This window comes from Knoellia subterranea KCTC 19937 (genome assembly GCF_000768685.1).
GTDB lineage: Bacteria > Actinomycetota > Actinomycetes > Actinomycetales > Dermatophilaceae > Knoellia > Knoellia subterranea.
Map to the genome: position 1 here is coordinate 1 of NZ_AVPK01000015.1, position 44,409 is coordinate 44,409.

Annotated in this window: 45 protein-coding genes, 1 tRNA gene and 1 riboswitch; of the genes, 13 read left to right on the plus strand and 33 right to left on the minus strand. The window is 69.5% G+C overall.

Annotated features, from left to right (window positions below; translation table 11 throughout):
- Positions 1-370 precede the first annotated feature (370 nt).
- Complete coding sequence (locus N803_RS16290; protein ID WP_035907289.1) at positions 371-1,165, minus strand: deoxyribonuclease IV; 795 nt, start codon at positions 1,163-1,165, stop codon at positions 371-373.
- 10 nt (positions 1,166-1,175) lie between these two features.
- Complete coding sequence (locus N803_RS16295; protein ID WP_052112401.1) at positions 1,176-2,696, minus strand: flavin-containing monooxygenase; 1,521 nt, start codon at positions 2,694-2,696, stop codon at positions 1,176-1,178.
- A 115-nt stretch (positions 2,697-2,811) separates the two neighbouring features.
- On the opposite strand from N803_RS16295, the gene N803_RS16300 reads away from it, so the two are divergent.
- The 7 genes from N803_RS16300 to N803_RS16330 all read left to right on the plus strand — a co-directional run bounded on the left by N803_RS16300 (position 2,812) and on the right by N803_RS16330 (position 8,990).
- Positions 2,812-3,948 (plus strand): metallophosphoesterase, encoded by a 1,137-nt coding sequence (locus N803_RS16300; RefSeq protein ID WP_035907290.1) that lies wholly within the window; start codon positions 2,812-2,814, stop codon positions 3,946-3,948.
- Between the two features lies 1 nt (position 3,949).
- On the plus strand, positions 3,950-4,435 hold the full coding sequence (locus tag N803_RS16305) for a hypothetical protein (protein WP_035907291.1): 486 nt from the start codon (positions 3,950-3,952) through the stop codon (positions 4,433-4,435).
- Complete coding sequence (locus N803_RS16310; protein ID WP_035907294.1) at positions 4,432-5,034, plus strand: DNA-3-methyladenine glycosylase I; 603 nt, start codon at positions 4,432-4,434, stop codon at positions 5,032-5,034. The genes N803_RS16305 and N803_RS16310 overlap by 4 nt, the downstream gene beginning before the upstream one ends.
- Positions 5,024-6,061, plus strand: coding sequence for an AraC family transcriptional regulator (locus tag N803_RS16315; protein WP_245617345.1), 1,038 nt, complete (start codon positions 5,024-5,026; stop codon positions 6,059-6,061). Before N803_RS16310 ends, N803_RS16315 begins: the two co-directional genes overlap by 11 nt.
- A 114-nt stretch (positions 6,062-6,175) precedes the next feature.
- The gene (locus N803_RS16320) at positions 6,176-7,312 is read left to right on the plus strand and encodes an MBL fold metallo-hydrolase (protein WP_035907299.1); all 1,137 of its coding nucleotides are present in this window, start codon (positions 6,176-6,178) and stop codon (positions 7,310-7,312) included.
- Positions 7,309-8,166: an SDR family NAD(P)-dependent oxidoreductase gene (locus tag N803_RS16325; protein WP_035907302.1), complete on the plus strand. Its 858-nt coding sequence runs from the start codon at positions 7,309-7,311 to the stop codon at positions 8,164-8,166. Before N803_RS16320 ends, N803_RS16325 begins: the two co-directional genes overlap by 4 nt.
- Positions 8,163-8,990, plus strand: a complete 828-nt coding sequence (locus tag N803_RS16330; RefSeq protein WP_035907305.1) for a dienelactone hydrolase family protein — start codon at positions 8,163-8,165, stop codon at positions 8,988-8,990. The genes N803_RS16325 and N803_RS16330 overlap by 4 nt, the downstream gene beginning before the upstream one ends.
- Positions 8,991-9,164: 174 nt before the next feature.
- Here N803_RS16330 and N803_RS16335 read toward each other — a convergent pair.
- The 5 genes from N803_RS16335 to N803_RS16355 all read right to left on the minus strand — a co-directional run bounded on the left by N803_RS16335 (position 9,165) and on the right by N803_RS16355 (position 11,257).
- Positions 9,165-9,237, minus strand: a tRNA-Ala gene (locus N803_RS16335).
- Between the two features lie 77 nt (positions 9,238-9,314).
- Complete coding sequence (locus N803_RS16340) at positions 9,315-9,968, minus strand: histidine phosphatase family protein (RefSeq protein ID WP_035907363.1); 654 nt, start codon at positions 9,966-9,968, stop codon at positions 9,315-9,317.
- A gap of 23 nt (positions 9,969-9,991) precedes the next feature.
- Complete coding sequence (rsfS, locus tag N803_RS16345; RefSeq protein ID WP_035907308.1) at positions 9,992-10,372, minus strand: ribosome silencing factor; 381 nt, start codon at positions 10,370-10,372, stop codon at positions 9,992-9,994.
- On the minus strand, positions 10,359-11,024 hold the full coding sequence (nadD, locus tag N803_RS16350) for a nicotinate-nucleotide adenylyltransferase (RefSeq protein ID WP_156969838.1): 666 nt from the start codon (positions 11,022-11,024) through the stop codon (positions 10,359-10,361). Before nadD ends, rsfS begins: the two co-directional genes overlap by 14 nt.
- Positions 11,021-11,257, minus strand: coding sequence for a hypothetical protein (locus tag N803_RS16355; RefSeq protein ID WP_035907365.1), 237 nt, complete (start codon positions 11,255-11,257; stop codon positions 11,021-11,023). Before N803_RS16355 ends, nadD begins: the two co-directional genes overlap by 4 nt.
- Before the next feature lie 502 nt (positions 11,258-11,759).
- Between N803_RS16355 and N803_RS16360 the strand changes: the two genes are divergently transcribed.
- Entirely contained in the window at positions 11,760-12,722 is a 963-nt protein-coding gene (locus N803_RS16360) for a glycosyltransferase family 2 protein (RefSeq protein WP_035907312.1), read from the plus strand.
- A gap of 97 nt (positions 12,723-12,819) precedes the next feature.
- Here the strand turns inward: N803_RS16360 and N803_RS16365 are convergent, their stop codons facing one another.
- On the minus strand, positions 12,820-14,082 hold the full coding sequence (locus N803_RS16365) for a glutamate-5-semialdehyde dehydrogenase (protein WP_035907367.1): 1,263 nt from the start codon (positions 14,080-14,082) through the stop codon (positions 12,820-12,822).
- Between the two features lie 69 nt (positions 14,083-14,151).
- On the opposite strand from N803_RS16365, the gene pdxY reads away from it, so the two are divergent.
- Complete coding sequence (gene pdxY / locus N803_RS16370; protein ID WP_035907369.1) at positions 14,152-15,015, plus strand: pyridoxal kinase PdxY; 864 nt, start codon at positions 14,152-14,154, stop codon at positions 15,013-15,015.
- 43 nt (positions 15,016-15,058) lie between these two features.
- Here pdxY and N803_RS16375 read toward each other — a convergent pair whose 3' ends face one another.
- The 17 genes from N803_RS16375 to N803_RS16455 all read right to left on the minus strand — a co-directional run bounded on the left by N803_RS16375 (position 15,059) and on the right by N803_RS16455 (position 31,801).
- Positions 15,059-15,442 (minus strand): hypothetical protein, encoded by a 384-nt coding sequence (locus N803_RS16375; protein ID WP_035907315.1) that lies wholly within the window; start codon positions 15,440-15,442, stop codon positions 15,059-15,061.
- Positions 15,439-16,269, minus strand: coding sequence for a CbtA family protein (locus tag N803_RS16380; RefSeq protein WP_035907318.1), 831 nt, complete (start codon positions 16,267-16,269; stop codon positions 15,439-15,441). The genes N803_RS16375 and N803_RS16380 overlap by 4 nt, the downstream gene beginning before the upstream one ends.
- Before the next feature lie 28 nt (positions 16,270-16,297).
- Positions 16,298-16,516, minus strand: coding sequence for a CbtB domain-containing protein (locus N803_RS16385; protein ID WP_035907371.1), 219 nt, complete (start codon positions 16,514-16,516; stop codon positions 16,298-16,300).
- Between the two features lie 28 nt (positions 16,517-16,544).
- Positions 16,545-16,731: riboswitch (cobalamin riboswitch) on the minus strand.
- A gap of 30 nt (positions 16,732-16,761) precedes the next feature.
- Positions 16,762-17,889 (minus strand): glutamate 5-kinase, encoded by a 1,128-nt coding sequence (proB, locus tag N803_RS16390; protein ID WP_035907321.1) that lies wholly within the window; start codon positions 17,887-17,889, stop codon positions 16,762-16,764.
- A 9-nt stretch (positions 17,890-17,898) separates the two neighbouring features.
- The gene (gene obgE / locus N803_RS16395; RefSeq protein WP_035907323.1) at positions 17,899-19,431 is read right to left on the minus strand and encodes a GTPase ObgE; all 1,533 of its coding nucleotides are present in this window, start codon (positions 19,429-19,431) and stop codon (positions 17,899-17,901) included.
- A 40-nt stretch (positions 19,432-19,471) separates the two neighbouring features.
- Complete coding sequence (locus tag N803_RS16400) at positions 19,472-20,068, minus strand: GNAT family N-acetyltransferase (RefSeq protein ID WP_035907373.1); 597 nt, start codon at positions 20,066-20,068, stop codon at positions 19,472-19,474.
- Between the two features lie 123 nt (positions 20,069-20,191).
- On the minus strand, positions 20,192-20,464 hold the full coding sequence (rpmA, locus tag N803_RS16405) for a 50S ribosomal protein L27 (RefSeq protein ID WP_035907325.1): 273 nt from the start codon (positions 20,462-20,464) through the stop codon (positions 20,192-20,194).
- 36 nt (positions 20,465-20,500) lie between these two features.
- Complete coding sequence (rplU, locus tag N803_RS16410) at positions 20,501-20,806, minus strand: 50S ribosomal protein L21 (protein ID WP_035907328.1); 306 nt, start codon at positions 20,804-20,806, stop codon at positions 20,501-20,503.
- A 128-nt stretch (positions 20,807-20,934) separates the two neighbouring features.
- Positions 20,935-24,096 carry an Rne/Rng family ribonuclease gene (locus N803_RS16415; protein WP_035907330.1) on the minus strand — a complete coding sequence of 1,054 codons (3,162 nt, stop codon included), beginning with the start codon at positions 24,094-24,096 and terminating at the stop codon, positions 20,935-20,937.
- A gap of 182 nt (positions 24,097-24,278) precedes the next feature.
- Positions 24,279-25,028, minus strand: coding sequence for a TIGR03936 family radical SAM-associated protein (locus N803_RS16420; RefSeq protein WP_035907331.1), 750 nt, complete (start codon positions 25,026-25,028; stop codon positions 24,279-24,281).
- Positions 25,029-25,095: 67 nt separating this feature from the next.
- Complete coding sequence (locus N803_RS16425; protein WP_035907334.1) at positions 25,096-25,884, minus strand: hypothetical protein; 789 nt, start codon at positions 25,882-25,884, stop codon at positions 25,096-25,098.
- Positions 25,881-26,345, minus strand: coding sequence for a hypothetical protein (locus N803_RS16430; RefSeq protein ID WP_035907337.1), 465 nt, complete (start codon positions 26,343-26,345; stop codon positions 25,881-25,883). Before N803_RS16430 ends, N803_RS16425 begins: the two co-directional genes overlap by 4 nt.
- A gap of 702 nt (positions 26,346-27,047) precedes the next feature.
- Complete coding sequence (locus N803_RS16435) at positions 27,048-28,247, minus strand: endonuclease/exonuclease/phosphatase family protein (RefSeq protein ID WP_035907340.1); 1,200 nt, start codon at positions 28,245-28,247, stop codon at positions 27,048-27,050.
- Positions 28,248-28,305: 58 nt separating this feature from the next.
- On the minus strand, positions 28,306-28,701 hold the full coding sequence (locus N803_RS16440; RefSeq protein WP_035907342.1) for a hypothetical protein: 396 nt from the start codon (positions 28,699-28,701) through the stop codon (positions 28,306-28,308).
- Positions 28,702-28,782: 81 nt separating this feature from the next.
- Positions 28,783-29,244, minus strand: coding sequence for a VOC family protein (locus N803_RS16445; RefSeq protein ID WP_035907345.1), 462 nt, complete (start codon positions 29,242-29,244; stop codon positions 28,783-28,785).
- Positions 29,245-29,275: 31 nt separating this feature from the next.
- Complete coding sequence (locus N803_RS16450; RefSeq protein ID WP_245617348.1) at positions 29,276-29,797, minus strand: GNAT family N-acetyltransferase; 522 nt, start codon at positions 29,795-29,797, stop codon at positions 29,276-29,278.
- Positions 29,798-29,800: 3 nt separating this feature from the next.
- A complete protein-coding gene (locus N803_RS16455) occupies positions 29,801-31,801 on the minus strand; it encodes a TIGR03960 family B12-binding radical SAM protein (RefSeq protein WP_035907347.1) in 2,001 nt (666 codons plus the stop codon).
- 79 nt (positions 31,802-31,880) lie between these two features.
- Between N803_RS16455 and N803_RS16460 the strand changes: the two genes are divergently transcribed.
- The 3 genes from N803_RS16460 to N803_RS16470 are packed head-to-tail and all read left to right on the plus strand — an operon-like array spanning position 31,881 to position 34,044.
- On the plus strand, positions 31,881-32,468 hold the full coding sequence (locus N803_RS16460; RefSeq protein WP_035907377.1) for an RNA polymerase sigma factor: 588 nt from the start codon (positions 31,881-31,883) through the stop codon (positions 32,466-32,468).
- Positions 32,465-33,430, plus strand: coding sequence for a hypothetical protein (locus N803_RS16465; RefSeq protein WP_035907349.1), 966 nt, complete (start codon positions 32,465-32,467; stop codon positions 33,428-33,430). Before N803_RS16460 ends, N803_RS16465 begins: the two co-directional genes overlap by 4 nt.
- A gap of 38 nt (positions 33,431-33,468) precedes the next feature.
- Complete coding sequence (locus tag N803_RS16470) at positions 33,469-34,044, plus strand: protein-L-isoaspartate O-methyltransferase family protein (protein ID WP_035907350.1); 576 nt, start codon at positions 33,469-33,471, stop codon at positions 34,042-34,044.
- Between the two features lie 48 nt (positions 34,045-34,092).
- Here the strand turns inward: N803_RS16470 and N803_RS16475 are convergent, their stop codons facing one another.
- Together N803_RS16475 and N803_RS16480 are read right to left on the minus strand one after the other, a co-directional pair.
- Positions 34,093-35,982 (minus strand): AMP-dependent synthetase/ligase, encoded by a 1,890-nt coding sequence (locus tag N803_RS16475; RefSeq protein ID WP_052112404.1) that lies wholly within the window; start codon positions 35,980-35,982, stop codon positions 34,093-34,095.
- Between the two features lie 131 nt (positions 35,983-36,113).
- Complete coding sequence (locus N803_RS16480; protein WP_052112405.1) at positions 36,114-36,620, minus strand: DUF4442 domain-containing protein; 507 nt, start codon at positions 36,618-36,620, stop codon at positions 36,114-36,116.
- Positions 36,621-36,700: 80 nt separating this feature from the next.
- On the opposite strand from N803_RS16480, the gene N803_RS16485 reads away from it, so the two are divergent.
- Positions 36,701-37,288 carry a TetR/AcrR family transcriptional regulator gene (locus N803_RS16485; protein ID WP_052112406.1) on the plus strand — a complete coding sequence of 196 codons (588 nt, stop codon included), beginning with the start codon at positions 36,701-36,703 and terminating at the stop codon, positions 37,286-37,288.
- Here N803_RS16485 and N803_RS16490 read toward each other — a convergent pair.
- The 6 genes from N803_RS16490 to infB all read right to left on the minus strand — a co-directional run.
- Positions 37,285-38,412, minus strand: a complete 1,128-nt coding sequence (locus N803_RS16490) for an FtsW/RodA/SpoVE family cell cycle protein (RefSeq protein ID WP_156969837.1) — start codon at positions 38,410-38,412, stop codon at positions 37,285-37,287. The genes N803_RS16485 and N803_RS16490 overlap by 4 nt on opposite strands.
- Before the next feature lie 26 nt (positions 38,413-38,438).
- Positions 38,439-39,410: a bifunctional riboflavin kinase/FAD synthetase gene (locus N803_RS16495; RefSeq protein WP_035907384.1), complete on the minus strand. Its 972-nt coding sequence runs from the start codon at positions 39,408-39,410 to the stop codon at positions 38,439-38,441.
- A gap of 10 nt (positions 39,411-39,420) precedes the next feature.
- Positions 39,421-40,335 (minus strand): tRNA pseudouridine(55) synthase TruB, encoded by a 915-nt coding sequence (gene truB, locus N803_RS16500; protein ID WP_035907355.1) that lies wholly within the window; start codon positions 40,333-40,335, stop codon positions 39,421-39,423.
- Positions 40,332-40,838: a 30S ribosome-binding factor RbfA gene (gene rbfA / locus N803_RS16505; protein WP_035907358.1), complete on the minus strand. Its 507-nt coding sequence runs from the start codon at positions 40,836-40,838 to the stop codon at positions 40,332-40,334. Before rbfA ends, truB begins: the two co-directional genes overlap by 4 nt.
- 65 nt (positions 40,839-40,903) lie before the next feature.
- Positions 40,904-41,821, minus strand: a complete 918-nt coding sequence (locus tag N803_RS17720) for a DUF4262 domain-containing protein (protein ID WP_084764631.1) — start codon at positions 41,819-41,821, stop codon at positions 40,904-40,906.
- A 136-nt stretch (positions 41,822-41,957) separates the two neighbouring features.
- Positions 41,958-44,409: translation initiation factor IF-2 (infB, locus tag N803_RS16515; protein ID WP_084764633.1), on the minus strand; the 2,452-nt coding region annotated here is incomplete at its 5' end.

Genomic DNA, 44,409 nt, shown 5'->3' on the forward strand with positions numbered 1-44,409 from the left:
ACTTACCCGCGGCCACACTTGGGCGTCAAATCCGTGTCACCGTAGTGATCGACCGGATCTGATCGCGCTTGGATCTTCGCGGGGTGTTTCCCACCTTACCAGCCTTTCGGCGGCTCTCGAACCACCCTGTCGGGCGCCTCGAACTGGTGCATCAACCGCGGGACCGGCCTACTTCGCGCTGGGCCTCAAGCCCTGCACCGTGGTGTCCGTTCCTCCCTTGCGGGCTGACATCGAGAACAGTAGAGGACGTTCTCGCCAGAACACAAATCGAGGTGCGCCGGCGACGGTTGGTGGGCACCCGGCATACCGAATTCGGTTGTGCCACAGGCACATTCGCCACAAACCTGCCGCACAGCCGCCAGCCCAGACGTCAGAGCCGCTCCCGCAACCAGGCGAAATCGGCCTTGTGCTCGTCGGCCCCACCCGGCGTCTCGCACACGACCGGTGCCCCAGCGGACCGCACGACACCGGCGAGCAGGTCGGCGTCGATCTGGCCGGCGCCGAAGTTGGCGTGCCGGTCCGCCCCGGAGTCGAAGGCATCCCGACTGTCGTTGCAGTGGACGAGGTCGATGCGTCCGGTGATGGCGAGGATGTCGTCGACGACGGTCTCGAGCTTGTTGCCGCCGGCGTGCGCGTGGCAGGTGTCGAGGCAGAACCCGACCTGATCGGCCTGGGAGGCCGAGCCGATGGCGTCCCAGACCTTGGCGATGCGCTCGAGGTAGCGGGCCATGGCGTTGTCGCCCCCGGCGGTGTTCTCGAGGAGGAGCGGCAGCTTGAGGTCGGTCGCCTCGATCGCCTTGCGCCAGTTGTCGAAGCCGACCTCCGGATCATCGGTCTTGTTGACGTGACCTCCGTGGACGATCAGGCCCTTGGCCCCGATCTCGGCGGCGGCATCGACGTGCTGCTGGAGGAGTTTGCGGGACGGGATGCGAATGCGGTTGTTCGTCGTCGCGACGTTGATGATGTAGGGCGCATGGACGTAGAGGTCCACGCCCGCCGCCTCGGCGTCGGCGCGCAGCGCAGCCGCCCCACCGGCATACGCAATCTCCGGTCCCTTGTATCCCTGTGGGTCGCCGAGGAAGAACTGCACGAGCGTCGTGCCGCGCGCGGCGGCCTCGGCAAGTGGGTCGGTCTGGTCGACGTGGGCACCGATGGTGAGGCTCATGCCACCCAGTCTAGGAAGCACCCCTGTCAGCGGCAGCCGCGAGCGGCTTCGGGTCCACGCCCCTCGGCCTCAGCGGCGCGAACTCGAGGACCCCGTCGTCGACCCGCCTGCTCGACATGAGCCGGCGGTCGTGGAAGTAGTTCTGGCGCACGGTCCACGGTGCGACCGTGCCCTGCCGAGGGAAGAGGTGCCGTGAGCGCTCGAGATAGGTGGAGGTGAGTTCGAAGGGCCGCTCCCCCTCCTCGAGATCCGGGTCGAGCCGTGGCGTCGCCGTCGCCGCGCCACGATCGCGCAACTCGTTGAGCACCGCGCAGACGAACCGGGACGTGAGGTCGGCTCGCAGCGTCCACGAGTTGTTGGTGTAGCCGAGGCAGACCGCGAGGTTGGGTGCACCGCCGAACATCGCGCCCTTGTAGAAAAACGCGGCACTCGGATCGAGGACCTGGCCGCCATGGGTGAAGGTGATGCCGCCGGCGATCTCGATGCGCAGGCCCGTGGCGGTGACGATGGCGTCGGCCTCGAGCTCCTCACCACCCGCGACCCGGATGCCGGTCGCCGTGAACCGGTCCACCGTGTCGGTCACGACGCTCGCCCGCCCGTCGCCCACGACCTTGAGGAAGTCGGCGTCGGGGACGAAGCACATGCGCTGGTCCCACGGTTCGTAGCGAGGGGTGAAGTGCTCGCGCACCGCCTCCTCACCCACGAAGCGCCGGTTCAGAGCCGCAATCCCGCGCCGGGTCGCGCGCGGGAAACGTCGGCTCAGCTCGTAGACGCCGACGTTCTGGAGCAGGTTCTTGGCCCGCACGAGGCGCTGACCGAGACGTTCGCCCGCACCGCCGCGCAGCACCGATCCCACCCCTCGCCCGACGGGATCACGCCCCGGGATGGGCAACACATAACCGGGGCTTCGTTGGAGCATCGTCACGTGCGCCGCTCCCCGCTCCGCGAGCGCCGGAACGAGGGTGACGGCGGTTGCGCCGGAACCGATGACGACGATCCGCTTCCCGGCCGGATCGAACGCCTCGGGCCAGAACTGCGGGTGGATGATCGGCCCGTCGAACTCCGCACGCCCGGGGAAGTCGACGACGTGCCCCGTGTCGTAGGAGTAGTAGCCCGTGCAGACGTAGAGGAACGTCGCCGTGTGCTCGATGAGCCCGTCCACCGTCTCGGCGCGAACCGACCACCGGCCCGTCTCCCACGAGAACGCGGCCGAGATGACCCGCTGCCCGTAGTGGATGTGCTCGTCGATGCCGAACTCGGTCGCGGTCTCACGGATGTAGGTGCGGATGCTCTCGCCCGAGGCCAGGGTCTCAGTCCCGGTCCACGGCCGGAACGGGTACCCGAAGGTGTGGACGTCGGAGTCGGTGCGGACGCCGGGATAGCGGAACAGGTCCCACGTCCCGCCGCCCGCCTCCCGCGACTCGAGGACGGCGAACGACCGGTCGGGGCTGAGCTGGGTCAGACGGCACGCGGCCCCCACACCCGACAGACCGGCACCGACGACGAGGACGTCGACGTGGAGGCTCTTCATTGACTACTCCGGGGTTGGCAGGCGCGAGCCCCCATGAGACCACGCGTCGGGGTGTCCGTGCACCGTGCGAGCATGAGTGCTCCCTCACGACCGCCCCTCGAGCACCAGGACTCGCGTGCCCCTCTTCGTCCTCGTCCCCCTTGCGCTCGTCGGCCTGCTCACCTTCTGGCTGCACCGGCGCCTCGTCGTGGCGCCCGGTTGGCAGACGCCGTGGAGGTATGCCGTGAGTGCCGCTCTCGTGGCCCTCACCGGTCTCGCCGTGGTCGCCCTCGCCGGCGGTCTGCGCTGGGGCACGGCCGACGACACCCGGCCGGTGGCCTGGATCGGCATGACCTGGCTGGCCGTGTTCTGGTATCTCCTCCTCGGTGCCGCGCTGACCCAACTCGTCGCGCTCGTCGTGCGACTCGCCACCGACAGGGAGAAGCGGACACCGGTGCTGCGGCGGTGGAACCGGGCGGCCGCGGGACTGACGGTCGCCACTGCACTGGGCGCGACGGCATACGGCGTCGTGGCGGCAGGTGACCCGACGATCACCCGCGCGACTCACACGTCCGCTGCCCTCCCGGACGCCTTCGACGGGACCACGGTCGCCCTCGTCACGGACCTGCATGCGGGCGTGGTGCACGGTGCCGACTTCGCGCGAACCGTCGTCGACCGCGTCAGCGCGGCTCATCCGGACCTGATCCTGCTGTCCGGTGACGTCGTCGATGCACCGTTCGAGCGGCACCGTGCCGAGATCGCGCCGCTCGCCGACCTCGAGGCGCCGCTCGGCGTCTTCGCGGTGACGGGCAACCACGAGATGTACACCGGCACGACCGCCGAGTGGCTCGCCGAGTGGGAGCGCCTCGGCATCACGGTGCTCGCGAACACCTCGACGGTCATCAGCCGCGACGGCGCGACGATTCGGGTCGCGGGTGTCCACGATCTCGAGGGTGAGGGCGAATTCGCCCCCGACATCGACCGGGCACTCGACGGCACCGCTGACGCGTTCACGCTTCATGTCGCCCATCAACCGCTCGTGGCCACGCGTTCGGCCAACCGCGGGGTGGACCTGCAACTGTCCGGTCACACGCACGGTGGACAGGTGTGGCCCTTCAACTTGCTCGTGCCCCTGCAGCAGCCCATGGTGGAGGGGTACGCCGTGATCGACGGGGTGCCCGTCATCACGAGCCGCGGGGCCGGCACGTGGGGGCCACCGGTGCGCGTCGGCGCCGCCCCCGAGATTCCGCTGATCACCCTGAGGAAAGCCTGAGATGTCCGACCCGACCGCCCTCGGAGCGCCGCGCTACCGCTCCGTGGCACGCCCGACCAAACCCCTGGCCGTCGTCGGGGCGATCGTGGCCGTGGTGGGTGTCGTGTGCGGATTGCTCGTCGCCTCGCTCGGCGGGTGGTCCGTCGTTCTGGGTCTCGCTCTCCTGGTCCTCCTCGGCGGCGTGGGCTGGGTCGTGGCCCGCGGGGCCGTCATCGTCACCGTCACCGACCGCGACATCCGGGTCACCTATCCCCTCGCCGCCCGCCGGATCCGCATGGCCGACGTCACCGACGTCGGCGCCGGCGACCACGTCAACGGCGTCGGCTACGGCTGGGGAGTTCGTTGGGAGGGCCGTGGCAAGTGGGCCTACCGGGTCGGCGGCCCCATGGCGACCGTCGTCCACCGCGGTGGACGCCTGGGCGTCTCCGTCGAGGACCCGCACGAGTTCGTCGAGGCCGTCGTCGCCGCCCGCGGCGAGCTGGCATGAGCGAGGTCGTCGTCGGCGACGACGGACTGGCCCGGCCCATGTGGGCGTCGGTCGACCCGATGCTCCGCGACTACTACGACACCGAGTGGGGCATGCCGGTGCGTGACGAGGTCGGGGTGTTCGAGCGGCTGTCGCTGGAGGCGTTCCAGTCGGGGCTGTCGTGGGCGACGATCCTGCGCAAGCGCCCCGCCTTCCGCGAGGCCTTTGCCGGCTTCTCCCCCGACGCCGTCGCGTCCTTTGACGACGCCGACATCGAACGGCTCATGGCCGACGCCGGCATCGTCCGCAACCGGGCCAAGGTCCTCGCGACGATCCAGAACGCCCGGGCCACGCTGGGACTGCGCGACGACCCCGAGGGCGACCTCGCGGCATACGTCTGGTCGTTCCAGCCGCAATCGACACCGAAGCCCAGGAGCTACGCCGACGTCCCGACGACCTCCGCGGAGTCGCTGGCGCTGTCCAAGGGCCTCAAGCGCAAGGGCTTCACGTTCGTCGGGCCGACGACGATGTTCGCCCTGATGGAGGCGATCGGCATCGTCGACACGCACCTGCTCGACTCCCACCGGCGCGGCAGCTCCGGCGTCTGGAGTGACGCCTAGCCCCGGGCCGCGCGCCGCCGGCCCGATGATCCGCGCCGCGAGCCTGCGGGGCTTTGGCCCGCTCGTTCGCGGACTCGGCGGGGACCCCGGGGAGCTGCTCCGTCGCTTCGGCCTCGACCCGACTGCTCTCACGTCGGACGATGCGCTCGTGCCGATCACCTCCCACGACCGGATGCTGGACGCTGCCGCCCGCGAGCTGTCCTGCCCCGACTTCGGACTCCGGCTCGCGGCCTCGCAGGACATCACCATTCTCGGACCGATCGCGGTGGCGATCGAGGCCTCCGAGACGGTGTGGGAGGCACTCGCCTGCGCATCGCGCTTCATGTTCATCCACTCCCCTGCGCTGAGTGTCTCCGTGGAACCCGACCCGCGTGGTGCACGGGGGGTCATCGCCCTCGCCTATCGCAAGGACCTGCGCGAGTCGACGTACTCCCCGCAGGCGATCGAGCTCGGTATCGCGTTGATGCACCGGATCGCCGCGTCGATCCTCGGCGACCGCTACGGCCTGCGTTCGGTCGAGCTCTCGCACCCGCCACAGTCCTCGGTCGAGCGCTACCGCGAATACTTCGGCGCCGAGGTGGGATTCGGCGGACCAGTCGCCGCCCTTCGGGCGCAGAGCGCGTTGCTCGACGAGACGTTCGAGGGCGCCAACGCCGCCATTCGTGAACGTGCTCTGGCCCACCTCGCGAGTCGGGTCGACCCACGGATGACGACCGAGGCGCAGGTGCGGCTGGCGGTGGCCGACCTCCTGGGGAGCGCTCCGTCCAGCCTCGACCGGGTGGCGCGGCTCCTGCGGATGCACCCCCGCACGCTTCAGCGGCGGCTCGCCGACGAGGGGACGACGTTCGCGCGAGCCGTCGACGACGTGCGCCGCGATGCCGCACATCGCTACCTGACGACCACTGACCTGCCGCTGACGCAGGTCGCCGCGCTCGTGGGCTTCGCGGAGCAGTCGGCGCTGACCCGAGCCGTCCGCCGGTGGGAGGGCGCGAGCCCACGCGCGGTGCGGCGCTCCACACCGGGGTGACGGCCTGACGCGCAGGACGTCGTTCTCGCCGACGTTGTCGTGCTGGGGCAAGTTTTTGCGATCGCCGCCACCCACTCTGGGGCTTTCGGCACCACGTTCGGCAAGGAGTCAACGATGACTGACGCACCCGCCCAGGCAGGCACCCCACTCACGAGCATCGGCGCCCGGAGCATTCCCGAGTTCGAGGGAGTCCACGACGTGTGGCCGCGCGGCGCACGACTGGAGGCGGTCCGGGAGGCCGCCACGGCATACAAGAAGCGTTTTGCCACGCAGGGAGTGGTGCGCGCGGTGAAGTCCGTCGACATCGCGGCCGCGCCCTACCCAGTGAAGTACGCCTTCCACGACGCGGTCTCGGTGCCGACCTCCCCGCTCATCGCGATGATCAACCGGATGATCGTCGTCCAGTACGACGACTGGAACGGCACGCCTCGCACCCTCGTGTTCGAGCCGACCGTGCCCGACGGGTCCGCGGAGGCGCCGTTCTATCGCAACCTGCAGTCCCTGATGGACAGGCTGCCCGCCGGCAAGCATCTCGAGAAGGTCATCGTGCGGTACTACAACGAGCCGGGCGACGTTCTGACCCAGCTCGGCCTCACGCCGCAGGACATCGACTTCTGCACCTTCGACCACCTCCACGTCCAGGACCCGCGGATGATCCTCGGTTCCACGGACACGATCGAGGGTGAGTCCGGGCCGCGCGCACCGCTCTTCGGCGACGCGAAGCTGCTCGTCCACTCCCGCGAGCTCGCGACCCTGCAATCGCTCCACCCCATGCAGTGGGCCTGGTATGTCGACGGCGGTCTCGGTGGGGTCGATCCCGCCAAGTTCGTGACGTTCGAGGGTGACCTCGAGCTCGGACCCGGAGTGACGCTGCTCTGGACTCCGGGCCACACCGACGGCAACCACTCGCTCGTCCTCAACACGCCGGACGGTGTCTGGGTCTCGTCCGAGAACGGCATCTCGCTCGACAACTGGCAGCCCGAGCTGTCGAAGATCCCGGGCGTGCGCAAGTACCACGAGCAGTTCGGGCGGGAGATCTGCCCCAACGCCAACACGCTGGAGGACTCGCTCGACCAGTACGACTCCATGATCAAGGAGAAGATCATGGCCGACCCGAGCAAGCGCGACCCGCGCTGGCTGCAGATCCTGCCCTCGACCGAACTCGCGCCGTGGAAGCGGTTCTGGCCGGTCGTGCCGACGTTCCTCCACGGTGGCATCTCGTACGGCACGATCACGTCGGGTCGCCGATGAGCGCGCTGGGTGCGGCTGTCGTCACCGGCGCGGGCCGCGGCCTCGGCAAGGAGATCGCCCGCCTCCTCGTGAACCGCGGGTATGCCGTCCTCGTCACCGACGTCGACGAGACCACCGCCCGGGAGAGCGCCGACGAGATCGGGGCCGCCGGGTGGCGCGTCGTCGACGTCCGGGACGAGGCCCAGGTCCTCGCGGCGCGGGACGCGGCGATGAGTCGGAACGGACGGATCGACGTCTGGGTCAACAACGCCGGCGTCCTGCTCACCGGCCCGGCCTGGGAGCAAACCGCGGAGCAGCGACGACTCATGGTCGAGGTCAACGCCCTCGGAGCCATGAACGGCACGCTCGCGGCCATCGGGGCCATGCGCACGGTGGGTGCCGGCGGCTCCGGTCACATCGTCAACATCGTCTCCCTGGCCGGGCTCACCGCCGTGCCGGGAGAGGCGGTGTATGCCGCGTCCAAGCACGCCGCGATCGGCTTCAGCCTGTCGACGCTCGCCGACCTGCGCCTCGCCGGCGTGGACGGCATCGACATCTCGTGTGTGTGCCCCGATGGCATCTGGACCCCGATGCTCCACGACAAGCTCGACGATCCACAGTCGGCGCTGTCGTTCTCGGGGAAGCTGCTCCAGCCGGAGGAGGTCGTGGCCGCCGTGTCACGCGTTCTCGACCGGCCGCGTCCGGTGACCGCGCTCCCCCGCTGGCGTGGGTGGCAGGTGCGCTTCGGTGACACGTTCCCACGCGTGGCGTTGCGCCTGACGCCGATGATCGTCGAACAGGGACGCCGTGCCCAGAAGAAGTTCCTCACACGCGGAGTGCCGGGAGCCTCACGCGTGCGAGGCTCCGACACGTGACCGACGACTCCGCTGCCGACTTCGCCCGCGAGACCTTCACCCGTCGGGGCACGACCCACGAGATCCTCCGCTCCGGCAGTGGTCCGGCCGTCATCGTCATCGCCGAGATCCCCGGCACGACTCCGCGCGTCCTCGACTTCGCCCGGAAGGTGCGTGACCTCGGGTGCACCGTCATCATCCCGGTGCTCTTCGGTCGCGTCGGGCACGACCCCAATCCGGACTCGGCTGGGCTGCTCGGTGCCGCTGGTGCCATGGCTCGGGCCGGAGTGACCATGTGCGTCAGTCGCGAGTTCACCCTGCTGGCCACGGGCCGCACGTCACCCGTCGTGCCGTGGCTGCGCGATCTCGCGGCGGCCGAGCACCAGCGCTGCGGTGGCCCGGGCGTCGGTGCGGTCGGGATGTGCCTCACCGGCGGTTTCGCGCTCGCCATGGCCACCGACGAACGGGTGCTCGCGCCGGTCCTGGCGCAGCCGGCCCTGCCCCTGGGGGTGACCCCGTGGCAGCAGCGCGCCATCGACACCTCCCCCGAGGATCTCGCCGTCGTCGCAGCTCGATGTGCGGCAGGGCTGAAGGTACTCGGCCTGCGCTTCCGCGGCGACCGGCTCGTGCCAGCAGCCCGTTTTGCTCACCTGAAGCGGGTGTTGGGTGACGGGTTCGTCGCCATCGAGCTCGATGCCGAGGACGCGAACCCGGCCGGGGTCATGCCGCCGCACTCGACGCTGACCGAGCATCTCGTCGACGAACCGGGCACGCCGACGCGGGAGGCGCTCGACCAGGTGCTCGACCTCTTCCGGACTCGTCTGCTCGATCCCGATCCCGCCTGAGCCGTTCCGCCGGACATGCTTTGGCGTCGGTCCCCGGGCGCCAGCTCGCGTGCCTGAGCGGGGCGTCACGCGCACGGTGCGCGGACTGCATGTCCGGCGGCACGCGGCATACAGGGCACGTCATGGGAAACGACGAAGGGCCGGACTCGATGAGTCCGACCCTTCGTCGATCTGTGGAGCATAGGAGATTCGAACTCCTGACCTCTTCCATGCCATGGAAGCGCGCTACCAACTGCGCCAATGCCCCGAGTCGCCCCGGTGGGCTGTCCCCCGAAGGCGACTGCGTAACTTTACGACGACCAGTGCCCGGGTTCCAAATCGGGGTCAGGCCAACGCATCACTGCGGGCCGAGGACCGTGCTGCCGCCTGGTTCCAGGCCTGAATGCGCCACCCAGCCCGCCCTTCGACGAGCTCGGCCCAGTGGCAGTTGCCGAGTCCGCCGAGCGCCAACCACGACGTGCGCTGGTCGATGCCGACGAGGTCCGCGGCCAGGGCACGACCGGCCACGCCGTGCGTCGCGATGACAGCACACGCCCCCGGTTCGAGGTCCGCCAGCAACGCGTCGACACCCGCGCGGCACCGCGCGGCAACGTCGGCGACGGACTCGCCGTGACCGCCGCGCCTGAAGTCCTCGCCGCGCAGCAATTTGTCCATGTCCTCGGGGTAGCCCGCCCGGACCTCGTCACCGGTGAGGCCCTGCCACGCACCGGCGTGGATCTCGCGGAATCGCTCGTCAGTGGAGAAGGGGATGTCGTCCACTCGGGCGACCGTCTCGCCGGTGATGGCGGCCCGGCTCAGGTCGGAGGCGACGACCCTGACCGGCGCGAAGGGCGCGAGCGCCTCGGCCGCGGCAGCCGCCTGTGCCAGTCCGCGTTCGGACAACGGCGAGTCGAGCTGCCCCTGCCACACACCGGCGGCGTTGTGGCTCGTCTCGCCGTGCCGCAGCACGATGAGTCGACGAGGAGAGTCCATGGCCATGACGCGAGCGTTGGCGCCCAGCGTCACCGAGCGGACTGCTCGGTGCCGACGACGCCGAGATCGACCTCGGGGCAGTCCTTCCACAGGCGCTCGAGCTCGTAGAACTCGCGCTCCTCGTCGTGCTGGACGTGGACGACGATGTCGCCGAAGTCGATGAGGACCCAGCGACCGTCGCGCTGGCCCTCGCGGCGCACCGGCTTCGAGCCGAGCTCACGGAGAGCGTCCTCGATCGAGTCCACGACGGCACCGACCTGGCGCTCGGACTCGGCCGACGCGATGACGAAGACGTCGGTGATGGCGAGCTGCTCGCTCACGTCGATGCCGACGATGGTGGTGGCGAGCTTGTCGGCGGCCGCATGGGCGGCGGCGCGCGCGAGCTCGAGGGAACGGTCAGTGGCTGCCACGGGACTCCTCGTCCTGGTCTGCGGCCGATGCGGAAGGTGCGTCGGACGACGCACCGGACTCACCGGCATACAGATGATGTTTGTTGATGTACTGGACGACGCCGTCGGGCACGAGGTACCAGACCGGCTCGCCGTCGGCGACGCGCTCACGGCAATCGGTCGAGCTGATCGCCATGGCCGGCACCTCCTGGAGGGTGACACGGTCCTCGGGCAGACCGGACTCGGAGAGCTCGTAGCCCGGACGCGTCACCCCGATGAAGTGCGCCAGGTCCCAGAGCTCGTCGACGTCCTTCCACGACAGGATCTGGGCCAGGGCGTCGGCGCCGGTGATGAAGAAGAGCTCGTCGTCGGGGTGCTGCTCGCGCAGGTCCCGCAACGTGTCGATCGTGTAGGTCGGGCCATCGCGGTCGATGTCGACCCGGCTGACCTGGAAACGCGGGTTGGACGCCGTCGCCACGACCGTCATGAGGTAGCGGTGCTCCGGCTCACTGACGACCTTGTCGGCCTTCTGCCAGGGCTCGCCGGTCGGCACGAAGATGACCTCGTCGAGGTCGAAGAGCGACTGGACCTCGGAGGCAGCGACGAGGTGGCCGTGGTGGATGGGATCGAAAGTCCCGCCCATCACGCCCAGACGGCGGCGTGCAGCGCTCAGTGGTGACCCTGGTCGTGCATGGTGCCGCCGTGGGCGTGCGCCAGCTCGGTCGAGTGGTGGTCGTTGAGCTCCGTGTGGGGCGTGTGCTTCTGCGCGTTGCCGCGGAAGGCCCACGTCACGGCGAGCAACAGGGCAAAGATCGCGAGGGCGATCACGCCGAAGCCCCAAGCGGGCATCGGCAGCTCGTGAGCGGCGGCTTCCTCGGCGAGGACTCGTGCGGCGTGCGACGTCATGAGAGCCAGCCTACCGTCACCGTTGTCCACCGGTGTCGTCCACAGGGCTGTGCACGGGAGCGTGGCGTCGGAGCGCTTCCTGTGGACGACACTCGCGGGCGCTGCCACTCAGCGAGAAAGTGCCCGATCGTCTTGCGCCACAGGGGGTTTGGGCGCTAAACAGGTCCTCACGAACAACTGCTCTGGCCCTCGGGCACGGGCAGAAGTCGGGTCGAAGGAGAACGGCTGTGCCACCGGCCCCGTCACACGGGTCGGTTGGGGGGGCAACCCACACCGCGAGCGGCATCGCGGGGCACACCGCGGCCGACGGCCAGAGTCGAAGTTCGTCCCGGCCCTGTCGGGACGACGCCACTGTCGCGTGGCCCACTCGACGGGTGACCGTCGGGACCGACCGGCTCAGACAAGGGCTAGCCCCGGCGCTGAAGGCCCCCGATCTCATACATCGGGGGCCTTCGGTGCGTCTCGGCACAGGCCACCCCGAGCCCCGCCTACGCTGAACCCCATGCCCGCGCACCACACCGCCCCGACGTTGAGCATCGTCATCCCGATGTTCAACGAAGAAGCCGTCCTCCCCCTCCTCGTCGAGCGGCTCCGGCCGATCGCGGACGGTCTCGACACGGCATACGAGGTCGTGGCGGTCGATGACGGGAGCAGCGACGCGACCGCGGTCATCCTCGAACGCGAGCGGCGCACCTGGCCACAGCTGCGGATCGTTCGCCTGCGCGCCAACTCCGGACACCAGGCCGCGATCTCGGCAGGGCTGGCGCGCGCGCGGGGCGACTACATCGTCACCCTCGACGCCGACCTCCAGGACCCGCCAGAAGTCATCGCGGAGATGTTGCGCCTGGCCCGTGAGGACGGGGTGGACGTCGTCTACGGGGTGCGCAATGACCGCTCGACCGACACGGCCTTCAAGCGGGGCACTGCGCGGCTCTTCTACAAGACCATGCGGCGGCTGGGCAACATCCATGCGCCCGAGGACGCCGGCGACTTCCGACTCATGTCCCGCGCCACCGTGGATGCGATCAACACCCTGCCCGAGCACAACCGGGTCCTGCGGTTCGTCGTCCCTGCCCTGGGCTTCCCGTCGGCCACGGTCGGCTACATGCGCGAGGTGCGCGCGGCGGGCACGACCAAGTACCCGTTGGCGAAGATGATCCGGCTGTCGGTCGACTCGGTGACCGGCTTCTCGCTCGCTCCGCTGCGGTTCGCGACGTGGCTGGGGCTGCTCGGCGGCCTCGCAGCGCTCGGCGTCCTGCTGTATGCCGTCATCGCCCGCTTCCTGGGGCACGCCCTGCCCGGTTGGACCTCGACCGTCGTCATCGTGGCTGCAGTGGGCGCCGTGCAGTTGCTCGCGCTGGGGATCCTCGGCGAGTACGTCGGCCGGATGTACTCCGCCATGCAGAGCCGGCCGACCTACTTCATCGCCCACGACTCACTCTCCTCCGAGGAGACTGCGCCGTGACTCGTCGCGGCCTGGCAGCCCTCGGGGTCCTCGTCGGCGCGCTGATCGCGCTCGGGATGTGGCTGTCGGCCCAGGACGTCTTCTAGCTCCAGGCGGGTCAGCGGATCTGGCCGTCGCCCTCGACGATCCACTTCGTCGTCGTGAGTTCGGGCAGCGCCATGGGCCCACGCGCGTGGAGCTTCTGAGTCGAGATGCCGATCTCGGCACCGAACCCGAACTCTCCGCCGTCGGTGAAACGGGTCGACGCGTTGACCATGACCGCCGCGGCGTCGACCTCAGTGGTGAACCTGCGCGCCGCAGCCCGATCCTCGGTGACGATGGCCTCGGTGTGGCCGCTCGTGTGCGCCTGGATGTGCGCGAGCGCCGCGTCGAGGTCGGGAACGACGGCCACGGCCATCTCGAGGGCGAGGTACTCGGTGTCCCAGTCCTCCTCGGTCGCCAACTGATGGGGTATGCCGGCCTGTTCGGCCGCGCTTCCGGCCGCCGGATCCGTGTGCAGGACGACGCCGGCCCCGTCGAGGGCCGCGAGGACCCTGGGGAGGAACTGGTCGGCCAGGGCCTCGTGCACGAGGAGGTTCTCGGCGGCGTTGCAGACTCCGACCCGGTGGGTCTTGGAGTTGAGGGCGATCGCCAGAGCCTTGTCGAGGTCGGCCGCAGCATCGACGTAGACGTGGCAGTTGCCGACTCCGGTCTCGATGACCGGCACGGTGGACTCGGTGACGACGGTCTGGATGAGGCCCGCTCCCCCGCGCGGGATGATGAGGTCGACCTGGCCGCGGGCGGTGAGCAGTTCCTTGACGACCTCGCGCCCCCCCTCGAGCAGGGCCATGGCGTCGACTGGCAGGCCCTGGGACTCGAGGGCGCCACGCATGACGTCGACGAGCGTGCGGTTGGTCGACTCGGCAGCGGAGCCACCGCGGAGGATTACGGCGTTGCCGGACTTCAGTCCGAGGCCGGCCGCGTCGACGGTGACGTTGGGGCGAGCCTCATAGATCATGCCGACGACGCCCATCGGAACGCGGACCTGCCGGATCTGGAGGCCGTTGGCGAGCGTCGAGCCGCGCACGATCTCACCGACGGGGTCGGGCAGGGCGGCGATGTCGCGCAGGGCCTCGGCGACCGCCGCCACTCGGTCCTCGGTGAGCGTGAGCCGGTCGACGAGCCCGTCGGCCATCCCGTTGTCGCGACCGCGGGCGACATCCTCGGCGTTGGCGGCGACGATGTCAGCAGTGGCTCCGTCGAGGGCGTCGGCCAGGGCTCGCAGCGCAGCGTCCTTGTCGGCGCGGCTGAGCAGGGCGAGCCGGCGCGAGGCGACCCGGGCGCATGAGGCGAGTTCGGCGACGGTGGGCACAGCGGACATGGAACCAGCGTAGGTCGGGTGGGCGGACGGCATACGGGCATCTCAGGGACGCGCACACGAAGTGGGATGATGGCGGGCGTGACGACGATCCTCTCCATCCAGTCCTCGGTCGCCTACGGCCACGTCGGCAACAGCGCGGCGGTCTTCCCGCTCCAGAGGCTCGGCGTCGAGGTGTGGCCGGTGCACACGGTGCACTTCAGCAACCACACCGGCTACGGCGCGTGGCGCGGGCCGCTCATGGAACCCGAGCAGGTGCGCGAGGTCGTCACCGGCATCGAGGAGCGAGAGGCGATGTCGACGATCGACGCGGTGCTGTCCGGCTACCAGGGTGGCGAGGCGATCGGCGACGTCATCCTCGACGCGGTCGCGCGGGTCAAGGCCGCCAACCCCGACGCGATCTATGCCTGCGACCCGGTCATGGGCAACGCCAAGTCCGGTTGCTTCGTCCACCCGGCCATCCCGGTCCTCCTGCGCGAGCGCGTCGTGCCGCAGGCCGACCTCATCACGCCGAACCAGTTCGAGCTCGGGTTCCTCACCGAGACCGAGCCGGAGTCCCTCGAGGACACGCTTGCGTCGGTCGAGAAGGCGCGAGCCATGGGGCCGTCAACGGTGCTCGTGACATCGGTGCTGCGGCCCGACCGCCCCGAGGGCACCATCGAGATGCTCGCCGTCCACGGTGACGGGGCGTGGATCGTGCAGACCCCGCAGCTGCCGATGAAGGCCAATGGGTCGGGTGACGTCACGGCGGCTCTCTTCACCGCCCACCTGTTGGAAACGGGAGACGCCGGGGTGGCGTTGGGGCGGACGGTGTCGAGTGTCTTCGACCTGCTCCAACGGACGCTCGACTCCAGGCAGCGCGAGCTGCAGCTCGTCCAGTCGCAGGAGGAGATCGCGAACCCGCGCATGCAGTTCGAGGTGACGCAGCTCCGCTGACCGGCGCCCGTGCTGATCGACGCCCTGTCCGAGTGGGACGGGCTCAGACGGAGATGTATGCCGTCGTCAGTCCGCTCGGCGGGAACGCAAGCCTCGCGATGGGCTCGGGTGGGTCGACCCAGCCCGGCCCGCCGTCGCGGACCCAGGCCACGACCGCGTCGACGATGGTGTCGTCGAGCACTCCCCTGACCCAGACCGGTTTGCCACCGGCTTCCCTGCCGGACCGCGACGGCGACACGACGACGACGTTGGACTGGTCGCAGGCGAGCAGGCAGGTGCTCACCGACACCCGCGCCGCACCCACGGCGCCGTCCTCGAGGCGGGCGAGAAGCCCGTCGTGGTCGACGCCGGGGTGCTTGCGCGAGGTCCCGCAACAGCAGTCGCGGCAGACGCGGATCGTGCAGGTCGTGTCGTCCCGGCGACTCACGCGCCGACGGAGGTGAGCTCGCGCTCCCCCGCCGTATCCGCGGTCCGCGCGCTCGCCCCGGTGGAGCGCTCCATGAGCAGACCGAAGACAGCTCCCAGAACGACCCACATCGTGGCGAGCTGCGCCAGCGAGGCGACCCGGAAGTCCCACAGCAGCGCGGCCGGGACGTCCTCGGGCACGGAGTCCGGTGACCCCGGAAGAACGACGACGACTGCGACCACGGCGAGGACGGTCACGAGGACATCGACGCTCCACCGCGCGCCGTCCAAGAACCCGCGCCGCGCGAGGAGGCGGTCGAGCATCGGGACGGTGAGGGCGATGGCGACACCCAGGAGCAGCGCCAGGACATAGAGCCAGGTCCGCTGGGTCACGGTGGCCGGGTCACCGACGGCCGGCGGGTTCGCCGGGATGACGATGGCCGGGAGCAGCGTGACCGCACCGAACCCGATGGCAGCCAGCACCATCGAGCGCCAGAAGTCGCTGTGGGGCGCGAGCCGGTGACGGGCCTTCGCGAAGACCACCGCGAAGATGACGCCGAAGGCGATGCCGACGAGCATCGAGGTCACGGCACCACCCACGACCTGCTGGGTGCGGGTGACGAGATCACCCCCGTGGGCCGGGACATGACCCGGCGCAGCGGGGACCGTGAAGAGGGCCGAGTGACCGGCGTGACCGCCGTGCCCCCCGGATGCACCGCGACGCTCCTCGATGACGAGGGCCTTGCGGATGACGGGCTCGACGAAGAGCCAGATGACGAGCGCGGAGGCGAGGCCGGCGGCAACGCCGGCTTCCAGGCCGCGCCGCAGCACGGATCCGAAATTGATCATGTGAAGTTCTGGAGTGATCAGGTGTGGATCAGTGGCACGGCACGCCGAGCGCGTGGCGCGCGTCGTGCGTCAGCTCGTGCAGCATCTCGGCGGCAGGCGCGCTGAGGAGGGCGCCGTTCTCCTGGGAGACGAAGTAGAGCGCGAACACCGCGACGGCGAGCAGCGCCCACGCCCAGAGCGGGACGCGGATGCTCGCGAGCGACGGTGCAGTGTGAGCGGGGACAGCAACAGCTGAGGAATTGGCCATGGTGGGACCCTTTCGTTCCATGCCTCGTGGACTGATCTGTGCCGCAGCCGGTCTCCTGGCTTCCAGATCACCACGACTCCTCGGCCTTCCCAACAGCCCGGCGTGAACCTGCGGCTGTCAGTGGCGAATGACGAGGAGCCATTCCCTGGTCACAGTGGCGAGGACCACGTCGGAATCACACCGACTTCCCGTGCACTGCGGCACCTGCATCCAACCACACGCGCACGGGGCGAGGTCGAGGCGGGTCAGAGCAGGACGAGATCGTCTCGGTGGATGACCTCGCGTTCGTAGGCCGCACCCAGATCGCGCGCCAATTCATGGGTGCTGCGACCCAACATGTGCGGGAGTTCCCCGGAGGAGTAGTTCACGAGGCCACGGGCGATCGCACGACCGTCGGGTGCGCACACATCGACGGGATCGCCACCCGTGAACGTTCCCTGCACCTCGACGATCCCGGCCGGCAGGAGCGACGTGCGCCGCTTGGTGAGCGCCGTGACTGCCCCCTCGTCGACGACGAGCCGCCCCCGCGGGGTGGTCGCGTGGGCGATCCACAGCTGCCTCGATGCCCGGGAGCGCGCCTGCGGCGCGAAGACGGTTCCGACGTCCTCACCTGCCAGCGCGTGCCCCGCATCCGCGAGGCGCGACAGAACCGTCGGTATGCCGGCCGCCCCCGCGATGCCTGCCGACTCCACCTTCGTGGCCATGCCACCACTGCCGACGGACGAACCGGTCCCGCCGATCTCGACGCCCGCGAGGTCCTCGGGTCGGAGGACCGCGGAGATGCGGCTCGAGCCGGCCCGGGAGGGCGGACCGTCGTAGAGCGCGTCGACGTCGGTGAGGAGCACGAGCGCGTCGGCGCCGACGAGGTGGGACACGAGGGCCGCGAGCCGGTCGTTGTCGCCGAAGCGGATCTCGTGGGTCGCCACCGTGTCGTTCTCATTGACGATCGGCACGATGCCGAGGTCCAGCAGGCGGGTCAGGGTGCGCCGGGCATTGGTGTAGTGCGTGCGCCGGGTGACGTCGTCCGCCGTGAGCAGGACCTGGCCGACAGTGAGGTGGTGGTGGGCGAAGGCCCGGGCATAGGCAGCGACCAGAGCGCCCTGTCCGACGCTGGCCGCAGCCTGCTGGGTGGCGAGGTCACGTGGCCGGGTCGCGAGACCCAGCGGACCGAGCCCGGCCGCGATGGCACCCGAGGAGACGAGGACAGCCTCTCCCCCGCGGGCTCGCACTGCCGCGAGGTGACCGACGAGCGCCACGAGCCGCGCCTCGTCGATCGTGCCGCCACCGGGACCGGTCAGGGATGACGACCCGACCTTGACGACGACACGTCGTGCCTGCGCCACCGCGGCGCGCAGCACCGCCTCAGTGCCCACGGAACCCGCTCACTCGTCGTCGTTGTCGCGGGCCGTGGCCCAGTGGCCGGCCTTGCGCTCGGCGGCGAGCTCCTGACGGGCCGCGGTCTGCGCGTCCTTGCGTCCGTGGAACTCCTCGCGCTTCTCGCCGCGGGTCTTGCGACCGGAGTCCTCGAGCCGCAGGTCCGTGCCGCGCGGTCCGGTGAGCAGTTCGGCGCCGGCGGCCATCGTCGGCTCCCAGTCGAAGATGACCGAGTTGTCCTCGGGCCCGATGACGACGGTGGACCCGGCGACGGCTCCGGCCTTGTAGAGGTGCTCCTCGACGCCGAGTCGGTTGAGCCGGTCGGCGAGGTAGCCCACGGCCTCGTTGTTGGAGAAGTCGGTCTGGTGGATCCAGCGCGTGGGGCGGTCGCCGAGCACGCGATAGATGACGCCGTCGGAGGTGTTCTCGCGGCGCACGGTGAAGCCGGCGTCGTCGACCGCCTTGGGCCGCACGATGGCGCGGGGGCGTTCGACGATGAGGGCTTCCATCTCGGCGCGCGCGGCCTCGACGTGCTTGGCCAGTGAGAAGGTCAGCTCCTTGAGCCCGATGTGGGCCACGGCGCTGACGATGTGGACCTCGAGGCCGCGCTCCTCGAGCTCGGGCTTGACCATCTCGGCGAGGTCGCGGGCGTCGGGAACGTCGGCCTTGTTGAGGACGACGATGCGGGTGCGCTCGGACAGCGGCCGGCCACCGAGGCTGTCATCGGGCACGTAGGCCGCGAGCTCGGCCTCGATGACGTCGAGGTCGGTCATCGGGTCGCGGTTGGACTCGAGCGTGGCGCAGTCGACGACGTGGACGAGGACGGAGCAGCGCTCGACGTGCCGGAGGAACTCCAGCCCCAGGCCCTTGCCCTCGCTCGCTCCGGGGATGAGCCCGGGCACGTCGGCGATCGTGTAGCGGGCGCTGCCGGCCGTCACGACTCCGAGGTTGGGGACCAGCGTGGTGAACGGGTAGTCAGCGATCTTGGGCTTGGCGGCGCTGAGCACCGACACGAGCGAGGACTTGCCGGCGCTCGGGAAGCCGATGAGCGCGACGTCGGCGAGCGACTTGAGCTCGAGGACGATGTCGAGGGCCTCGCCGGGCTCGCCGAGCAGCGCGAAGCCGGGTGCCTTGCGGCGGGCCGAGGCCAGGGCCTTGTTGCCGAGACCACCGCGACCGCCCGCGGCGACGACGAACGTGGCGTCGTGCCCGACGAGGTCGGCGAGGATGTCGCCGGCGGCGTTCTTGACGACCGTGCCCTCGGGCACGGGCAGCACGAGGTCGGCCCCGTCGCCTCCGTTCCGCTCGTCGCCAGCACCCGGCTTGCCGTTGGCGGCGCGGCGGTGCGGCGTGTGGTGGTAGTCGAGCAGGGTCGTCGCCTGCGGGTCCACCGCGAGGACGACGGAGCCACCGCGACCACCGTTGCCGCCGTCGGGTCCACCGAGCGGCTTGAACTTCTCTCGCTTGACCGAGGCCACACCGTGGCCGCCATCACCGGCCGCGACGTGCAGGACGACGCGGTCCACGAAGTTGACGGCCATGAGGGGATTCCTGCTTCCTGAAGCGAGTGAGAGCGAGACCTCAGTCTACGGGCGCACGGAGCATGCCCCAGACGGGCGGACTGCCTGCGGGCCCACCGGCGAGTCGTTCGGTGACGATGAATCCGAACCGTTCGTACAGCGGAAGGTTCCGTTCGTTGCTGCTCTCGAGGTATGCCGTGTGCCCGCCCGCCGCGTCGATCTCGCCGAGACGGTGGGTCAGCAGGGCGGTCCCGACACCGCGTCCGCCCTCGACGGCACCGAGGTGCGCGAGGTACCAGTACGGCTCCTGCGGGCGATGCGTCCTGAGCCATTGCTCGACGTGGGCACCCTTGGTGGCCTCGCGGCCCAGAGCGCGGACGAAGTACGGGCCGGCAAGGAGCCGGGCCGACAGGGGCGGACGGTGACCCGGGCGATCCCAGACCCCCACCCCCACCACGTCGGTGCCATCGAGGGCCACGTCGACGACGGCGTCTCCCCCGTGCTCGAACCGCATCAGCGTCTCCCACACCCGACGGTCACGCTCGGGTCTGCTCCCGATGTAGCGGTTCACCGGGTCGTCACGGAACGCGCGGGTCAGGGTGTCGACGACGACGTCGCGCTCCGTCGGACGGGCCGGGCGGACCGTGAGAGCTCCCATGTGCACCAGCATGCCGCGCCGAGGACGCCGAAGGGCGGCCCGGATCAGATCCGGGCCGCCCTTCGTGGTGGTGAGGATCCGGTATGCCGTGTGGTCACGGCCTCGGATCAACTCACCCGGGGATCACTCCGCCGCTGCGGTCTCCGCAACGGGGACGATGTTGACGACCTTGCGACGACGCTTGGTGCCGAACTCGACGTTGCCCGCGACGAGCGCGAACAGCGTGTCGTCACCGCCACGGCCGACGCCGTCACCGGGGTGGAAGTGCGTGCCACGCTGACGGACGAGGATCTCGCCCGCGTTGACGAGCTGGCCGCCGAAGCGCTTCACGCCGAGTCGCTGTGCGTTCGAGTCACGACCGTTACGGGTCGAGGACGCACCCTTCTTGTGTGCCATGTCTGCCTACCTTCGTGAGTCTGTGTGACCGGACGCTCAGGCGTCGATCGCGGTGATCTTGATCTGGGTCAGGTGCTGACGGTGACCCTGGCGCTTGCGGTAGCCCGTCTTGTTCTTGTACTTCATGATCGTGATCTTCGGACCCTTGGCGGCCTTGACGACCTCGGCCTTGACCGAGACCTTGGCCAGCTTCGAGGCGTCCGAGGTGACGGTCGAGCCGTCCACGACGAGAAGCGGGGTCAGGTCGATGCTGTCGCCGGCCTGGCCGACCTTGTCGATCAGCAGGAGGTCACCGACGGAGACCTTTTCCTGCCGACCACCTGCGCGAACAATCGCGTACACAGTGGAACTCACTTTCGTTTCAGGATGCACTCGCTCTGGATGACCGGCTGATAGCTACCCCGTGCTGTCGTGTTCGTGAACACTCGAGACACAGGACATCGGCTCGGTGGGCGCACCGACGGACAAGACTATCGGTCGCCCTCGCCCTGCTCCAAATCCGCGGACTTCGGGGGTCCGGCCGGAGCGACGACGCGTCCACGCTTGCGACGAGGGCGCACGACGGGCTCGTCGAGGGGCGTCGGCTCGGCGACCACGGGACGCACCTCGTCGGCCGGTGCGTCAGCGCTGGGACCGACCTCGGCGATGACGACGGGCTTCTCGGCCACCTCGGGCGCATCGGTCACCTGCACCGCCTCGGCCTCACCCTCAGCAGCCTCGATCACCTGCACTGCCTCGGCGTCAGCCTCAGCAGCCTCGGTCACCTGCCCGGCCTCGACGTCAGCCTCGGCAGCCTCGGTCGCCCGGGCCAGCTCGGCCACGTCGTCGTCGGAGGACTCCCCCGACATCGACTTGATGGCGGCAGCGTGCGCTGCGGCGGCGATCTGCGCTGCCGTCGGACCCGTAGGGGCCGGCGGCGCATCGGAGCGGGACTCGTCCTTGGCTGCGGGCTGACTCTGGTCCGCGGCCTTGCCGCGGCGGCTCCGGCCGCGACCCGACTGGGCGGCGCCCTTGTCGTTGCCCGAGCCGGAGTGCTGGCCGTGGTCGTGGTTGCCACCGGAGCGGTCGATCGGCTCGCTCTGGACGATGATGCCGCGGCCGTCGCAGTGCGAGCACGGCTCCGAGAAGACCTCGATGAGGCCCGAACCCACACGCTTGCGGGTCATCTGGACCAGGCCGAGCGATGTCACCTCGGCGACCTGGTGCTTGGTGCGGTCGCGACCCAGGCACTCGAGGAGGCGTCGCACCACGAGGTCACGGTTGGACTCGAGGACCATGTCGATGAAGTCGATGACGATGATGCCGCCGATGTCGCGCAGCCGGAGCTGTCGGACGATCTCCTCGGCTGCCTCGATGTTGTTCTTGGTGACGGTCTCCTCGAGGTTGCCACCCGATCCGACGAACTTGCCGGTGTTGACGTCGACGACGGTCATGGCCTCGGTGCGGTCGATCACGAGGGATCCGCCCGACGGCAGCCAGACCTTGCGGTCCATGGCCTTGGCGATCTGCTCGTCGACGCGGTAGTGGGCGAAGAGATCTTCCTCGGACGTCCAGTGCGTGAGGCGCTGGGCCAGGTCCGGCGCGACGTCCTCGACGTAGCCACTGACCTCCGACCAGGCCTTGTCGCCGGAGACGACGAGCTGGCTGAAGTCCTCGGTGAAGACGTCACGGATGACCCGAACCGTGAGGTCGGCCTCTCCGTGCAGGAGCACCGGAGCGCCTCCGTTGCCCGCCTTCTTGGCCGAGGCGGTCGCAACCTTCTTCTGGATGCCCTCCCACGCCTTGGTGAGCCGCTCGACGTCGGCACGCAGCTCCTCCTCGGAGGCGCCCTCGGCCGCTGTGCGCACGATGACGCCGGCGTGGTCGGGCACGACCTCCTTGAGGATCGCCTTGAGGCGGGCGCGCTCGGTGTCGGGGAGCTTGCGCGAGATGCCCGTCATGGAGCCCTCGGGCACGTAGACGAGGTAGCGGCCCGGGAGCGAGATCTGGCTCGTGAGCCTCGCACCCTTGTGGCCGATGGGGTCCTTGGTCACCTGGACGAGGACGGTGTCGCCCGAGCTGAGCGCGTTCTCGATGCGCTTGGCCTTGTTCTGCTCCAGTCCGGCGGCATCCCAATTGACCTCACCGGCATACAGGACGGCGTTGCGGCCCTTGCCGATGTCGACGAAGGCGGCCTCCATCGAGGGCAGGACGTTCTGGACGCGGCCGAGGTAGACGTTGCCGGCCATCGACGCGTTGGTCTCGCGCGACACGTAGTGCTCGACGAGGACGCCGTCCTCCAGCACACCGATCTGGGTCTTGTCGCCCTTGCCACGCACGGCCATGACCCGGTCGACGGACTCCCGGCGGGCCAAAAACTCTGCCTCGGTGATGATCGTGCGCCGGCGACCGGCCTCACGTCCCTCTCGACGGCGCTGCTTCTTGGCCTCGAGGCGGGTCGATCCCTTGACCGCGGTCGGCTCGTCGCGCTCGCGGTCCTTGCGGGGCTCGCGGACCTTCGTCACGGTGCCGGGCGGGTCGTCGCCCTCCGTCGAGGATCCCGAGCGGCGGCGACGACGGCGGCGACGGCTCGAACCGGACTCGGCGCCCTCGGCCTCCGGGCTGTCGTCAGCGCGACCCTCCGCCTCGGAGTCTCCGGCTGCCGAGTCGGCTCCGGATGAGGCGTCGGTCTGCTCTCCGGACTCAGCCTGCTCGCTACCGGCGGCGCCTGCGCCACGCCCGCGACGGCCACGACCGCCGCGGCGACGGCGACGGCCGCCTTCCTGCTGCTCGTCGGTGGACTCGCCCGCAGTCTCGGCAGCGCTCTGCTCGCCCTCGGCTGCCTCGTTCTGCTCGGCGGTCTCGGTCTCGGCGGCCCGGCCCCGGCCACCGCGGCGTGACCGCTTCGGCTTCTCGGGCGCAGCCTCGTCGGCGGCGGCATCCGCCTGCTCGGGCCCCGACTGGCGCTCGATCGCGGCGGCACTCGGCGCCTGCGCGGGAGCGGTGGCCCTGCGGCGGCGCACGACCTTGGTGGTGTCCGGGGCCTGGAACAGGAGGCCGAACGAAGAGACGACCGGGGCAGCCTCGACCTGCGCCTCCTGCTCGTCGTCCTCCGCGGACTCGTCCTCGTTGGACTCGTCCTGAGCCGTGATCGCCGCGTCGCCCGTCTCGGACTCAGCGATCTCGTCCGCGGGTGCCTCGTCGGCGGCCGCGGGGTCGACAGCAGCCTCGTCCAGCAGCGTCGGCTCCTCGACGGGAGCGGCCGCAGCCTTCTTCGAGCGGGAGGCCCGCTTGGCCGGCTTGCGGGCAGCCTTGGCGGCGGCCTTCTCGTCGGACGTCTCGTCCGAGGAACCGTCAGAAGCTTCGGACGAGACGGCGGCCTTCTTCGGCGCCTTCTTGGCAGCCTTGCGGGCGGCCTTCTTCTTGGGCGCGGGCGCCTCCGCGTCGGTCGACTCGCTCAGCGCGACCGTGGCGGAGTCCGGCTCGGCCGATGCGGCATCGCTCTCGACGCTCGCAGGGGCAGGAGCAGCGGTCTTCTTCGTCGCCCGGCGGCGACGAGGCGCCTTCGCGGGCGCCGACTCGACCGCGTCAGTGGCGGCCGCTTCGCTCTGGGACGAGGTGTTCTGGGACGTGTCGTCGTTCTGGGTGGCCATGGAATGTGACCCTCTCGGCGCCACGTGGCCGTCAGCCACACCATCTGGGCGGGAAGCCCGGACCTGCCGTCCCCGTGGGGCTCGTGTCGTGATCGTGTCGGGTGAAATTTCCCGACACGGAAGTCGTGTGTGCTGTTCCCGAAGGAGTTTCGCGCGGCGTGTGCTCCGCTGCGGCAACCCGATCAGGAACCGACGGCGTCCTTGTCGGCGGCCAGTGGATCGGCCACCCCGGCCTCTGCGTGCAGTGGGCCCTGGGCCAGGCGGGTCACCAGTGGTGGAACCGGAGGGCTGAGCTCGGTGACTGCGTGCAGTGCGGTCAGGATGTCATCGGGGCGAACGGACGGTGTGGTGTGCCGAACGACCGTCTGCAGTATCGCACACGACGGGTCGCCGCTCTCGGTGACGACCATCGACACGACGGCGGAACGCACATCGAACGTCTTGGGCCCCGTCTTGAACACGCGGGTCACCTCGGCGACGTCGACCGCGAGGAAGCGCTCCACGGCATACGCGAGGGTGTCGAGCGGGACGCCACGCATCTCCAGACGCCAGACGCTCCCCTCGAGCCGCTCGGCGAGGCTGCCGGGCCCGGCCTCGACGACCTCGATGACGTCGAGATCCGGCGGGAGTGCCTCGTCGAGCGCGACGCGCAACGCCTCGGGATCGACGCGTTCGGTGACCGAGATCTCGAAGTACTCGGCCTCGCTGGCGGTGCCGGTCGGTGCGGCGTTCGCGTAGCTGATCTTCGGGTGCGGGTGGAAGCCGGCGGAGAAGGCCATCGGCACGCCAGCCCGACGCAGGGCACGCTCGAGCGCCCGCGAGAAGTCCCGGGTCGACGAGAAGCGCAGCCGACCGCGCTTGGCGTAACGGATGCGGAGCTTCTGGACCGGAGGAGGCGGCGGTGGGCCTTCGGGAGTGCGCTGACGAGCCATGGTCGGGCCAGCCTATTTCAGGCTGACCCGACCACCGAACTTCGCGTATGCCGTCCGCTCGCCTCGGTCAGGCCTGTCCGGGAGCCTTGGGCCAGGAGTCCGTCAGGTAACTGGGGATCGATTCGCCACCGTGCTCAGGGCCGACCGGCAGCGGGACCTGGAGGGCACGCTCGACGTCGTCCTCGAGAGCCGTCAGCGCCGTTTCGCACGCCGTCATGGCGGTCCAGGGGTGGGTTCCCGCGTCGTCCGTCTCATGGGTGAGTCCACAGCTGAATGCGCCAGGCAGCCCAGTCCTAGGCGGGCCATCCGGGTCTGGAAGGGGTCCTGCCTGCTCATAGTGAGTCAAACTGGTGGCCAAGGTCGACACTGCCGAGGCAACATCCGAGAAGAAGGTTTCGCCCGCGTCCGAGATGGAGCGCGATGCGGTCTTCAGAAGGGTCGCGCCGATCTGTGCGGTGGACGCGCCGGCCTGCATCTTCGGAACAACCTCGCGATAGGCCCTGCCCGCCGGTCCCTTCCAACTGTCCACGGCTGGAAGCTTCTTGGATTCTACGTATTCCGTGGCGTCCGATGCGTGACCGACTGCGGTTCTCCACTTCTTGGAGCGGCGCTCCAGAGCATCAACCCAGCCCGAGTCATCGACGTACTTCTCCACCCAGGCCGCGACCACCTCGACCTGGTCCTTGTACTCGCGCCATGAGTGACCGCTCGCCGGACGAAAGCCGTCGACGTACTGCACCTGGGCCTTGGCACACGTGTGCACTCCGTGGCTGTCGCCGTGAATGGTCTTGACGTAGGTACGCAGGGTGGCCAGGTCTGCCTTGAGGTCGGCGACGGACTTGGAGACAGAACTCATCGGACCGGTTCCTTCTGACTTGTGGTGGACGTGAGCTCACTCGCTCGATCGCTGAGTTCACGGTCCGCGATCTGGGTCACTTCGCGACCCTCGACGTCGAGGAACACGAGGTGGGGTTCTCCGTCACGGACCTCGACCACTGCGAAGTCAGCGTCCTCGGGCAGGGCCCGAGTCCACTCGGTTTGCGCCGGCTGCCGCTGCGGCTCGGCGGCGCCAGACCCGGCCACCACTCGGTCGCTCGCGTCACCGCCCGATTCCTGCTGCCATTCGACCCCGACAACCTGAGCCTCAGGACCCACGGGTTTGCCTTCGGACCCGACCCACGCCGAACCCTTGGCGTCGGTGTCGATGTACGAGATGCGCGGCTCGCCGTCGACCATCGTGACGACAATTCGGTCGGCCCGTGCCGGGATCCGTTCGACATCGCGACCGTCGACCGCTGTCGCCTCTCCTCGCTGCATCTCGCGCGGGGTCCACGTGACCTCACCCGAGCTCGGATCGACATGCCGGTCAAAGGTGATGTCCGGGTCCTTGGGGTCCTCGGGCGTGGGCCTCGTCGGGCCGAGAAGACGTCCTCGGGCGTGGGCCTCGTCGGGCCGAGAAGACTGGTGTAGTGGTCCTTGTCCTTGCCGGGGTGCGCGTCGCCTGGCCCAGCGTCGGATCCTCCCCGTCCACCTCGGGCCGCCGCCCTGGTCACGCGCTCATCCGAGTCCTTGTCGTTGGACTCGGTGCGGGCATTGTTCCTGTCCAGGTTGGTCTGCATCGCGCGCAGGCGCTTCTCCCCCACCTCGAGGGAGTTCCGAACGGCCAGGTCCGCTGCCGAAAAGTCGTCACCAACGATGCTCTGGAAGTTGCCCCATGAGATGCCGAGGGCAGGAACCGCACGATGGGCCTGCCCGAAGGAGTTCGAGGCTGTCCCCCACTGCGTGGCATCCGCAGTCATGTCGGCCGGCACGACCTTGAATTTCACGTCACCCATGACGTCCACCCTCTCGTCCGGTCGGCGTCCCCCGCCGATCATCTCCCCCGACCCTAGGTCGTCCGTTCCGCGCCGGCGATGGGGAGGACTCCCCCCGCCCGCTCCACGACCGTGACCCCGGGCAGAGGTGTGCCGTGGCACCCGACGGGCGCCACGGCATACCGGATGGTCGTGATCGGGACGATCAGCGCAGGGTGACGTCCGCCCAGACGAGGCGGTGGTCGCTCGTCGGGAAGGGGAAGACACCCGTGAGGCGGAACAGCGGGTCTGCCTGAACCGGCCAGAAGACGCCGGCATCGCGCACAGTGAACGACCGCGACAACAGCGTGTAGTCGACGCGGAGGTTGCCGGGCGCGCCGTCGGCGAAGTCCGCGGTGTCGTACCTGGGGTCGCCCGTGTGCGTGAGGTTCGCGCCGGCCTGGAGCTGGGCTGCCTCGACCGCACCCTCGGAGGTGGCCTGCGGGTCGACGATGCGCTTGCTGTCGAGGAGCTGGTTGATCGCGGCCTCGTAGGAGTCGCCGTCGTGGGGGTCGGCGTTGTAGTCGCCGAGGATGACGAAGTTCGAGCTCGGGTTGAGACCGCCGCGACCGCCGTTGTCGTCGTAGATGTAGCCACCCTTGCCCGGCGTGATGTAGTCGGCCCAGAAGCGGATCTCGTCGTGGTTGCGGCGGCCGTTGCGGTCCTCGGGCCCGTCGAAGGTCGGCGGGGTCGGGTGCGCGGCGAGGACGCGCACGGTGCGCTTGCCGACCGTCACGGGGACGTCCCAGTGCGACTTGCTGGAGAGGCGGAAGTTGTCCTGCTCCTCCGGCGAGTACCAGTCGGTGGGGAGGACGTTGCCGGGCATGTCCTTCCAGAGGAAGTGCTGGAAGGTGCGGACCGCGTCGGTCTGGATCGGGTACTTGGAGAGGACGACCATGCCGTACTGACCCGGGAAGAGCCCGAAGCCGTAGGCGTCGTCGCCGCCGCCGATCGTGCCGTCGTTGTTGAGGTCGAAGCCGCTCGGGACACCGGTGTTGACCGGGGCCGTGTAGGCGTAGGGGTAGTCGACGGCTTCGGCTCCGTTGTGGCCGACCTCGAGGTAGTTGTCGCGGAACAGGTCGACCGCCGTGCCGCCCTCGACGTAGTCGAACTCGTTGAGCAGGACGACGTCTGGGTTGGCGCGCTGGATGACCTCCGCCACGGCCTTGGCCTGCGCGTTGTCCGGGGTGGAGAGCTCGCGCACGAGGTCGCCGGCAGCGTTGCGGTTGAGGCTGAGGTTGTAGGTCGCGACGCGCAGGTCCTGACCCGTGGGACCGGGCGCTGCGTTGGCCGAGGCGGCGGTGGCCAGGGGTGTGGCCGCGAGGAGTGCGGCCGCGCCGATGATGACGGCTCGGGCGAAGTTCATGATCGTTCCTTCGACGTGGTTCCAGGGAGACGTTTCAACCTAGCCACGCCCGGCGTCCTCATGCGGATTGAGAGGTGAATGCCTCGTGAACCTCACGATCCCGTATGCCGCCCGCTCGCCTGTTCTTCTGCGTCACCTTTCCCCGCGCCGCCGTGGAAGTGCGCAGCGCCATGTCCACCACGACGAGGTTGGCGACGAGCGCGAGCCACTGGGCGTACGGCGTCGCGGCGGCCACGGCGTGCTCGAGCCCGACAGGGTTGTCGACGGCGAGCCCGGGCAGCTGGACTGCGACGAGGACCACCCCGAGAGCGAGAGCGGTCAGCGGGACGAGCGACACGGCATACAGGCGGGTTCGCCAACGCCGCGCGACCCTGCGGCTGCCCCGCTGCCGTGCCTGAATCATGAGGGCTGCGAGGACGAGCCAGAGGAGGGCGAGCGTCGCGAACCAGGTCATGCATTCAGCCTCGCGGCGCGAGTGGGGCTTCGGCATCGGGTGCGACCCCGAGGCACCCCTGACCGAACCCTCAGTGGGCCGTCAGTCCAGGCAGAACTCGTTGCCCTCGGGGTCGGCCATGACGATGTGGCCGGCGCCCATGGGTGGTTGAGGCTCGTGGCGCTGCAGCCGTCGAGCACCGAGCGTGGTGAGGCGGTCGCACTCGGCTTCGAGGGCAGCCATCCGCTCCTCGCCCTGCAGGTCGGGCGCCGCGCGCACGTCGAGGTGGACACGGTTTTTGGCGACCTTGTCCTCGGGCACCTGCTGGAAGAACACCCGCGGCCCGTCGCCGTCCGGGTCCTCGATCGCGGATCGCGAATTGTGCTGGTCCGCCGGCACGCCGATGCGAGTGAGGAACTCTCTCCACGCCTCCAGCGGGTCCGCACCGTCGGCGAGCGCGACACCGGGTGGGCCCGGGATGACATAACCGAGCGCCTCCGCCCAGAAGCGGGACTGCGCTGCGGGGTCGTGGGCGTCGAAGGTGACCTGGATCGTGCGGCTCATGTCACCACCGTGGCACGCGGGTCCGACAGCGTCAGTCCAGGTCGAGCCGCATGAGGTCGTCGGCAGGCCAGAACCCCAGCGACGCGTAGAACGGGATGGACATCTCGCTCGGCGCCAGGACGATGCGCACCATCCCCTCGGCGCGAGCCCACGCGACGATCTCCGTCATCAGCGCCGCGGCGACTCCTTGGCGGCGATGCTCGGGGACGACGAAGACATTCGCTACGTAGACCCACCGGCCGGCGGGCCTCCCGGGGACCGGCATGCGTTCGAAGATGGCCGCGTTCGCCATGCCGAGGGGTATGCCATCCGCTCCCCTTGCGATCCAAGCCCGCCGCCCTGCCCCATTGCGTTCCCACCACGCGCGCAGGTCGTCGGCGAGAGCCGCGGCGTCAGCGTCAGACTCGGCCGGCTTCCATGCGAGACGGAGAGCGATGAGGTCGTCGAGCTCACCAGCAGCGACGAGCGTGACCAGGAAATCGTGGGATGGCCCGGCAATATCCGCGTCACGACGCGATTTCCGCGTCAATGCGTCACCGTCGTTGGCGGCCACCGCTCAGGCGTGTGTGCGTTCGGCCATGGCGGCCTTGCCCGCACCGAGGACGGTGAGCGGCAGGAGCACCTTGCCCGTGGGCCCGATCTCGATCTCGGTGTTCATCTGCGGACACACACCACAGTCGAAGCACGGCGTCCACCGGCAGTCGTCCACCTCGGTCTCGTCGAGGGCGTCGAGCCAGTCCTGCCACAGCCACTCCTTGTCGAGACCAGAGTCGACGACGTCCCACGGCAGGACCTCGGACTCCTCGCGCTCGCGCGTGGTGTACCAGTCGACGTCGATCGGCCACTCCATCGTGGAGAACGCCTTCTCAGCCGCGGACATCCACAGGTCGTAGGAGAAGTGCTCGCTCCACCCGTCGAACCGACCACCGTCACGCCACACCTGCTCGATGACGGCGCCGACGCGGCGGTCGCCACGAGACAGCAGTCCCTCGACGATGCCCGGCTTGCCGTCGTGGTAGCGGAATCCGATGGACGACCCGAGCCGGCGGTCGGACCGGATGGCGTCACGCAGCTTCTCGAGGCGGGCGTCCGTCTCGTCCGACGACAGCTGGCCAACCCACTGGAACGGTGTGTGCGGCTTCGGCACGAACCCACCGATCGACACGGTGCAGCGGATGTCCTTGCGACCACTGACCTGGCGACCCGTCTCGATGACGCGCTTGGCGAGCTCGGCGATCTGGAGCACGTCCTCGTCGGTCTCGGTGGGCAGGCCGCACATGAAGTAGAGCTTGACGTTGCGCCAGCCGGCACCATAGGCCGCCGACACGGTCTTGATGAGGTCGTCCTCGGTCACCATCTTGTTGATGACCTTGCGGATGCGCTCGCTGCCACCCTCCGGGGCGAAGGTCAGGCCGGAGCGACGCCCGTTGCGGGTCAGCTCGTTGGCGAGGTCGATGTTGAATGCGTCGACGCGGGTCGACGGCAGCGACAGACCGGTGTTGGTGCCCTCGTAGCGGTCTGCCAGACCCTTGGTGATGTCGGCGATCTCGGTGTGGTCGGCCGACGACAGCGACAGCAGCCCGACCTCCTCGAAACCCGTTGCGGCAAGGCCCTTCTCGACCATCTCGCCGATGCCGGTGATGGAACGCTCGCGCACCGGGCGAGTGATCATGCCGGCCTGGCAGAAGCGGCAACCGCGCGTGCAGCCACGGAAGATCTCGACCGACATGCGCTCGTGCACCGACTCGGCGAGCGGCACGAGCGGCTGCTTCGGGTACGGCCACGCGTCGAGATCCATGACGGTGTGCTTCGAGACGCGCCACGGCACGCCCGGCTCGGTCGGGGCGATGCGCTGGATGCGACCGTCCGCCAGATACGTCACCGAGTAGAACTCGGGGACGTAGACCCCGCCCGTCTTCGCAAGGCGCAGCAGCAGCTCGCGGCGACCACCCGGCATACCCTCGCTCTTCCAGGTGGCGATGAGGTCCGACACCATCAGCACGGCTTCCTCACCGTCGCCGATGATGGCGGCGTCGACGAAGTCGGCGAGCGTCTCGGGGTTGAACGCAGCGTGCCCGCCGGCGATGACGATCGTGTCGCCGTCGACGCGGTCGCGGGCGTGCAGCGGGATGCCGGCGAGGTCGAGCGCCGTGAGGAGGTTGGTGTAGCCGAGTTCGGTCGAGAACGAAACGCCGAGCACGTCGAAATCGCCGACGGATCGGTGCGCGTCCACGGTGAACTGCGGGACCCCGTGCTCGCGCATGAGGGCCTCCATGTCGGGCCACACGGCATACGTGCGCTCGGCCAGCACGTCGGGGCGCTCGTTGAGCACCTCGTAGAGGATCATCGAGCCCTGGTTGGGGACACCGACCTCGTAGGCGTCGGGGTACATGAGCGCCCAACGCACGGTGACACCATCGGCGCTCGCCCCGCCACAATTCCAGTCCTTGACGGTGGAGTTGAGCTCGCCACCGACGTACTGGATCGGCTTGCTCACCTGCTCGAGCAGGGGCTCGAGGTCAGGGAACAGGGAGGCGCCGGCAGTACGGGTGTGCATGGGTCAAGGGTACGTTCGGTCGCGCTGAGTCCCCAAAGTCGCGCGACACACTTCCGGGGCGGGGAGGCATGTAGTGGACATGAGCACAGACACGGGGCCACCCGACGACGAGGACCGTCGCCGGATCCGATTCGAGACCCTTTACGACGCCACGTATGCCGGTGTGCTGCGTTTCGTGCAGCGGCGCGTCCACGCGACCCACGCCGAGGACGTGGTCGCCGACGTCTTCACGGTCGCCTGGCGGCGGATCGACGACGTGCCCGCGGATTCAGAGGAAGCGAGGGCATGGCTCTTCGGCGTCGCCCGACGCATCCTCATGGCGACCCAGCGCGCGGAGGGCCGTCGACAGGCCCTCACCGTCCGGGTCGAGGATGACCAGGTGACGGGGGCGCTCGGCTCGGGACTCGACCACGACCTCGTTCTCCACCACGTCGACCTCGCCCGGGCCTGGCGGCGCCTCAGCCCGGTGCACCAGGAGTCCCTCGCGCTCGTGATCTGGGACGACCTCACGTCGACCCGGGCCGCCGACGTGCTCGGCATCTCCGCCGTGGCCTTCCGGCTGCGGCTCTCGCGAGCGCGCCGCGCCCTGCGCCACCACCTCGCACCGAGCGCGGCCTCCCCCACGACACCCTCGACCAGCCTTGCTCCCGAGAGGAGCCCCCGATGACGAACCTCAACTCCGTCACTGACGACCGCCTCGATGCCGCCGTGCGGCGCCTCGACCCCGCGGCTACTGCTGGGCCCGGGCTCAGCGCGGCCGAACAGCACCGCGCCGACGACCTCCGCGCCCGGATCCTGTCGACCGGTCCGAACGAGAACGTCCTCGGCCGCCCACCTCAGGACCCCACTCCAACGCGGGGTCGGCCCGGGCTTCGGTGGGTCCTCGCGGGCGGCGCCGTGGTCGCTGTCACTGCCGGGCTGCTCGCGATTCCGCGCTTCGGCGCCGAGCAGGGCGACGACCGGCCGACCGCGCCCGCGGCACCCGCCGCATCGACGTCGCACTCGGCATCAGCGGTCGTGCCGGCCGCCCCCACCACTGCGCTGAGCGACGTCGCGCAGAACCTCGGGGACAAGTGCGCGACCGACCTCAAGAAGTTCGCGAGTCGACCGCCGAGCCAGGCAGTGGGCTCGTTCTCCGCCGCGCAGCTCGACAGCATGCACACGATCCTCGGGGAGCGACATGGCGCCTACGACATCGTCGTCCTGGGGAACGATGCGGGCTACGACGCGCAGTGCATGTACCAGGTCGGGGGTACGGAGCCCAGCGCCAAGGGCGGGATCAACCCGCTCGAGACACCATCGCCCTCCTCCGTGTCGGTCAGCCTTGCGGGCGAAATCACCGAGGGGATCGTCGACGGGAAGTTCGAGAGGAAGTCCGGTGCCGCGCTCTACGGTCGCGTGGGTTCGCAGGTCGTCGGTGTCTCCGTGCGGAATTTCCGGGGTGAGGTAGCCACGACGGTCAGGGACGGATGGTTCGCTGCGGCCTGGACTGACCTCGAACAGGACCCCTCGCACGAGAAGGCGACCGTCACCCTCACCCTGGCAGACGGCACAAAGGTCGGCCCGACCCCGTTCAGCGACCTCGCTGAGCGGAGTATCCCCGACACCCTCTTCTATCCGGCCGGCTGAAGAGGCACTCCTTCGCGATCGGGCGTCACACTGGAGGGATGGATCCCGCCGACCGGGTGGCGGAGGCGATGGCGGCGTGGCCGCGCACGCCGTTCCTCCCCCGACGCGAGCGGCGCCACACCCACCGGGACGCGCCGCTCCCGATCGGGCACGGCCAGACGAACTCCCAGCCGCGGACGGTCGCGGCGATGCTCGAACTGCTCGATGTCCGACCCGGTGACCGCGTCCTCGACGTCGGCGCCGGGTCGGGGTGGACGACGGTGCTGCTGGCGCACCTCACCGGACCGACGGGGTCGGTTCTCGGCGTGGAGCGGATCGCGGAGCTCGCCACCGTGGGTGCCGAGAACGTCCAACGAGCCGGTATGCCGTGGGCACACCTTCGCGTCGCCGTTCCGGGAGTTCTCGGGGCACCCTCCGAGGGGCCGTGGAACCGGATCCTCGTGTCGGCAGAGGCGTCCACACGGCCGACTGCCCTCGTCGACCAGATCACCCCCGGCGGAGTGATGGTCATCCCGGTGGCGGGCTGGATGCACCGTGTCGTCCGGACAGGCGACGGCGCCGTGCTGGTGGACCAGCACGGCGCCTATCGGTTCGTCCCGCTCATCGAGGACTGAAGACTCCTCCGCGAGTTCCTCTCACTTCCGGCGGGAAAGTTGGGGCGCTCAGGCTCCGGCGTAGTGCGCGTCGAGCATGTCCTTGTAGCGCTCGGAGACGACCTTGCGCTTGAGCTTGAGGCTCGGCGTGAGTTCACCACTGTCGACAGTGAGGTCGTGGTCGAGGATCGTGAACTTCTTGATCGTCTCCCAGCGGTTGAGGCCGGAGTTCAGCTCGTCGACGTAGCCCTGCACCATCGCGTGCGCCTCGTCCGAGGAGACGATCTCGGCGTAGGACTTGCCACCCATGCCGTTGGCGTCGGCCCATCCCTGGATCGCCTCGGGGTCGAGGGTCACGAGGGCGGACACGAAGTTGCGGTCGGCGCCGTGGACGACGAACTGGCTGACGTAGGGGCACAGGCCCTTGAACGTCGACTCGATGATCGAGGGTGCGACGTACTTGCCGCCCGACGTCTTGAAGAGGTCCTTCTTGCGGTCGGTGATCTTGAAGAAGCCCCGCTCGTTGACCTCACCGATGTCGCCGGTGTGGAACCAGCCGTCCGCGTCGAGCACCTCGGCCGTGGCTTCGGGGTTGTTGTGGTAGCCGTCCATGATGCCGTCGCCGCGCAGCAGCAGCTCCCCGTCCTCGGCGACCTTGATCTCGGTGCCCGGGAGGGGCCAGCCGACCGTGCCGTAGCTGTAGGCCGACGTGCGGTTGACCGTCGTCGCGGCGCTGGACTCGGTGAGGCCGTAGCCCTCGCCGACGAGCATGCCCACGGAGTCGAACCAACGCGCCACATCCTGGTTGAGCGCCGCCGAGCCGGAGATGAAGAGGCGCACGCGACCACCGAAGCGCTCGCGCACCTTGGACAGGACGAGCTTGTCGGCGAGCGAGTGCTGGAAGCCGAGGAGCCCGCTGGGCGCCTTGCCCTGCTCGCGCAGGAGGCTCACCTCGCGCCCGACACCCGTGGCCCAGCGGAAGAGCTTGAGCTTCACGCCGCCCTCTTCCTCCATCATCATGTTGACCCGGTTGTAGGCCTTCTCGAAGATGCGCGGGGCAGCACCCATGAACGTCGGCTTCACGACGGCCAGGTTGTCGACGATCTTGTCGATGCGGCCGTCGATCGCCGTGGGGAAGCCGATCTGCAGCGGCAGCGTGAGCAGAAGCTTGCCGAAGACGTGGGCGAGCGGGAGCCAGAGGTACTGGAGGTCGTCCTCCCGCAGGACGGAGATGGCGTCGACCGCAGCCGCCTCGTAGGTCCACGACTTGTGCAGGAGGCGGACACCCTTGGGACGGCCGGTGGTGCCGGACGTGTAGATGATCGTCGCGAGACGATCGGGGGTCAGGGCGTCGATGCGCTCGTCGATCAGGCCCGGCGTGCGCTCAAGGGCCGAACGGCCGAGAGCCATGAGCGCGTCGAGCGAGATGACCCAGTCATCCTCACCGGTCGCGGCCTCGGGGTCGAAGGTGACGACCTTGCCGACACCGGGCACGGAGTTGGCGATGCGACGGAGCTTGGCGACCTGGTCGGCGTCCTCGGCGAAGACGACCTTGCTCTGCGAGTCGCCAAGGATGAACGCGACGTCGTCGTCGATGGTCGTCGGGTAGATCGTCGTCGTGACCGCACCGGCGACCATCACGCCGAGGTCGGCGAGGGCCCACTCGTAGCGGGTGGACGACGCGAGCGCGACGCGCTCCTCCGGGCCGACGCCGAGCGCGACGAGGCCGGCACCGATCTCGTGCACCGCGTCACGGACTTCGGACCACGTCGCCGTGACCCACTCGTCGGAGCCGTCAGCTGCGGCTCCGACCTTGGCGTACTGGAAGGCCACTGCGTCGGGCGTGGCTGCTACGCGTTCACGGAAGAGGTGGCCGACGCTGGCGGCGCGCTCCTCGATCAGGCGGAAGTCGACCGGCTCGTCACCGGGGGTCTGGATCTGGGGGGCAACGCTCGTCATGGCAGGCATCCTCATCATTGGGGGTGTCGTTGCCGGATGCTCCCACAACGGCGCTGCCGAATTCAGCCCGTCCGCGACAAACGTGACCGACGGGTAATGCGAAAGGCCCGCCAGCCGCCTCGCGCGGGGGCTCAGACGGCGACCGCGGTCCTCTCGGTGACCTTCTTCTTGAGACGGACGTAGAGCTGGCGTCGGACCTGCGCCACCACCTCGCCGTCGTCGTCGAGGACGTCGGACTCGACCCACCGGAGGACCTTGTCGCCATCCTTGGCCGCCTCGCGCAGCTCGTCGAGGAAGGCGTCCGTGACCTCCACGGTGAGGTGGAGGCGCCCCCGACCCGGGCGCACGAAACGCACCTCCGCGGCCTGGTCCCACACGATGTAGTCGTCGCCGAGGGAGCGCAGAGTCAGGAACATCCAGAACGGATCGCTCATCGAGAAGATCGACCCGCCGAACTGGGTGCCGACGTAGTTCCGGGTGAGCAGGTGGCTGCCGAGTTCGACCCGCACGCGCCGGAAGTCGTCGCTCAGCTCGGTGATGCGGATGCCCGCGAACGCGAAGGGCGGCCAGATGTTCATCGCGCGACGAGTGAACGCGGCACTGCCGCCGATCGTCTTCCAAGTAGGAATCGAGACCATGGTGTGGGACCTCCGGTGCGTTAGCATCACAGTGTTATGTTACGGAGCATAACACCGTGATGCCAGAAGGAGCGAGGCCCGTGCGAACCCCCAAGGTCACTGCCGACGAGGTCGTCCGGGCGGCCGCCGCCCTCCTCGCCACCCAGGGCACCTCTGCCCTCAGCGCCCGACGGCTCGCCTCCGAGCTCGGCACGTCGACGATGACCGTCTACACCCACTTCGGGAGCATGCCCGAGCTCGTGCGTGCAGTCGTCGCCGAAGGCTTCCGCCAGCTCGACCGCCACCTGGACGCCCTTCCCGTCACAGACGACCCGCGGGCCGACCTCGTGGCCATCGCCCGCGCGTATCGCGCCAACGCACTCGAGAATCCACACCTGTATGCCGTGATGTTCAGTGGCGTGGACGACGCACCTGCCGACCGGACCGCCGACGAGCGCCGCGTCCGCGAACATTCGCTGCGTACCCTGCGGAGCGCCTCAACCCGGGCGGTCGAGGCGGGCGCGCTCGCGGACCCCGGCGACTCGTGGGAGTACCCCCGCCGCTTCTGGGCGACGGCACACGGTTTCGTCAGTCTCGAGCTCGCGGGCCTCATCGGGTCACCCGCAACCGTCGAGCGCAGCTATCTCGCCGTCGTCGACGCCGTGCTCAACGCCTCGGCGACGCGCTAGACCCGGTCCCTGTGCCCCGCGGCATACGCCGCATTGACGATCCCGATCGCGAGCCAGGACGCAAACATCGACGACCCGCCGTAGGACACGAACGGCAGCGGCAGGCCGGTGACCGGCACGACGCCGAGGTTCATCCCGACGTTCTGGAAGACCTGGAACGCGAGCCACGTGCCAACACCCCCGCCGACGAACCGGCCAAAGGCATCGCGGGAGCGACCGGCGACGACGAAGATACGGACCACGATGAAGGACAGGAGCAACAGCAGGCCCGCCGCCCCGACGAAGCCGAGCTCCTCCCCCGCGACCGAGAAGATGAAGTCGTTGAGCTGATACGGGATGAACCCAGCCTGAGTCTGGCGACCCTCCATGAATCCCTGACCCCACCAGCCCCCCGAGCCGATCGCGAGCCGCACCTGCCGCGTCTGGTAGCCGATGCCCTGGGGATCCGCGCTGGGATTGGCGAAGGCCAGCAACCGGTCTCGCTGGTAGTCGCTGAGGAGCGGCGTGGTGAGTGCCGCCACGACGAGTCCCACGGCAGCCACTGCCATTCCGAGCACCCACCGCCGCGGCGCACCGGCCACGGCGATGACGACGAAGGCCAGAGCACCGAGCACGACGGCGGATCCGAGGTCGGGCTGGAGCATGATCAGCCCGGCCGGGATCGCCGCCAGCAGCCACCCGACGGCAACATCGCGAGTGCCCGGTGCCACGCGCCGCTCCCACCGGTCGGCGAAGACGAGTCCGAGGACGAGGGCCAGTCCCACCTTGGCGAACTCCGAGGGTTGCACCGTGAAGCCCGCGGCCACCGGGATCCAGGACCGCGATCCGTTCACGGTGAGACCGAGCGGCGTGAGGACCGCGAGCAGGCCCAGGATCGACACCCCGTAGATCCACGGTGCGACAAGACGCAGTCCGTGGTGACCCAGCCGGGTCACGCCGATCGCGAGGACGATCCCGATGGCCGTGTTGAGGAGGTGCCGGACGAGATAGGCCGTCCCGGCGCTCTCATGGGTGGCGGACCAGACGAGCAGGGCGCCGACGACCGAGGTGCCAGCGGCCCCGATGAGGAGTCCGAGATCCTGCCGGAGCCAACTGCCGCGGAACGAGGGCCCCCCGAGCCGCAAGGCCCGGGAGCCATCGCCCCTCGGGTTCAGGAGTGGACGATCTGGGTGAGCACCGCGCGGCACTGCTCGACGTCCTTGGCCATGGCCACGAGCAGGTCGTCGATGCTCTCGAAGCGCAGGGTCGGGCGGATGTGTTCGACGAACTCCACGAGGACGCGCTCGTCGTAGAGGTCGAGGTCGTCACGGTCGAGCACGTAGGCCTCGACGGTGCGCCGGTCCTTGGTGTCGAACGTCGGATTGGTGCCGATCGAGATGGCCGCAGGCATGGTCCGGTCCGGCTCGCCCGGGTCGAGGTCGAGCCGGGTCAGCCACCCGGCATACACACCCTCGGCAGGCACGAGCCCGGCCGAGTCCTGTGACAGGTTGGCCGTGGGATAACCCATCTCGCGGCCCCGATGGTGACCGTGCACGACGGTGCCGACGACGCGGTGCGGACGCCCGAGGATGCGCGCGGCAGCAGCCACGTCACCCGCGGCCAGGGCCTTGCGGACGGAGGTGGACGACCAGCGCTCACCGTCACCGGCGTCTCCGACGTCCTCGAGCGTGACGACCTCGAAGCCGTACTTCTCACCGAGCTCGCGCAGGGTCGTGACGTCGCCCGAGTTCTTGTGACCGAAGCGTGTGTCCGAGCCGACCACGACGACCTGTGCCTGCAGCCCCTCGACGAACGTCGTCACGACGAACTCCTCGGGCGACTGCTGGGCAAACTCGTGGGTGAAGTCGAGGACGAGCAGCCCGTCGATCCCCGTGGCCTCGAGGAGGTCCTCGCGCAGGGTGCCGGGCGTGATGAGGTCCGGCGCGCGGTCGGGGTGGAGAACCGCGAGGGGATGCTCGTCGAACGTCACCGCCACGGCTGCCACGCCGCGCTCGTGACCGAGCTCGACGAGTCGCGACAGCACCGCCTTGTGTCCGCGGTGGACCCCGTCGAAGTTGCCGAGGGTGACCACACAGGGACGCAGGGACTCGGGTGTGGTGGCGGGGTCGGTGAACCGGTGCACGGTGGACACTCTACGAACTCGCCGGGGCGAACACGACGTGGCTCCGGGCTGTGGCTTTCGTCTCGTCGAGCATTGCGACGAGTGCGCCGTCCGGACCGAACGCCGCAACCGGTTCCGTGCGGCCCGGCTCGGCCGACGGGAGCCGCTGCCCGTAGCCGATCGTGCGCGCCTCGGCCTCGGTCAGCTCGCGCGCGGCAAATGCCGCCCGCGCCGCATCCGCGAGCGGAATGACCGGCATCGGCTCGCCTTGCCGTTCCTCCAGTGCACTGAGGGGGTATGCCGTGTCGAGACCGAATCCGCCCACTCTCGTGCGGCGGAGCGCAGTGAGATGACCTGCCGAGCCGAGCGCCACGCCAAGGTCCCTGGCCAGGGCCCGGACGTAGGTGCCCGACGACACGGTCACCTCGACGTCGACGTCGACGAGCGGCAGACCGTCGACGTCGGTGCGACGCACGTCGCGAATTCCGAAGTGCGACACCGTGACCGGTCGTGCCGGCAGGTCGACGTCCTCCCCCGCACGAGCGCGGTGGTAGGAGCGCTGGCCCTTGACCTTGATCGCGCTGACCGAGCTGGGCACCTGCTGGATGTCACCCGTGAGCCTTGCGACGGCGGCGGCGATCGCGTCGTCGGTGACATCGCTCGCACCGGGCGCGCTCGTGACCTCACCCTCGGCATCGTCCGTGAGCGTGCTCTGACCGAGTCGGATCGTCGCCGTGTAGTCCTTGTCGCAGCCGACGAGGAAGGTCAGCAGCTTGGTGGCCCGACCGACGCCAAGGACAAGCACACCGGTCGCCATCGGGTCGAGGGTGCCGGCGTGTCCGACCTTGCGGGTGTTGCACAGTCGCCGGGCTCGAGCCACGACGTCATGGCTGGTCCAGTCCCGCGGCTTGTCGACGACGAGAAGACCGTCGGCGGTCTCGCTCACGCGCGGGAGTCGCCAGCGGTGTCGACGTCAGCCGTGTCGTCTCCGTCAGCCGTGTCGTCGGCTTCAGCGGTGTCGTCGTCGCCCTCGTCGTCGTGACGGTAGGGGTCGGCGTCGCCGGCATACGTCGCGCCGGTCGCGGCAGCGGCCACGGCCGCGTCGCGCTCACGCGCCTCGGCCAGCAGCTCCTCGAGGTGGGCTGCCGTCTCGGGGATGGCGTCCGCGATGAACTCGAGCGAGGGCGTCAACCGAATGCCCAGGTTCTTGCCGACGTGGCTGCGCAGCTTGCCGCGGTTGCTCTGGAGGATCTCGGCCGTCTTCGCACGCTGGGCCTCGTCACCAAAGACGGTGTAGAAGACGGACGCGTGCTGGAGGTCGTTGGTGACCCGGACGTCGGTGATCGTGACGAACCCGAGGTCGGGGTCCTTGACGATCTGCTCGAGCCCTGCGGCGATGAGGGTCTTGATGCGGTCGGCGACCTTGCGGGCGCGTGCGGCGTCAGCCACGACAGTCCTCCTGAACCAAGTGTGATTCGTCGCGATCCCGCGACGGTCGTCAACTCTAGTTGGCCTCAGGTCAGCGGCCGAACGACCCACTCGGCCTCGGGCGATTCGCGATAAGCCTCCTCGTCGAGTCCCATATCGCTCACGGCAATCAGGCTCGGGGCCGACCGAACCAAGTGCGACAGGTGAGCGAGCCTCATGTCGCCAGTGTCGTGCCCCGGAGCTCCGCAATGAATGCTCCAGTCCTCTCCTCGGCTCGGATCGGCCTCACGCGCCACCCAGAGGACGGCAGCACCCTCGTCGATGACGTGGGTGCACGTGAAGGCCATGCGGTCGGCTGGGACCGGGAACACCCATTGCGGGTCACAAGCCACTCCACCGGTGTGCTCGTGGGGAACCCGCCACGCCGGAGGTTGGCGCTCATTGAGCGCTGCGGGTGCGCCCGGCTGCCACGGGAAGACCCCGTGCGTCGAGGGCCAGACGATCGCCAGGGCCTCAGGACGACGCCTGTGGAACCATCCGGACCACGTCACGGTGCCACGCGACGCCTCGGCGTTGACCGCTTCGACGACGACCGGCACGCCCAGGAGCACCCCTTCGAGAACGTCGCCGGGCTTGAGCCCTCGCCCATCCATGACCCGTTGAGCCACGTCATTGAGGACGTGATGCATCACAGTCGGATCCAGCCCACTGATCAGGAGCTCGGGGTGCCCACAGCGATGACCGAGGCCGACGGTATAGGCGAAGTCCGGCCCCGCCTGCGCGTGGGAATGCTCGCCCTCATGGCTGCAATCGCACTCGTCCGAGACCATGAGCACTTGCCAGCCATGTTGGAGCACCGTGTCGATGCTCCGACGATCTGCGGCGTCGTAGGACGTCTCGGGCCGGCACACCTGGCAATCGCAGCCCGTCGACGCAGGCAGGGGCCCCATCCAGCTTGCAGGCGATTCCGTCATTGGTGTCCCTCTCCCCGTCGGGTCCGTCATGGATGTCTGGACCCGTGCCCCGAACCGTAAACGGAGGGGCCGACAACGCGCGGTACTGACCCCGAAAAGGGACCGGCCGGCATACCGAAAGACTTCGGTATGCCGGCCGGTCACCTCACGCGTGGTGCCTCGGGACTCAGGCCCGCGGCTTTTCGCGCATTTCGTACGTGGCGATGAGGTCGCCGAGCTGCAGGTCGTTGAACGACCCGAGGTTGATACCGCACTCGAAGCCCTCACGGACCTCGGTCACGTCGTCCTTGAAGCGACGCAGACCGGCGATCTCGACGTTCTCGGAGATGACGACACCGTCGCGCGTGATGCGTGCCTTGGTGCCGCGCTTGATCTCGCCGCTGCGGACGATCGATCCGGCGATGTTGCCGAACTTGCTCGAGCGGAAGATCTCGCGGATCTCGGCGGTGCCGAGCTCCACCTCCTCGAACTCCGGCTTGAGCATGCCCTTGAGCGACTGCTCGATCTCCTCGATGGCCTGGTAGATCACCGAGTAGTAGCGGATCTCGACGCCCTCGCGCTCGGCGTAGTCGGCGTTCTGGCCCTCGGCCCGAACGTTGAAGCCGATGATGACCGCGTTGGAGGCCATCGCGAGGTTGATGTTGTTCATCGTGATCGCACCGACGCCGCGGTCGATGATGCGCAGGTCGACGTCGTCGCCCACATCGATCTGGAGCAGCGCGTCCTCGAGGGCCTCGACGGAACCCGACACATCACCCTTGAGGATGAGGTTGAGGGTGTCGACCTTGCCCTGCGCGATCGCCTCGTTGAGGTCCTCGAGCGAGATGCGCTTGCGGGCCTTGGCCAGGCTGGCCTGACGGTCGGCGGCCTCGCGACGCTCCGCGATCTGACGAGCCGTGCGGTCGTCGGGCGCGACGACGAAGGTGTCGCCGGCGCGCGGGACCGAGCTCAGACCGAGGACCTGCACCGGTCGGGACGGGCCCGCCTCGTCGACGTTGTTGCCGTGCTCGTCGAGCATGGCGCGAACGCGACCGTAGGAGCTGCCCGTGACGATGGCGTCACCGACACGCAGCGTTCCGGACTGGATGAGGACGGTCGCGGTGGCACCGCGACCCTTGTCGAGGTTGGCCTCGATGGCGACACCGCGAGCGTCACGCTCGGGGTTGGCGCGCAGGTCGAGGGCCGCGTCCGCCGTGAGGAGGACGGCCTCGAGCAGCTGGTCGATGTTCTGACCCTGCTTGGCAGAGACGTCGACGAACATCGTCTCGCCGCCGTACTCCTCGGCGACGAGGTTGTACTCGGTGAGCTGCTGACGGATCTTGCTCGGGTTCGCACCGTCGACGTCGATCTTGTTGACCGCGACGACGATCGGGACGTCCGCCGCCTGGGCGTGGTTGAGCGCCTCGATGGTCTGCGGCATGACGCCGTCGTCGGCAGCGACGACGAGGATGGCGATGTCCGTGACCTTCGCACCACGGGCACGCATGGCGGTGAACGCCTCGTGACCCGGGGTGTCGATGAAGGTGATCGGACGGTCGACGCCCTCGTGCTCCTTGTGGATCTGGTAGGCACCGATGTGCTGGGTGATGCCTCCGGCCTCTCCGGCAGCGACGTCCTCGTTGCGGATCGCGTCGAGGAGTCGCGTCTTGCCGTGGTCGACGTGACCCATGACGGTCACGACCGGCGGACGCGGCGCAAGGTCGTCCTCGTCCTCCGCGTCGACCCCGATCTCGAGGTTGATGTCGAAGGAGTCGAAGAGCTCGCGCTCCTCCTCCTCGGGCGAGACCATGCGGATGTCGTAGCCGAGCTCCTGGCCGAGGACCTTGAAGGTGTCCTCGTCGAGGCTCTGGGTCGCGGTCGCCATCTCACCGAGGTGGAAGAGGACCGTGACGAGCGACGCCGGGTTGGCGTTGATCTTGTCCGCGAAGTCGGTCAGCGACGCACCCTGGCGCACCTGGATGATGGTCGAGCCATCACCACGGGGCACACTCACGCCACCGATCGACGGCGCCTGCATCTCCTCGAACTCCTGGCGCTTCGCGCGCTTGGACTTGCGAGCACGGCCGGGACGACCGCCACCGCGGCCGAACGCACCCTGCGTGCCACCACGGCCGCCGGGGCCACCGCGATAGCCGCCGCCACCGGGGCCACCGCCGGGACGACCGCCGAAGCCGCCGCCACCACCGGGACCGCCACCGGGACGACCGGCGCCACCGGCACCGGGACGTGCACCGCGTCCGGGACGCTCACCCGGACGGGCGACGGCACTGGACGACGGCATCATGCCGGGGCTCGGACGCGGGCCACCGGGACGGGGACCTGCCGCGCCGGCACCGGCGCCACCGGGGCGGGGCGCACTGCGCGGACGGGGCATGCCCTGGCTGGACGCGAACGGGTTGTTGCCGGGACGAGCGGCGCCGCCACCTTCACGACCACCCTCGCGGGTGCCGCCCTCGCGGCCACCCTCACGGCCACGGCCCATGCCCTGGCTCGGAGCGAACGGGTTGTTGCCGGGACGCGGCGCACCAGCGCCGGGGCGCGGTGCGGGGCGAGCAGCAGTGTCGGGGGTTGCCTTGGCGGCCGGGGCAGGCGCTGCCGGCGACGGGGCTGCCGGGCTC

Bases quoted from the DNA above. Each gene is read 5' to 3' on its own strand.
- N803_RS16290 (WP_035907289.1), bottom strand. From the start codon at position 1,165: ATGAGCCTCACCATCGGTGCCCACGTCGACCAGACCGACCCACTTGCC.
- N803_RS16295 (WP_052112401.1), bottom strand. From the start codon at position 2,696: ATGAAGAGCCTCCACGTCGACGTCCTCGTCGTCGGTGCCGGTCTGTCG.
- N803_RS16305 (WP_035907291.1), top strand. From the start codon at position 3,950: ATGTCCGACCCGACCGCCCTCGGAGCGCCGCGCTACCGCTCCGTGGCA.
- N803_RS16310 (WP_035907294.1), top strand. From the start codon at position 4,432: ATGAGCGAGGTCGTCGTCGGCGACGACGGACTGGCCCGGCCCATGTGG.
- N803_RS16320 (WP_035907299.1), top strand. From the start codon at position 6,176: ATGACTGACGCACCCGCCCAGGCAGGCACCCCACTCACGAGCATCGGC.
- N803_RS16325 (WP_035907302.1), top strand. From the start codon at position 7,309: ATGAGCGCGCTGGGTGCGGCTGTCGTCACCGGCGCGGGCCGCGGCCTC.
- N803_RS16340 (WP_035907363.1), bottom strand. From the start codon at position 9,968: ATGGCCATGGACTCTCCTCGTCGACTCATCGTGCTGCGGCACGGCGAG.
- N803_RS16355 (WP_035907365.1), bottom strand. From the start codon at position 11,257: ATGACGTCGCACGCCGCACGAGTCCTCGCCGAGGAAGCCGCCGCTCAC.
- N803_RS16360 (WP_035907312.1), top strand. From the start codon at position 11,760: ATGCCCGCGCACCACACCGCCCCGACGTTGAGCATCGTCATCCCGATG.
- N803_RS16365 (WP_035907367.1), bottom strand. From the start codon at position 14,082: ATGTCCGCTGTGCCCACCGTCGCCGAACTCGCCTCATGCGCCCGGGTC.
- pdxY (WP_035907369.1), top strand. From the start codon at position 14,152: ATGGCGGGCGTGACGACGATCCTCTCCATCCAGTCCTCGGTCGCCTAC.
- N803_RS16380 (WP_035907318.1), bottom strand. From the start codon at position 16,269: ATGATCAATTTCGGATCCGTGCTGCGGCGCGGCCTGGAAGCCGGCGTT.
- N803_RS16385 (WP_035907371.1), bottom strand. From the start codon at position 16,516: ATGGCCAATTCCTCAGCTGTTGCTGTCCCCGCTCACACTGCACCGTCG.
- obgE (WP_035907323.1), bottom strand. From the start codon at position 19,431: ATGGCCGTCAACTTCGTGGACCGCGTCGTCCTGCACGTCGCGGCCGGT.
- N803_RS16400 (WP_035907373.1), bottom strand. From the start codon at position 20,068: ATGGGAGCTCTCACGGTCCGCCCGGCCCGTCCGACGGAGCGCGACGTC.
- rpmA (WP_035907325.1), bottom strand. From the start codon at position 20,464: ATGGCACACAAGAAGGGTGCGTCCTCGACCCGTAACGGTCGTGACTCG.
- N803_RS16415 (WP_035907330.1), bottom strand. From the start codon at position 24,096: ATGGCCACCCAGAACGACGACACGTCCCAGAACACCTCGTCCCAGAGC.
- N803_RS16420 (WP_035907331.1), bottom strand. From the start codon at position 25,028: ATGGCTCGTCAGCGCACTCCCGAAGGCCCACCGCCGCCTCCTCCGGTC.
- N803_RS16425 (WP_035907334.1), bottom strand. From the start codon at position 25,884: ATGAGTTCTGTCTCCAAGTCCGTCGCCGACCTCAAGGCAGACCTGGCC.
- N803_RS16430 (WP_035907337.1), bottom strand. From the start codon at position 26,345: ATGCAGCGAGGAGAGGCGACAGCGGTCGACGGTCGCGATGTCGAACGG.
- N803_RS16435 (WP_035907340.1), bottom strand. From the start codon at position 28,247: ATGAACTTCGCCCGAGCCGTCATCATCGGCGCGGCCGCACTCCTCGCG.
- N803_RS16440 (WP_035907342.1), bottom strand. From the start codon at position 28,701: ATGACCTGGTTCGCGACGCTCGCCCTCCTCTGGCTCGTCCTCGCAGCC.
- N803_RS16445 (WP_035907345.1), bottom strand. From the start codon at position 29,244: ATGAGCCGCACGATCCAGGTCACCTTCGACGCCCACGACCCCGCAGCG.
- N803_RS16455 (WP_035907347.1), bottom strand. From the start codon at position 31,801: ATGCACACCCGTACTGCCGGCGCCTCCCTGTTCCCTGACCTCGAGCCC.
- N803_RS16460 (WP_035907377.1), top strand. From the start codon at position 31,881: ATGAGCACAGACACGGGGCCACCCGACGACGAGGACCGTCGCCGGATC.
- N803_RS16465 (WP_035907349.1), top strand. From the start codon at position 32,465: ATGACGAACCTCAACTCCGTCACTGACGACCGCCTCGATGCCGCCGTG.
- N803_RS16470 (WP_035907350.1), top strand. From the start codon at position 33,469: ATGGATCCCGCCGACCGGGTGGCGGAGGCGATGGCGGCGTGGCCGCGC.
- N803_RS16475 (WP_052112404.1), bottom strand. From the start codon at position 35,982: ATGACGAGCGTTGCCCCCCAGATCCAGACCCCCGGTGACGAGCCGGTC.
- N803_RS16480 (WP_052112405.1), bottom strand. From the start codon at position 36,620: ATGGTCTCGATTCCTACTTGGAAGACGATCGGCGGCAGTGCCGCGTTC.
- N803_RS17720 (WP_084764631.1), bottom strand. From the start codon at position 41,821: ATGACGGACCCGACGGGGAGAGGGACACCAATGACGGAATCGCCTGCA.